Source organism: Ruegeria sp. AI2, from assembly GCF_056541275.1.
In genome coordinates, this window is sequence record NZ_JBQFYB010000015.1 from 1 (window position 1) to 57,671 (window position 57,671).

Genomic DNA, 57,671 nt, shown 5'->3' on the forward strand with positions numbered 1-57,671 from the left:
GCCCTATGAATACGTCTGCAAGATCTGGACTTTAGAGCCAGATCGATTCATCCTAAATCCGATCCACCAAATGCCGGGACTGAACACCTAGTAGACCTTCGCTTAACGCTACCGTTTTCGTCGGTCCATACGATTTCCCAGATTTCGTTTTCGGGCCGCTTGCGCAGCCGGAAATCAGGCTGATGAGTGGATGAAGAAACGTAGTTTGTAAGCCGCAAATGTTCCATGTTCTCTGAACTCTGTTGATTTTTCATGCCATTTTGGCACGAAGAGCTTCATTCAAGGAGGTTGTGAAAAAGCGACAAGGCTATGATCTTTAATGCTTTTATTGGTCGGAGTGAGAGGATTCGAACCTCCGGCCCCTGCCTCCCGAAGACAGTGCTCTACCAGGCTGAGCTACACTCCGACCGTGGCGGGTGATCTATACGCGGCTTTGCCGATGCGCAAGAGGATTTTGAGAAGCGATCATCCTAATCTTCCGTCTTTGGATCGGTAACGGACGGGCTAAACAGGTCACGCGACTCTCATGGCAGCGGATCCGTTTTGTACAGACGGATCTTGGTGCCTCCGTGGTCCACGACCGGACCGGGCGCCAGCAAAGGCAGGCGGGTCGCCCGAGCCAAAGCCGGAGCGCTGGTCACAATCCCAACACGCCATCCTCGAAACCGGCTCATCAAAGATTTACCCAAGGCTCCGTAGACAGAGCGCAGACGCTTTTCATCTCCAATTCGCGCCCCGTAGGGAGGGTTCACAATGACCAGCCCGGCGGGTCCCGCAGGGGGTTTGATGTCACTGACGGAAAGCTGTTGAAAACGCGTGTTGGCGTTAACCCGCGCTCTATGGGCGTTGGCTGTTGCGGCTTCGATAGCTCCGGCGTTGCGGTCAGAGCCACAGAAGGTGAGAAAACACTCAGCGACCTCTGACTCGCTGCGCATGTCTTGCCAGCGGTCAGGGTCGAAGCCCGCAAGGTTTTCAAACGCAAAACTGCGGGACCGACCAGGGCGCAGCCCCAGGGCAATCTCGGCGGCTTCGATCACGAAAGTACCCGAACCGCACATCGGGTCCAACACCGGTTCATTGCCGCTAAATCCGCAGCCACGCAGAAACATGGCTGCCATCGTTTCGCGCATTGGCGCTTTGGCAATTGCTTCTTTATGACCACGCTTGTGCAAAAGCTCTCCAGAACTGTCGACGGAAAATGTACAGATGTCCTTTTCGATTCTCAGCAAGATCCTGACATCGGCGTCGGAAGATATCGGAGCGCCCAGAGTTTCGGATATCGCTTGTTCAACTCTCTGCCGTGCGGCACCGGCATGATATATTCTGGATTTGCGGCTGGTGGCCTCGACTTTGACCGGAACATCGGAGCGCAGGAACTCGCCCCACGGGAATTTGCGCGCACGTTTGTCCAATTGGGCTAAATGCACGGCAGGAAAACTGCCCAGACGAACCAGAACCTTGTTTGCACCGCGTAAGGTCAGGTTGGCGCGCCAGACCTCGGACCACGAACCACGGCAAATGACACCCCCTGGAATCGTCTTGACCTGAGCGAACCCGTTGGACTGCGCCTCGGCACAGAGGGGGGCTTCAAGGCCCGGGGTGGCAATCAGAAAGATTTCGAAGTCTGTGTCTTTTTTCATTCCGGTTGCTTACACTGGAAGTTCAGCGGGCGCGACACGCAATTTTGACCCGTATTTTTGGCCATCTTGAGGGAAAACTCTAAGATTTTGCAGTTTGATCTTAACTTTCGGCGGTAACAGGTTTGCGTTTGCGGGCATCCGCGCGTAAAGGGTCCGTGATCAGAAATACGCCTGCGGAATTTGGACCCGTTTCGACGCTTTTGCGATGGGCACCGGAAAAAACCGCGTTATTGCATGACCCCTAAAGGGTGTCGGCAGGGCTGGCGCAGGAAAGAGGCTTGGAAGAACGTAGCGGTATGCAAACTTTCAAACTTAAAAAAGGGTTGGACCTGCCAGTGGAAGGCGCTCCCGACCAAACCATTCATCCGGGTCCGGAATACTCGACCGTTGGCGTTCTGGGTGGGGATTACATTGGCCTGAAGCCAAAGATGCTGGTGCAGGAAGGTGATAGTGTCGAGCGGGGTACGCCGCTCTTTTGTCACAAAGATGCGCCTGACGCGATGATGGTTGCACCGGTGACAGGCAAGATTGTTGCCATCAACCGGGGTGCCCGCAGGGTGTTGCAGAGCGTCGTCATCGAAGTGTCCGACGCCAATGACACGGGCTTGGATTTTTCGAGCGTGGGCGATGCGCATAGCGCCGAAGGCGTGACTGCAAAACTGTGCGCCGCTGGTCTATGGACTTCATTCCGCACGCGGCCTTATTCGAAAATGCCGGAACCCGGTGCCAAACCGAACGCGATTTTCGTGACAGCCATGGACAGTGACCCATTGGCGGCTGATGCCGCCACGATCATTGCCGAGGCACCCGAGGCCTTTGCCGCTGGGTTGGCAGCAATCAGCAAGCTGACCGAGGGCAAAACCTATCTTTGCCAGAAACAAGGCGACACGATCCCCGGCGCGGATGTTGCCGGTGTCGAGGCCGTGGCGTTTTCCGGTCCACATCCATCTGGTTTGGCCGGAACGCATATTCACTTCCTCGAACCGATTGCGGGGGAAAAGCGAGTCTGGACTATCGGTTATCAGGACACCATCGCGATTGGCCGCCTGATGCAGACCGGGCGTCTGGATCCGAGTGTTGTGATCGCCTTGACCGGGCCCGGTGCGCGTCAGCCGCGTTTGATCCGCACTGTGATGGGCGCGTCCACGGACGACTTGACACGAGGTGAAGTAAGTGTGGACGGAACGCCCCGTATTATCTCGGGTTCGATCCTGTCGGGTGAGCATGCCGACGGTCCGACCGCATATCTGGGGCGGTTTGCCCGTCAGATCTGTATCATCCGAGAGGATCACGATCAGATTCCGATGGGCTGGATCCGACCAATGCATTCCAAGTATTCCGTCCAGCCGGTATTGGGCTCGGCCTTTTCCAGGAAGCTCTATGCTTTCACGTCCAACCTGAACGGTGGCCGCCGCGCGATGGTGCCGACAGGAGTGTTCGAGGAGTTGATGCCGCAGGATTACCTGCCCACACAATTGCTTCGGGCGTTGCTGGTGATGGATACGGATACGGCTCAGGCACTGGGAGCGCTTGAGCTGGACGAAGAGGATCTGGGCCTTGTGGGCTTTGCCTGTCCGGCGAAATATGAATACGGGCTGGCTCTGCGCGACTGCCTGAAAAAGATTGAAAAGGAGGGCTGATCCGAATGGGATTGCGTAACTTCTTTGACCGGATCGAGCCGAACTTTACCAAGGGCGGCAAGTACGAGAAGCTTTTTCCGATCTACGAGATGGTGGAAAGCTTCATCTACACTCCGAAAACCGTAACCACCGTTGCTCCTCATGCGCGGTCTTACGTGGATATGAAGCGGATCATGACGTATGTCGTGATTGCTACTATTCCGTGCATCCTGTGGGGAATGTGGAACACCGGTTATCAGGCAAACTCGGCCATTGCCGCGCTTGGCCCAGAGTCTGCAACCGGCTGGCGGATTGCAGTTCTTCAGGTTCTTGGCATCTCGCTTAGTCCGGACAGCATTTTTGCCAATGTCATGCACGGGCTTATGTACTTCCTGCCGATCTATATTGTCACGTTGGTGGCAGGCGGTATTTTCGAAGTCATTTTCGCAACCGTCCGCGGGCATGAGGTGAATGAAGGCTTTCTTGTCACTTCGATGCTTTACGCCCTGATCATGCCTGCAACCACGCCTCTGTGGCAGGTTGCTCTGGGAATTATCTTTGGTGTTGTCATCGGCAAAGAGGTATTCGGCGGCACTGGTAAGAACTTCCTCAACCCTGCCTTGGTGGGGCGGGCGTTTTTGTATTTCGCCTATCCCGCGCAGATGTCGGGCGATGCAGTCTGGACCCCGGTTGACGGGTTTTCCGGGGCGACGGCTCTGGCTGTGTCGGCTGCCGAAGGCTACCAGGCACTGGCCGCCGACGGTATCACCTGGTGGAGCGCGTTTTACGGCACCATTCAGGGCAGTATCGGGGAAACCTCGACTCTGGCCTGCCTGATCGGTCTGGCCTTCCTGCTGATCACCAAGATTGCCAACTATCGGCTGATTTTGGGATGTCTGGCGGGCACAATTGCGTTCACCTGGCTGTTGAACCTGATCGGGTCCGAGACGAACCCGATGTTCGCAATGCCATGGTACTGGCATGTCGTGTTGGGCGGTTACGCCTTTGGTCTGGCTTTCATGGTGACCGAGCCGGTCTCGGCAAGCCACACCAATGTCGGGCGCTATATCTATGGTGCACTGATTGGTGTCATGGTTGTGTTAATTCGTGTGATCAACCCAGCCTTCCCCGAAGGTATGATGCTGGCCATTCTGTTCGGCAACGTCTTTGCACCGCTGATCGACTATTTTGTCGTTCAGGCCAACATCAAACGGAGGGCGCGTCGCCATGTCTGATACGCAATCCCCTGAACGCAAGGGCGCGATTGCCCGGTTTCTGGCGGCCTCACCGGATTCGGTTGGCAAAACGATCTTCATCGCTGTTGCGGTTTGTCTCGTTGCCTCGATGATCGTGTCGGCCGCGGCAGTCAGTCTGCGCCCGGTGCAGGAGGCCAACAAGCTGAAGGACAAGCAGGTCAACATTCTTCAGGTGGCGGGGGTGTATGAACCCGGCATTGATGTCAGCCAGGCCTTTGCCGCGTTCGAGCCGCATGTTCTGGATCTGGCGACGGGCGAATTTGCGGACGATCAGTTCGACCCAGCCACCTTTGACGATCTGGCCGCCGCCGGTGATCCGGAATTAAGTGTTGCCCTTGACGATGACCCCGCAGGCATTGGTCGCAAGGCAAAGTATCGGGTCATCTATCTGCTGCGCGACGACAGCGGAGCGTTGGACAAGGTGATCCTGCCGCTGCATGGCTATGGGTTGTGGTCCACGCTTTATGGCTTCATCGCGCTGGAAAAGAACGGCAACGACATTTTCGGCCTGCAATTCTATCAGCATGGTGAAACGCCTGGTCTGGGTGCCGAGGTGGACAACCCGCGTTGGAAGGCGTTGTGGAACGGCAAGAAACTGCATGATGACGCGGGCGCCTTGCAGATCACCGTCGCCAAGTCACAACCAGCGGCCGGGCCTGAGTTTTTCGTAGATGCGCTGGCGGGCGCGACCCTGACATCGCGCGGGGTCGACAACCTTGTGAAATTCTGGATGGGCGATGCGGGTTACGCGCCGTTCCTGGCCAAGTTGCAAGCAGGAGAGATCTGATGTCGCAGACCAAGAAAGAGCTGCTGGTCGACCCCCTTGTCGACAACAACCCGATCACCTTGCAGGTGCTGGGTATCTGTTCGGCACTGGCTGTAACGTCATCACTGCAAGTGGCCTTTGTCATGGCCATAGCGGTGACGTCGGTCACGGCGTTTTCGTCGATGTTCATCTCGATGCTGCGCAACCAGATCCCGGGCTCGATCCGGATCATCGTGCAGATGGTGATTATCGCCTCGCTCGTGATTCTGGTGGATCAGATACTCAAGGCTTATGCCTTTCAGATTTCCAAGACGCTGTCGGTGTTTGTCGGCCTGATCATCACCAACTGCATCGTAATGGGCCGTGCCGAAGCATTCGCCATGAAGAACCCGCCGGTGGCCTCGTTCATCGACGGTTTGGGCAACGGCATGGGCTATGGCCTGATCCTGATGCTGGTGGGCATCATCCGGGAGTTGTTTGGATCGGGCAGCCTGTTCGGCGTGACAATCCTGCAAACGGTCAACAATGGCGGTTGGTACGTGCCCAACGGCCTGTTGCTGCTGCCACCTTCGGCGTTCTTCGTGATCGGCCTGCTGATCTGGGCTTTCCGCACGTGGAAGCCGAACCAGGTTGAAGAACGTGAATACAAAATCCAGCAGGTAGAGGCGCACTGATGGAAGGGCTTATCTCTCTGGCCGTGAAGGCCGTCTTTATCGAAAACCTTGCGCTCAGCTTTTTCCTTGGCATGTGTACCTTCATCGCCGTGTCGAAAAAGATTTCGACTGCCATCGGGCTGGGAATATCAGTCATGGTGGTGCAGGCGATCACCGTGCCCGCCAACAACCTGTTGCTGTCCTTCCTGCTGAAACCGGGCGCATTGGCATGGGCCGGGTTCCCGGATGTGGATCTGACCTTTCTCGGGCTGATTTCCTATATCGGCGTGATCGCAGCGATGGTTCAGATCCTCGAAATGATCCTCGATAAGTATTTCCCGCCGCTCTACAACGCACTGGGGATCTTCCTGCCTTTGATCACTGTGAACTGTGCCATTCTAGGTGGTTCGCTGTTCATGGTCGAACGCGACTATAATTTTGCCGAGGCGACCACCTATGGCATCTCATCCGGTTTCGGCTGGGCGCTGGCAATCACTGCGATGGCAGGCGTGCGCGAAAAGCTGAAATACTCGGATGTGCCGGACGGGCTTCAGGGGCTGGGCATCACCTTTATCACCGCCGGACTGATGGCGATGGCCTTTATGTCCTTCTCGGGCGTGAAACTGTAAGGGGGGCGTGAGAATGGAAACCTTTTCGCTCGGCGTTGTCCTGTTCACCCTGATCGTTCTGGCGCTGGTGGCCATCATTATGGCTGCACGTTCCAAGCTGGTGTCGACCGGCAACGTCAACATCACCATCAACGGTGAAAAGACTATCTCGGTTCCGGCGGGTGGCAAACTGCTGCAAACATTGGCGGCCGAAAAACTGTTTGTTCCGTCAGCCTGCGGTGGTGGTGGTACCTGTGCCCAGTGTCGCGTGAAAGTGCATTCGGGTGGTGGTTCGATCCTGCCGACCGAAGAAAGCCATATAACAAAGCGCGAAGCCTCCTGTGGCGACCGTCTGTCCTGTCAGGTGGCGGTCAAGCAGGACATGGAAATCGAAGTTCCAGAAGAGGTCTTCGGCGTCAAGAAATGGGAATGCACCGTTCGCTCGAACGACAATGTAGCGACCTTTATCAAGGCCCTTACCCTAGACCTGCCCGAAGGCGAGGACGTGAATTTCCGTGCCGGGGGCTACATCCAGATCGAAGCACCTGCTCATCAGTTGAAATACACTGATTTCGAAGTGCAGGAAGAATATCGCGAGGATTGGGATCGCTTCAATCTATGGCAATACGAGTCGGTTGTGAACGAACCTATCGAGCGCGCCTATTCGATGGCCAACTATCCGGATGAAAAGGGCATGATCATGCTTAATGTTCGGGTAGCTTCACCGCCTCCGGGCTCAGAAGGAATTCCTCCGGGTCAGATGTCATCCTACATCTTCAACCTGAAGCCAGGCGACAAAGTCACAATCTCGGGTCCATTTGGCGAGTTTTTCGCACGTGAAACCAAGAAGGAAATGGTCTTCATCGGTGGTGGCGCCGGTATGGCACCGATGCGCAGCCACATCTTTGACCAGCTCAAACGCCTTGAGAACCGCGACCGCAAGATCAGTTTCTGGTACGGTGCGCGGTCCAAGAAAGAGATGTTCTTTGTCGAGGATTTCGACCAACTGGCGGAAGAGTTCGACAATTTTGAATGGCATGTCGCTCTGTCGGATGCCCAGCCCGAGGATGAGTGGAAAGGCTATACAGGCTTCATCCACAACGTTCTGTTCGACGAATACCTCAAGAACCACCCGGCACCCGAGGATTGTGAATACTACATGTGTGGGCCGCCAATCATGAACCAGTCGGTTATCAACATGCTGCTGGATCTGGGCGTGGATCGCGAAGACATCATGCTCGACGATTTTGGCGGGTAACTAAAGTAACCGGCGCTGAGTGCGCCGGTTTTTTCATTCCGGCGCCAGATCGACCTATTTTCCGTAATAGTCCCGATACCAGGCGACGAACTGTGCGATACCGTCCTTCAGGTCGGTCTGCGGGCGATAATTCGTCAGCCGCTGCAACAGCTGATTGTCAGCCCAGGTGGCATGAACATCGCCCATCTGCATTGGCATGAAGTTTTTGACCGCTTTCTGGCCAACAGCCTCTTCTATGGCTTCTATGAAATCCATCAGACGCACCTTGTCTCCGTTGCCAATGTTGACGATGCGGTACGGTGCAACGGGCGACAAGCTGTCACCATCTTCGATATCCGCGCGGCTGGTCGGGCGGACCGGCGGAACATCGATCAGCAACCTGATCCCACGCACAAGGTCTTCTACATGCGTGAAGTCGCGATACATGTCGCCATGATTGTAGATGTCGATTGGTCTGCCATCCAGTATCGCAGCGACGAATTTGAAATAGGCCAGATCGGGGCGCCCCCAAGTGCCGTAAACGGTAAAAAATCGAAACATGGTGGTCGGCAAATCCCACAGATGGGCATAGGAATGCCCCATCGCCTCATTTGCCTTTTTGGTGGCGGAGTAGATCGTCAGTTGGGTGTCGGCTTTTTCTGTTTCGATGAACGGCATGTCCTCGTTTGCACCGTAGATTGATGAGGTCGACGCCATCAAAAGATGTTCCACTTTGTGCTGACGCGCGATTTCCATCACATTGAACGTGCCCACAACGTTCGACTCGATATAGCTGCGAGGATATTCAAGGCTGTGCCGCACGCCTGCCTGCGCGGCCAGATGGACGATGACATCGGGCTGAAACTCCTCAGCGACCTGCACAAGACGGTCAAAGTTTTCCAAACGGTCTTCAGTTGCCGTAAATCCCGGGGTTTGAAGCAGTATCTGATGTCGACGCTGTTTCAGGGTCACATCATAATAGTCGGTAATCCCGTCATAGCCATGTACCTGAAACCCTTCTGCCAGAAGCAATTTGGCCAGATGGAATCCGATGAACCCGGCAGAACCTGTAATCAAAACTCGTTTCATAAAACCCTCAGAACTCACTGCAAATTCATCGCTGATCGAAAGGCGTTGATCCTATCATCAGATCAACTGCTTGCGAACATCCTGCGGGCCATATCGGACAATCTAAGGCTCGTGGTCAACACTTTGCCTACTCAAACAGTTGTTGATTGCGACCACTACGCAGGGCGGGTAGGGATCAAATGCCATGATGAAAGACTGGATCAGACGGCGGTTCCAATCCGCGGCGAAGGAAAGCACCAATGCGATGCCATGCGACGTGGCACCCGCGGAAAAGGTGACAGCTGTCGGTGATATTCACGGCCGTCTTGATTTGCTTCAGGCAGTTTTGCCACGACTCGACGATCAAAGCCCACTGGTCTTTCTGGGCGATTACATCGATCGGGGGGCATACAGCGCGCAGGTACTGCGGCATTTGCATCACCTGAGTGAGGCGTTAGACGGGCGGGTTCAATGCCTGCTTGGCAATCACGAAGAGATGCTGCTGCAATTTGTACACGACCCGGAACGATACGCCAGGCTTTGGTTTCATAACGGCGGAGCGGAAACTTTGGCATCTTTCGGTCTCGAATGTCCCGATGAGTTGGACAGTGGCAAGCATCTGCCTGAACTGGCAGAGCGTCTGCGGCACAAGATGGGCGACAGCTTGCTGGACTGGCTTGCAAATCTGCCGCTGACCTGGACCAGCGGCAACGTCACCTTTGTCCACGCGGCACTTGATCCGCGGCAATCCATTCAATCCCAGGATCGCCAGATCTGTCTTTGGGGTCATCCGATGTTTCCACGGCTTGCACGCAGCGACGCGCAATGGGTTGTTCACGGTCATACTATTGTAAGCCACCCCCGGGTAAAAAACCGGGTTGTGTCGATCGATACAGGTGCCTTTGCCACAGGCAGATTAACTGCCGTTGAAATAGACAGCGGCAGCGTCAGGTTTTTTTCAACCAGTTGAAACTATCCTACGATCATCTGCTTCATGCGAAGCGCTTCATACTCCAATTCCCTCAGACGGAAATGCACCACATCACCGATAGTGATGACACCGCACAAATTGCCATCACGCAGAACCGGCATATGGCGGAAACGCCCTTCGGTCATGGTTTTCAGCACGTCGTTCAGCGTATCCTCGGGCGTACAGGCCTTTACATCCCTGGTCATCAGGTCTTCGACCGACTGTGGCAGGGTCTGTCCGGGCGTATCGGCCATGCGACGCACGATGTCGCGTTCCGACAAGATCCCTTGCAATGCCCCGTTCTGATCTGTCACCAGAACAGCGCCAATCCGCTTTTCCTTGAGCGTGTTCACCACCGAATGGATGGTATCATTAGGCCGCACCGAAAACACCGCATCCCCTTTACCCTCAAGCAACTTGGCCACGGTCGTCTGCGAATGCGACAGGTTTGATTCCGCTGATTGGCTGTAGGTTGTCTTGTCAGCCTTGTCACCGCGCGACGGCGACTGGTAAGAGGTTGGAGCCATGGGCAATCTCCTTTTGGTTCTTGCAAAGTCTTTCCCTTTCACCTTAGCGCAGCTAAACGACCTGTATAGGGTACAATTGCACGAGTTGGCCAAACGCAGGTCAGCAAAGGGAGCTTAAGCCTTTGAATGAACTCTATCTTACGCCCCCCGTTGCCGCGCTGATCTTCTTTGCGGCTGTCGTGTGCGGTCACAACTTTCGCATGGCGTGGAAGCAACAGCAGCCCGGGTGGCGCAAACGCGCGTGGTTGTTTGGTATTCCGGCCGGAACTGGTCTTTTGCTGTTGGGTTTCCTTCCGCTGAAACTGTAATGCCAATTTGACTCTGGCGGGGACCGCTGTCATATGCCGGGCACAGAATGTCCCGGAGAACGCCCAATGCGTCTTTTGCCCATACTGGCCTTTTTCACCCTTCTTTCAGGCTGTCTTTTTGACAAGGAACCCGAAGTGGTCCGTCTGTCCGGTGAGACAATGGGCACGACCTACAATATCACCGCAATTGGCGAAGACCTTGACGAAGACGCACTGGCTGCGGCCGTCAGTGATAAGTTGGCAGCTGTGAATGCCAAGATGTCCAATTGGGATCCGAACTCCGAGGTTTCCGTTTTTTCCGCGTCGTCCAGCACAGATCCAATGCCTGTTTCCGACGAATTTGCGCTGGTTCTTTCGGCGGCGAACGAAGTGCACGCGAAATCCGGTGGCATTTTCGACGTAACCCTCGGCCCTTTGATCGAACTTTGGGGTTTTGGCCCACGCAAACCCGAGGACCCGGTGCCATCTGATGCCGATATCAACGCAGCGCTGAACGGTGTAGGTCAGGGCCGCTTGCTGAAGCTCGATACACATGCTGGTACGCTTGCCAAGTCAAACGCCAGTGTGGGCATTAACCTGTCCGCGATTGCAAAAGGCTATGGAATTGACGCTGTTGCGGAAACCTTGCAGGCCGCTGGCATCGAAAACTATCTGGTCGAAATTGGCGGCGATCTTGTGGCCAAAGGTAAGAATGACGAGGGCGAAGCGTGGCTCATTGGTATCGAGAAACCTGAATCGGGTTCGCAAACCATCCAACTGGTTGTTTCACTGGATGATAGGGGCATGGCCAGCTCGGGCGATTACAGGAATTTCTTTGAACAGGATGGTGTGCGCTATTCGCATATCATCGATCCGACAACAGGCCACCCGATCACGCATCGCACCACCTCGGTTACCGTGCTGGCCGAAAACGCGATGATGGCCGATGCCTGGGCAACAGCCATGCTGGCTTTGGGTCAGGATAAGGGTCTTGCTTTGGCGGAGGAGCATAAACTTGCCGTGTATTTCATCTCGCGGGATGTGACAGGCGGTGAAGATGCCTATATCACTGCCCATAGTGCGGCGTTCAAAGACGCGCTGGGATCGAACTGACTGTTGGAGCTGAGATGAGTACCTTTATTCTGGCCTTCATTCTTCTCGCTCTCGTCATGGTGGGCATGTCATTGGGTGTCATGCTGATGGGAAAGACCATCAAAGGCAGCTGCGGTGGTCTAAACGCGATCTCGGGCGCTGACAAATGCGTTGTCTGCCAAAAAGACATCGACCCCGACAGCCCACTGCGCGACAAGCTGCAATGTAAACGCGCCAAGAAGATGCTGGAACAAATGGACCGTCAGGCCTGACGCAGGTTTTGCTTCGTTCTGCGGATAGAAGGGGCTAACTAGGCCCTCGTGACTTTTGGGGAAGGGCGTCAACTTGGCCAAGGCAAAAAACATCCTGTTCATCATGTTCGACCAGCTGCGATGGGATTATCTGAGCTGTTACGGCCATCCACATCTGCATACTCCAAATATCGATCGTCTGGCTGCCAAAGGCGTGCGCTTCAACCGCGCCTATATCCAATCACCGATCTGCGGCAGCTCTCGCATGTCCACCTATACAGGGCGCTATGTGCATTCTCACGGCGCGTCGTGGAACGGAATTCCGTTGAAAGTCGGCGAGATAACGATGGGTGATCACCTGCGGAAGGCGGGGATGGATTGCTGGCTGGTCGGCAAAACCCATATGCGTGCAGACGCCGAAGGGATGGCGCGGCTTGGTCTGGAACCTGACAGCTTGATAGGTGCGCGCGTCGCCGAATGTGGGTTTGACGTATATGAAAGGGATGACGGTATGCTGCCCGAAGGTCCGGATGGGTATTATGACCCGGACGGGGCAAAGGAATACAACAAGTTCCTGAAAGCAAAGGGGTATGAGAGTGACAATCCCTGGCATGACTTTGCCAATTCCGGACTGGATGCGGATGGCAACGTTCTGTCTGGCTGGTTTCTGAAGAATTCACCCGAAGCCGCGAATATTGCCGAGGAAGACAGCGAAACGCCCTATCTGACCGGTCGCGGGATCGAGTTCATGGAAACGCATGATGGCCCATGGTGCTGCCATCTGAGTTTTATCAAGCCGCATTGGCCGTACATCGTACCGGACCCATACGCCTCGATGTATGGGCCGGAACATGTATTGCCTGTGGTGCGGTCCGAGGCGGAACGTCAGAATGCGCATCCCGTGCTCAAAGCCTTCATGGACACAAAGATCGGCCAGACCTTCTCGCGGCAGGATGTGCGTGAGGCGGTTATCCCAGCCTATATGGGGCTGATCAAGCAAGCCGATGACCAGATGGGCCGCCTGTTGGATTGGTTGGAGAGAGCCGGGCGGATGGAAAACACGATGATCGTGTTGACATCAGACCACGGTGATTTTCTGGGCGATCACTGGATGGGGGAAAAGACCTTTTTCCACGACGCCTCAACCAGAGTGCCGTTGATCATTTATGACCCGTCGCCCGAGGCGGACGCGACACGTGGCACAGTCAGCGATGCGCTTGTAGAATCCATCGACCTTGCACCGACCTTTGTCGATGCGGCTGGTGGGGAAGTGGCGACGCATATTCTGGAAGGTCACTCCCTGCTGCCCATCCTTTTTGGGGAGGTGGACACGTTGCAACGCGATGTGGTGATCTGCGAATATGACTACTCGGCTTCGCCAATCGCAAATGTTTTGGACATGTCGGTCCGCGATGCGGTGATGTTCATGGTCGCAAGCAAGAAATGGAAACTGATCCATTGTGAAGGTGGGTACCGGCCAATCCTGTTCGATTTGGAGAATGACCCTGATGAGTTGAACGATCTGGGTGACAGCGCCGAACATGCCGGTGTAATCGCCGAAATGTACGAGCACCTGTTCGCCTGGACGCGGCGGGCGTCACAGCGCACGACCCGGTCCGAGCAGCAATTGATTGAAATGCGCACCAAAAGCCGGGGCAGGGGTGTTGTTCTGGGCGTTTATGATGAAAACGATGCACCACTGGATCTGACAGTCAAATACCGCAATCGCAAGGTGCGCCCTTTCCAAAGCTATCTGAAGGACTAACACCTCTGTGTTGGTTATAATTGTACATCATTGCAAAAGGCGGTTCACCCGTCGAAGTCCAAAGGATAGAAGGTGACCCAAGAGCAGCAAATGGAGTACATCAATGGCCACCCCCAAACCTGTAGTCCTGTGCATTCTTGATGGTTGGGGCCTGTCCGAGGACACAAAAGCCAACGCACCCTATCTGGCAAACACGCCGACGTTTGACGCGATCATGTCTGAGTGCCCGCATTCAACCCTGATCACCCACGGCCCCGATGTGGGTCTGCCTAGCGGGCAGATGGGCAACTCAGAGGTCGGGCACACCAATATCGGTGCAGGGCGTGTGGTCGCCATGGATCTGGGCCAGATCGATCTTTCCATTGAAGACGGGACTTTCTTTGAAAACGAAGCTCTGCAAGCTTTCATCGCCAGTGTTAAGTCCGTTGGCGGAACTGCACATCTGATGGGGTTGATCTCGGATGGAGGCGTGCATGGTCATCTGAACCATATCCTTGCCGCAGCCACTGCCATAACGGATGCCGGTGTCCCGGTTGCACTGCACGCAGTGACGGACGGGCGTGATGTCGCGCCAAGGTCAGCTCTGACTTATATCGCTGAGCTGGAAGAACGCCTGCCCGAAAACGTACGCATCGTCACCGTGAGCGGGCGGTACTTTGCCATGGATCGCGACAATCGCTGGGAGCGTGTCAGTGAAGCATATGGTGCAATGGTCAACGGGCAGGGCCGAACAGCCAGCAGCGCCCATGGCGCGGTTGATCACGCCTATAACCAGTCCGAATCTGACGAGTTTGTCACCCCAACCGTATTGACAGGATATGACGGTATTCACGATGGCGACGGTTTCTTTTGCCTGAACTTCCGCGCTGACCGTGCACGTGAAATCCTGCGCGCCATCGGAGAGCCCGGATTTTCCGAGTTCGCGACAGGACCGCGCCCGAAGCTTTCAGCACTGCTGGGCATGGTCGAGTACTCTGACGGGCATAATGCTTACATGACCACGGTTTTTCCAAAGCGCGCGATTGTAAATGCGTTGGGCGAGTGGGTCGCCAAGCAAGGGCTCCGTCAGTTTCGACTGGCGGAAACCGAGAAGTACCCGCATGTTACGTTCTTTCTGAATGGCGGTAAGGAGACGCCCGAACTAGGTGAGGACCGCTTTATGCCGAGCTCGCCGAAAGTGGCGACCTACGATCTACAGCCCGAAATGTCGGCCGCAGAGGTTACGGCGAAGTTTATCGAAGCCATCGAAGGCGGGTATGACCTGATTGTTACAAATTATGCCAATCCCGATATGGTTGGTCATACAGGTGATCTGAATGCCGCAATCAAAGCATGTGAAGCCGTCGATCAGGGGTTGGCGCAAGTCATTGCGGCTCTTGAAAAGGTCAAGGGGGCGATGATTATCACGGCCGATCATGGTAATTGCGAAGTCATGGTTGATCCTGTGACCGGCGGCCCGCATACGGCCCATACGCTCAATCCTGTTCCGGTAGCGCTGGTTGGCGGGCCAGAAGGTTCTATATTGCGCCAAGGACGTTTGTCCGATCTCGCCCCGACCCTGCTTGAACTGATGGGTTTGCCTAAACCCCCGGAAATGACCGGGGAAAGCCTGCTGTCATGAAACCGGCTGCTCTGGCAGTGTGTCTGTTTTTGGCCTTGCCGGCGCTGGCCCAGCCAGACGCTTCCAAGGCTGCTTTGGATGCAGCGCAGATGCTCGAACAGGCGTCCATCGCGTTATCCGAAGCCGAAAGTGCCCGGGACCGGGTCAATGCTCTTACGGAGACGATCCATGCCTATGAGGCCGGGCTGGGTGCGATGCGGGTGGGATTGCGCCAAGCGGCTACCCGCGAGGCGCAACTGAGTGCCGAGTTGCGGACGCGCGAAAAGGAAATCCGGCGATTGCTCGGTGTTCTGCAAACCATTGAAACGACCGAACCACCCGTTTTGATGTTACATCCCGCCGGCCCGTTGGGGGCTGCCCGCGCCGGTATTATGCTGTCCGAGGTCACCCCCGGCCTGAACGCCAGCGCGCAGGAACTGGCGCAGGACCTAAATGAAGTGCAGACATTGCGTGTCTTGCAGCAAAAGGCCTCGGAAACTTTGACAGAGGGTCTGATGGGTGTTCAGGAAGCCCGTACCCGTCTGAGCGAGGCAATCGCCGACCGCACGGATTTGCCCCGCCGTTTCGTGGAAGACCCGGTACGTACGGCCATTCTGATCTCGTCGACCGAAACACTGGATGGTTTTGCAAGTGGTCTGTCCGAGATCTCGGAAGGAGAGATCCTCGACAGCAATGCCAGCGTCTTGGACAGGAAAGGCCGGATATCAATGCCGGTACAGGGCATCTTGCTGCACAAGGCCGGTGAAACGGACGCCGCTGGTGTCACGCGCCCCGGCCTGATTTTAGGTACACGCCCGCGCGCCTTGGTCACATCGCCAACCGCTGCGACAATTCGCTATCGCGGGCCGCTGCTGGACCTGGGGAACCTGATAATACTTGAACCTCAATCGGGTCTTTTGTTCGTATTTTCCGGTTTGCAGGAGGTCTTTGGCCAGACCGGTCAGGTGATCCCAGAGGGCACACCAGTTGGTCTGATGCCCGGTGAAATGCCGGAAATCGGCGCAATTTTGTCAACAAGCAGTGATGGCACTGGAACTGACCGCTCAGAAACGCTCTATATAGAGGTAAGAGAAGACAATCGCCCCGTGGACCCGGAATCGTGGTTTCGGACCGACAAGGATGGATAAACGCGTATGAAGAAATTTGTGGTGGCCGGTCTGGCTGGAACTGTGGCAGGTATTCTTGCAACAACTCAGATCGCAGGACCCCTGCTGGCGCAGGAGGCCGAGAACAAGGCAAGCGTCTATGAACAGCTGGATTTGTTCGGCGACATTTTCGAACGTATCCGCGCCCAGTATGTCGAAGAGGTTGAGCCCGAAGAACTGATCGAGGCGGCCATTGACGGCATGTTGACATCGCTTGATCCGCATTCGAGTTATCTTTCTCCTGACGACGCCGAACAGATGCGCGTGCAGACCCGGGGTGAGTTTGGTGGATTGGGTATCGAAGTCACGCAGGAAGAAGGCTTTGTCAAAGTCGTCTCACCTATTGACGATACCCCCGCCGACGCAGCCGGAATCGAAGCCGGGGATTTCATTACCCATGTGGACGGCGAAAGTATTCTGGGCCTGACGCTGGACAAAGCGGTTGACCTGATGCGCGGCCCGGTCGGATCCGAAATTATCATCACCGTCGTACGCGAGGGTGAGCCTGATCCCTTCGATGTCACTATTATCCGTGATACAATCAAGTTGACCGCTGTGCGCGCACGGACCGAAGGCACCAGTGTCGTGCTGCGTGTAACCACGTTCAACGACCAGACCTTCCCGAACCTGCAGGAAGGATTGCAGGAACAGATTGCCGAAGCGGGTGGCATCGACAAGGTGAACGGTTTTGTTCTGGACCTGCGCAACAACCCAGGCGGCCTGTTGACTCAGGCGATCAAAGTCTCGGATGCGTTCCTGAACGAAGGCGAAATTGTTTCCACGCGCGGCCGCGACCCGAATGAGGGTGAGCGGTTCAATGCCACCCCCGGGGATCTGGCTGAAGGCAAGCCAATTGTGGTGCTGATCAATGGCGGCTCGGCCTCGGCATCCGAGATTGTGGCCGGTGCATTGCAGGATCATCGCCGCGCTATCGTTGTGGGCACCAAGAGCTTTGGCAAAGGATCCGTGCAGACGGTCATGCCGCTGCGCGGCGACGGCGCTATGCGCCTGACCACATCGCGCTATTACACGCCATCAGGACGATCAATTCAGGCCCTTGGCGTCAGCCCGGACATCATTGTTGAACAGCCTCGCCCTGCACCTGCAGAAGAAGAGGAAGAGAGCAACGGGCGTACCCGGTCCGAAGCTGACTTGCGCGGCAGTCTGAACAATGACAGCCTGAGCGAGGATGAAATCCGCCAGATCGAGGAAGATCGTGCAAGGGCCGAAGCAACCGCTGAGCTGAGGAAAGAGGATTATCAACTGGCATATGCCATAGACATCCTCAAAGGCTTGTCAGCGTTCACCCCGCACGGGCCATCCCAATAACCAAACCAATGGGTCGCGTACAACGCGGCCCTTTTCTTTCTGTCTCGCGAGATTTCATTTCATCATCCAGCAGCGCAATCCGAAGGCGCCGCGCAGAGCGCGCATAACCGAATGGGTGATCCGATTTCGCAAGCGTTTCAGCCGTCTCCGCGGCTTACCCGTCGGAAAGCGCGTTTCAGCATATCCAGCTCCGCGCGCAAAAGATCCACTTCAGCCCTGAGATCATCGGCGGCGGGCTCTCCTGCTATTATGGAGAAACTCCCAAGTTTATCGACACTGCCTGCGTCGACTATTACGAAGCTGTGCACGCCTTCGGACAGGGCTGTGACGGGTACCTGAACATACAGGTTCCATCCGTTGTCTGTAGGCGAAAGCTCAACACCCTCCAGAGCTTTGCCCAGATATCGAACCTCCAAATCCGGTTGCCGTTCGGCCTCAACATGGCCGTGCCAAATACCGTTTTCGAACCGAATGAAAGTCAGGGATGGTTGTGTCATCTTTTATCGTCTCACAAGTCCGCGCGATGGAAGCGGCAAAAAGTAAGGTCTCGCACACTTATACGGTTCATCTGCGGTTTCTCAAAAATAAGATCCAGCCAGATCTTTTCGATCCGACGTTCATTCAGAGGCAGGTGAGCCAGGTCGAAATCAACTGCGTTTACGGTTTCAGAAGGGTCTAGCTGCCGCAAAACCTGCTCCATGTTGGGCCCGTGCTGAACATTGAGACGCGCAAACACGCCAGACGGTTTCTCGCAGTCAATCAGGGTTTCCAACCGGATCAGATGCTCGCGTGTCAAGTCGCGGGCGACCTCACGCGGCAAATCGATTGATACCGACAGGAACGACCCCTCGAAGCCAAAGACCTCGACCTCCAGACTGAACGGGGCCAGATCACTTGCCCCCCGGTTGCGGATTTGCCGCACAGCGATTTCGGTCAACGGGCAGTCGTGAAATAAGCTGACCTGATCGTCCATTACCGTTTTACGGGGAACAGAGGCCATGCCGGATTGCAACAACGGCGCGCGCCACAGGTCGGGTCGCCAGCTCCAGTCGGTGCCGACAGGCCGGTGAAACTGAGTTGATCCCATTTTCGGGCGGAGCAAGCGCGCATCCGCCAGTTGGATAAGGCGATCCAGTTGCCCACGCAGGCTGCGCGCCTGATCGCGTTTCACCCGCAACTCGGCCTGCGCCGAATCTGGCGCCTGCTGTACGGCCCGGCGCCAGCGGCCGAGCGTCCGGCGATGAATATAGCGATCCAGAATCCTGCGCATGGTCTCTTCGTCCGATAATGTCCTTCTTTAGTCAAAGAAATGAGTAGGAATAAACCCGCAATCACAAAAACACTACTTAAGCGCTACGTTTTCTGGTTGGTGGCTAAGCGTAAAAAAGATAGGTGCCGGATTAGGAGTCTGACCCCGTCAATTCTTGCAATACGTCGGGTCAATGCTTACCGTCTGTTTCCTAAAAATGGGTTACCCCTGAACAGCCAAACATCAGTTCAGCTATCGATAAGGCCAGGCTATGGAGCCCACATTATTTTCCTTTATTTGGAAGCATTCAAAAAAACAGCAACTTGTCCTGCTGCTGTTAACGGTCCTGTCTTTCCCGTTTCTCTATGCGTCGCTGGAGCTGCCTAAGCAAATCATCAACGATGCCATCGGTGCGCCAGGCGATACGGTGACAATCTGGGGCATCACAGTGTCTCAGGTTCAGTACCTGATGATATTATGCTTTGCATTTCTGGCTACTGTGATTGCCAGCGGGTTGATGAAGATGCGCATCAATACGATGAAAGGCATCTTGTCCGAACGCATGCTGCGCCGTCTGCGCTATACCCTGATTCAACGCACAATGCGGTTCCCAAAGTCCTATTTCGCGACCACCAGCCAAGGAGAGCTGGTCTCGATGATCACATCCGAGGCCGAGCCGATGGGCGGCCTGATGGGGGATGCGATTGCGCAACCGGTGTTTCAGTTTGGTCAGATGATGACAATCGTCACCTTTCTGTTCATGCAAAGCCTCTGGTTCGGTCTGGCAAGCATCGCGCTGATCCCGCTTCAGGCCTGGTTGATCCCAAAGTTGCAGCGCCAGATCAACTTGCTGAACAAGGATCGTATTCAGGAGGTTCGGCGTCTGAGCTCGGAAATCGGGGAAAGCGCGGCGGGCATCAGTGACCTGCGCACGAATGGCGGCTGGCGCTATCGTCTGGCCCAGTTCAGTCACAGGCTGGGGACCTTGTTCGAGATCCGGTTCAAGATCTACAACAAGAAATTCTTTATGAAGTTCCTGAACAATTTGATCACTCAGATGACGCCATTCCTGTTTTATTCGGTGGGCGGATACCTGGCGATCACGGGCGAGGTGACAGTAGGTGCACTGGTTGCCGCGTTGGGCGCGTACAAAGACCTAAGCGGCCCCTGGAAAGACCTTCTGACCTACTACAACCAGGTACAGGACATGTCCCTGCGGTGGGAGGTGGTCACCGAAAGATTTGCCCCGGACAACATGATCCCCGAAGAGCTGTTCATAGGCGAGCCGGAAACCATCCCACATCTGACCGGTGATATCGAATTGCGCAATGTGACCGTTCGCGATGGCGATGGCAAAACCATTTTGGAAGACATTGATCTGACCATCCCGCGGGGCGCGCGTGTGGCAATTCAATCCACCCATGCGTCGGAACGTAGTGCGTTGGGCCAGTTGCTGACCCGAGAGGTTCTGCCTGTTCAGGGGGATGTGGTCATAGCTGGCCACAAGCTGGACGAATTGCACCAATCAGTTATCGCGGCCCGGATCGGGTATGCCTATTCACGCCCCTATCTGTTTGATGGGACTTTGGGCGATAACCTCATGATGCCGTTGCGCACCCATCCGCAGCACGAGGCAGATGCCATAAGAACCCCGTCCCGTCGTCAGATCGAGTCTGTTCGGGCGGGTAACCCACCGGATTCGCTGGAAGATGAGTGGATCGATCCGGGGCTTGCCGGTCTGGACGATATTGATGGAATACGTGACTGGTGGTTCCAGCTGGTGGAAGCCATGGGGATTGACGAGTTCATGTTCCGGCGCACTCTGCGCTCCCAGTTTGATCCAGAAATACACCCTGTACTGGCACAGGAAATAGTCAGGCTGAGAGAAACCATCGCAGAACGGCTGAAAGAAAAAGGATTGGATCGTTATGTCTATAGGTTCGATCCAAACCAGTTTAACCCGGCCGTCCCGCTTGGGGGCAACCTGTTGTTCGCGGCACCGTCGCGAGACATATCTCCAGACATTCTGGCCGGAGACGCGCGGTTCGTGCAATTGCTCAGCACCCATGATCTGGCAGATGACGCGATCAGCATATCGAATGCTGTCATGGATACTCTTGGCAAGACATTTGGGCGGGACGGGGCTGACCATCCTCTGTTTCTGCGGCTTGGCATGTCAAAGGACATGTATCATCGGCTGCTCGACATCCAGGACCGGCGCAAAGCCAAAGGGAATGCCGCGCTGAGCGATCAGGAGCGCGCCTTGCTATTGACAGTGCCTTTCCTTCTGACCGCGGAACAGATCGGCCCGGATTTCCCAGAGGAATACAAGGAAAAAATTCTTGCTATCCGCAAGACCCAGGCTGAACGGTTGCGTGGTGCAATGGACGGTTTGTTCATGTCTGTGGCGCCTGACATCTATGTGCCGCGCTTGACCGTGATGGAGAACGCGATCTATGGCCGGATATCGTTGATGGCGGGTGCCCATGCCGAAGATATCGAAGACATCGTTGCAGAGGCCATGAACGAAGCCGGTCTGCGCCGTCGGGCAGCGGCCATTATTTATGACCTTCCGTCCGGGCTGGGCGGCAACAACCTTCCAACCGTGTTTCAGGAGCGTGCCGCTTTTTCGCGCGCAGGCATCAAACGCCCCGACATCCTGATCCTGGACAAAGCACTAGCCAGCCACGACTCGGAAAGCCGGTTGCGCACGCGCCTGAAACTACGGGAACTGCTGCCCGATTCCATCATGATATTCATGGAGGATCATTTTGCACATCCCGAAGCCTATGACTTGTTTGTGGAAATCAAGGATGGACGGATCGACGGCGTCTCGCGAAGCAGACCAGCGCATGAGGACAGCACGTCGGACGATCTGAGCCGGAAACTCGAGATCCTGTCAGCAACGCAGTTGTTTTCCGGCCTGGATGGCAGAAACCAGCGGCTGCTGGCGTTTTCGGCGCAATGGTACGAGGCCAGCGCCGGGCAAGTCATCTTTTCCCGCGGTCAGGCGCCGGATGCGGCCTATTTGTGCATTTCAGGACAGGCCAAACTGGATTGGTCCAACGAGGATGGAACGAAACGTACAATCTCGATCATAGAACCCGGTCGGCTTATCGGAGACCTGTCCATCATTACAGGGGAACCAAGGCAGCTGGATCTGGTCGCGACGGAAGATAGCAGCTTCTTGCGTATCGGCGCGGAAGAGCTGCGTGCCGTTGTTGAAAGCGATGCTTCGGTCGCTATGCAGTTGCTACAGACGGTTGCAGGGTATCTGACCACCCTTTCGAACAGAATCAGCGTGGCCCAGAACGCCGAAGACATGTTTCCACCCGTGACGGATGAAACGGCACAGGAAGGTATTGGTAAGAATGCCTAGCGCGTATTCGGCTCATGCGCGCCTGGTCGAAACAGCCCGCGCCAAACCCGAACTCTGGCGTCTATTGCTGGGGCTGGCATTGATCGCCGTTTTGGTCAGCGTTTTGAACCTGGTGTTTTTCACCGTGGTCGCGGGGTTGGGCTCAGCGAAGTGGGCTCAGGAACTTTTGCAAGGCAGCACACCTTTGGCGCTGCTTTTGTTGCTGGCCAGTTTTGGGTTCATCATTCTTGGCGTGGCAGTGGCCGCGCGTCAGCTGCAGCACCGATCCTTGGGATCAATTTTCGGCCAGCGGGGTCTGGTTGCGGCCCAATTTCTGAAAGTGCTGAAAGCACTGCTTATCTTGGGCGCTGTCGGTGTCTTGCTACCGCCCTACGGTTTGGGGGGATCTCTGTCAAAGAATCTGCCATTTTCAACATGGCTCTTGTTGCTTCCGGTTTCGGTATTGGTTGTCCTGATTCAGACCAGCGCCGAAGAAGTTCTGTTTCGAGGGTACATTCAGCAAGCCCTTGCCGCCAGGTTTCAATCGCCCGTCATTTGGATGGGGATACCGTCTGTTGTGTTTGCCGCTGGCCATTACACGCCAGAACTGGCAGGAGAAAATGCAATTCTGTTTGTGCTGTGGGCATTAATATTTGGGATACTTGCATCCGATCTCACAGCGCGATCAGGTACATTGGGGCCAGCTATCGCCTTGCATTTCTTCAATAACATCATCGCACTATTGTTCGTTTCCTTGCCGGACAACCTGAGCGGGCTGGCGCTTTTCTCGCTTCCGTTCGATGCATCTGACGCCGAACAGCTTCGTCCTTGGCTGGTGGTGGATTTGGCTGTGATGTTCGTATGCTGGCTGGCGGCGCGGCTTGCGATCAGGCGTTGATTGCATTTCTTCCCGTGGCGTCTTATTTGACGTCAACACCGCACAAGCCAAGGTTCCGACATGAACTGGATCACAAATTACGTCCGCCCCCGGATCAACTCGATCTTCTCTCGCCGCGAAGTGCCCGAAAACCTCTGGCAGAAATGTGACGAGTGCGGAACGATGCTTTTTCATCGTGAACTAGCGGAAAATCAGAACGTCTGTACCCAATGTGACCATCACATGGCGATTACCCCACGCGAGCGGTTTAATCACCTGTTCGACGGCGGTATTTTCACCGAGGTTGCAGTGCCAGCGCCAAAAGAAGATCCCTTGCATTTCCGCGACCAGAAGAAGTACCCCGAGCGTATGCGAGCGGCGCAGAAAAAGACCGGCGAAAAAGAGGCGATGCTGGTTGCCAAAGGCGAAATCGGGCGCACGCCTATCGTTGCGGCAGCGCAGGATTTCTCCTTCATGGGCGGATCAATGGGCATGTATGTGGGCAACGCGATCATCGCGGCCGCTCAAGAAGCGGTTAAGCTAAAGCGCCCACTGATCCTGTTCTCGGCAGCGGGTGGAGCACGGATGCAGGAAGGCATTCTAAGCCTGATGCAAATGCCGCGCACAACCGTGGCCGTCGAGATGCTGAAAGAAGCAAATCTGCCCTATATCGTTGTGCTGACCCATCCCACCACCGGTGGTGTGACGGCGTCATATGCGATGTTGGGCGATGTCCACATCTCGGAACCGAACGCGCTGATCTGCTTTGCCGGTCCCCGAGTTATCGAGCAGACGATTCGCGAAAAGCTGCCCGACGGCTTCCAGCGGGCCGAGTACCTGCTGGATCACGGGATGCTGGACCGTGTCACCAAACGTACCGAGATGCGTGACGAACTGATCACCATCACCCGGATGCTGATGAACCAACCGCCGGCGATCAAAGGTGACCTGCCAGCACCGACACCGGATGAAACGGCCAAGGTCGCGCAGGCCGAAGAGACCGGGAAAAAATGAACACCAAGACATCTGACGCCATCCTCGACCGGATGATGGCGCTACACCCCAAGATCATTGATTTGACCTTGGATCGCGTCTGGCGATTGCTGGCCGCCTTGGACAATCCGCAGCTCAAGCTGCCACCGATTATCCATATTGCCGGGACCAATGGCAAAGGCTCGACCCAGGCCATGATCCGGGCGGGCTTGGAAGGGGCAGGGCGTTCCGTTCATGCCTACACCTCGCCCCATCTGGCGCGATTTCACGAACGTATCCGGTTGGCGGGCGAACTGATTTCAGAACCCGACCTGACTGCGGTTCTGGATGAGTGTTACGCGGCAAATGGCGGCGAAAACATCACGTATTTCGAGATCACAACCTGTGCTGCCTTGCTGGCCTTCTCTCGCTGCAAAGCGGATTACACTCTGCTCGAGGTCGGTTTGGGCGGACGGCTGGACGCAACAAATGTGATTGATGAACCGGCGGTGACAGTCATTACGCCTGTTTCAATCGATCATGAACAGTATCTGGGCGACACTTTGGGAAAGATTGCCGCCGAAAAGGCGGGAATTATCAAACCCGGTGTGCCATGCATCGTCGGCCCGCAGGAAGACGAGGCACTGGAGGTGATCGAGTACACAGCCGCCCGGTTGGGCGCACCGCTGCTTATACATGGCCAGCATTGGCACGCTCATGAAGAAAACGGGCGCTTGATCTATCAGGACGAAACCGGGTTGCGTGATCTGCCGCTCCCCAACCTGCTGGGTGCACATCAGTTCCAGAATGCCGGTGCCGCCTTGGCGGTTCTGCGTCATCTTTCAATGGGTGACACTGCCTACGAGGCTGCCGTGTCCAATGCCGATTGGCCCGCGCGTATGCAACGTCTCAAAACCGGTCCGCTGAGCGAGCAAGCCCCCCAGGTCGAACTGTGGCTGGATGGAGGGCATAACGCGGCCGCAGGTATCGCGCTGGCCGATGTGCTGGCAAAGATGCCGCAACGCCCCACGCATTTAATCTGCGGTATGCTCAACACGAAAGACGTGACTGGGTATCTCGCGCCACTGTCCAGACAGGTTGCAAGCCTGACCGCCATCTCCATACCAGGCGAGGCGGCCACGCTCGGCGCCGATGAAACCGCCGCCGCTGCCACCAAAGTTGGCCTGCCTTCTTCAGTCGCTGCAAGTGTTTCGGAAGCGTTGAAGACAATCACGGACAAAGACCCACAGGCGCGTGTCCTGATCTGCGGCTCCCTTTATCTTGCCGGAAACATCCTGCGTGAAAACGGTTAAGCTTCATCTTTTCGCAAATACTCCGGGGGAGGCGCGCGCAGCGCGACGGGGGCAGAGCCCCTACTTCCCCCAGTTCTGGTCCTGCATTTCCCGCAGGCGCGACGCAGTACGCTCAAACTCAAAGGTGCCTTCTCCTTCGACATACAACATCTCGGGTTCCGCCGCAGCCGAGCAGATCAACCGAACTTTTGCCTCATAGAGCGCATCTATCAGGATGACAAAGCGCTTGGCTTCATTGAAGTTATTTCTCGACAAACGGGGGATATCTTCAAGCACCAACACTTTAATTGCTTCTGCGATAGCCAGATAGTCCGCCGGTCCCAGCATCCGGCCGCACAGGTCATAAAACGAAGCCCGTGCAACCCCGTTGCGAAATGCGGGCAGTTCGACAGCGCGGCCTTTGACCTGCAATATCAACGGATCGGCAGGTCCGCCTGCAAGATCTTTCCAGACATCCCGTAATTTCTGCCGCGCTTCTGGTCCGATGGGTGTAAAATAGACCGGAGCCCCCTCTAATCTGTTCTGACGGTAATCCGTGGGCGATACCAGTTCCCATACCTGCAACTGGTCTTTGATATGGGCAATAAAAGGCAGGAACAATTGCCGGTTCAACCCATCCTTATACAGCGCGTCCGGATGCCTGTTCGACGTGGTCACGACAACAACGCCGCCTTCGTGCAGCAGGTCAAACAAACGGCCGACGATCATCGCATCCGTAATGTCAGTGATCTGCATCTCGTCGAAGGCCAGCAGGCGGACGGATTTCACCACCTCCTTTGCCACGGGTGCCAGAGCATCTTCGACGTTCTCTTTCCGGGCCTTGTGCATTCCGGCATGGATTTCCTGCATGAAGGCATGAAAGTGAACGCGCCGTGCGGGGACTTCACCCAGTGTGTCGACGAACATGTCCATCAGCATCGATTTACCACGTCCGACGCCACCCCACAGGTACAGGCCTTTAGGCGGAGGCGGAGCCTTGCGGAAAAACCCTCGTTTAACCGGCTCGGCCAGTGCCGCACGGATGCGCTCAAACTGGGGTAACACGGCTTCTTGAGCGTCGTCACGCGTCAGAGTTCCATCCTCGACGCGGGCTTCGTAGTGCGAAATCAGATCCGTCATGACCCAGAGCCTTACCCATGACCCAGCCCGTTGAAAAGAAGCCTTTTCCCTGACGTATCAAATTTGCTTATCCGTGACCGCAAATCTGTTGAATTGACGCAACCCGTAAATCCAGTACGGTCCGTCGGACCAAGCTACCCGAGGTCTCTATGCCGCAATCCACCCGCATGTTGAACCCGATCCTGATCGTTGGATGCATCATCATCACGGTCAGCTTTGCCGTGCGCGCGTCTTTCGGCGTGTTTCAGATACCGATCGCCAGTGAATTTGGCTGGCTGCGCACGGATTTCTCATTGGCGATTGCAATCCAGAATCTGGCTTGGGGCATCGGTCAACCGATCTTTGCAGCTATCGCTGAGAAAGTAGGAGACCGAAAGGCCATTATCCTCGGCGCCTTGACCTATGCTGCTGGTCTGGTTCTGTCGGCTTGGTCCGTCACACCGCTCGAGCATCAGGTTTATGCGTGGCTGGTTGGGTTTGGCATTGCTGGCACCGGGTTCGGTGTGGTTTTGGCTGTGGTCGGTCGCGCGTCCTCTGATGAAAACCGGTCCATGTCGCTGGCCATCGTTACTGCTGCGGGCAGTTTCGGGCAGGTTCTGGGCGCGCCGACGGCTGAGTGGTTGCTGTCATTCTTGCCCTGGCAACAAGTCTTCGTCGTGTTTGCCGCTGCGATTCTTGCGCTTGTACTGACCTTGCCTTTCATGCGGGCGCCTCAACCAGCTTCAAAGGCAGAGTTGCAAGAAAGCATGGGAGAAATTCTGGGGAAGGCGTTCCGAGATCCTTCTTACACTTTGATATTTATTGGGTTTTTTAGCTGCGGTTACCAACTTGGATTTATCACGGCCCACTTCCCCGCATTCGTGACCGAGATGTGCGGACCGATCCAAGCCGGCAGCGTGCTGCATTCCATCGGCATCACATCCACGTCCGCACTTGGCGCGGTATCGATTTCACTGATTGGTTTGGCCAATATCGCCGGGACCCTTTTGGCGGGTTGGGCAGGTAATCATTTCCCTAAGAAATACCTGCTGGCCTCGGTCTATGCCGGTCGGACACTTGCTGCGGCATTGTTCATCGTTTTCCCGATAACGCCGCTGTCCGTCATTACATTCTCGCTGGTGATGGGATCGCTTTGGTTGGCCACCGTTCCGCTCACGTCGGGTCTTGTCGCGCACCTCTATGGTTTGCGTTACATGGGAACACTCTATGGCATAATCTTCTTCAGCCATCAGGTTGGCAGCTTCCTGGGCGTCTGGCTGGGGGGGCGTATGTATGACCAGTATGGTGACTATGCCCTGGTCTGGTGGATCGGTGTGGCAATAGGGGCTTTCAGCGCCATCGTTCATCTACCGATCCGAGAGAACCGTCTGGCAGTCCCCGCCTGAAGTAACGTTTCGCGCTCGACCTACGTGCGCGTGCCAGCGGTAATGCCGTGTGGGGTGTTAATCTAGCCGACTCGGTCCGGAAACAATCCGGCAAGGCCTTCGGCCGAGGCGGCACAGACGCCACGCTCGGTGATAAGCCCGGTCACCAGCCGGTTGGGTGTGACATCAAAGGCAGGATTGCCACCCTCTGTACCGTTCGGGGTGACGCGAACATCGGCAATATCCCCTTGGCCGTCCACGCCCATGACATAGGTCACTTCTTTTGTATCACGTTCCTCGATCGGTATTTCCGTCACTCCATCCCGAACCGTCCAGTCGATCGTAGGCGAGGGTAGGGCAACATAAAACGGAACCCCGTTGTCCCGCGCCGCCAAGGCCTTCAGGTAGGTGCCGATTTTATTGCAGACGTCGCCTTGTGCCGTGGTCCGGTCTGTACCGGTGATGACGGCGTCAACCAAACCATGTTGCATCAGGTGACCGCCTGCATTGTCCACGATGTAACGATGGGGAATGCCGTGTTCGCCAAGTTCCCAGGATGTCAGCGCCCCCTGATTTCGTGGCCGGGTCTCATCCACCCAGACATGAAGCGGAATGCCCGCGTCATGCGCGTGATACATCGGGCTTGTCGCCGTTCCCCAATCCACCGTTGCCAGCCAACCGGCATTGCAATGCGTCAATAGCCGCACCGGTTCACCTGCGGGCTTTCGGGCTGCAATTTCTTTGATCAGTTGCAGCCCATGGCGACCTATCGAGGCATTGATCTCAACATCTTCGTCAGCAACCTCCTGTGCCATTGCCCAGGCCCGTTCGGCACGGTCACTTGGGGCAAGTGGCATCAGCGCGTCGCGGCATCTGTCCAATGCCCATCGCAGGTTGATTGCCGTTGGCCGGGTCGCGTGCAATACGTCATATGCGGCATCGAACGAAGCGTCAGAGCTGTCACGGGACATCTGTTCGGCAATTCCAAACGCGGCTGTTGCACCGATCAGTGGCGCACCCCTAACCCACATGTCGCGGATCGCTGTCGCAAATTCATCCAGCGTTTTCAGGGTAACCACCCGAAAGTCATGGGGCAGCCAACGCTGGTCGATAATCCGAACCTCACCTGCCGATTTGTCCCACCAAATCGACCGGTAATGAGCACCCTGTACTTTCATAATTCGGTCTCCGTTTGCGAATAGCCTGATCAGAAGTCTTTCGCAGCCTGCTTTCTTTCGGCGGGCTTGTAAACGGGCGTTTCTGGATGCCGGCTGGCGTTTTAGCTTGCCGATGATTGCACTTATCCTCGGGTCGCTGCGCGAAGTTCCCGCTCTAACGCATCCAGAAACCTTAAACGATCTGCTTTGCTGAACGGTCGGCCGCCGCCTCCGGCCCCCAGCGGATTGGCGGCCCGCAGGTCAGCCATCAAATCACGCATTGCCAATTGCTGGCCAATGTTGGCTGCCGTAAAGGCCTCGCCGTTGGGGCGCAAAACTCGGGCACCTGTTTCGACGCATTTCGCGGCCAGAGGGATATCAGAGGTCACAACTACATCCCCAGCGCCACAGCGTTCTGCAATCCATTTGTCCGCTTCATCAGCACCTTCCGAAACCACGATGACCTGTACAAGCGGGTTTGCTGACGGTCGAAGACCGCCATTCGACACCAGTGCCATAGGCACCTTGTGTCGTGTTGCAACCCGTTCGGCCTCGGCCTTTACAGGGCAGGCATCGCCATCGACATACAGCGTTGTCACGCCTTTTTGGCCTCTTTTTCCTCTGGTTGAGCAGGTTTCTTCCGCACCTTGAATTCGTCCGGGATCGGCATCCGGTTGAAAGCATCCAACCCGGCGATCTTGTAAGCCTCGGCCAGAGTTGGATAGTTGAACGTGTTCTGAACGAAGTAATCGACAGTGCCCTTCAGGTTCAGCACCGCCTGAGCGATGTGGATCAGTTCGGTCGCACCTTCGCCCACAATCTGCACGCCCAAGACACGGCGGGTTTTAAGCGAAAACAGCATCTTCAGCATGCCGTGTTCCAGACCCATGATATGCCCGCGCGAGGTTTCGCGGAATCGGGCCACGCCGACCTCATACGGAATGCCACGTTCCTGAAGTTCTTCCTCGGACATGCCGCAGGTGGAAATTTCGGGAACAGAGTAGATGCCATAGGGGTACCATGGGCTTTCTGGCAGTGTAGGTGTCTCGAGCGCATGGCAGGCAGCCACACGCCCTTGCTGCAATGAAGTCGAGGCCAGCGAAGGGTGACCGATCACATCCCCGGTCGCGTAGATATGCGGAACCGCGGTCTGATATGTCTTGCGGTCTACCTTGATCCGGTTACGGTGATCGGTTTCCAGTCCGACTGAGTCCAGATTGAGTTTCGATGTTGCGCCCATGCGCCCGGCTGCAAACAGCAGCATTTCGGCCCGCACGTGACGCCCGTTTTCAAGGGTCACTTCCACATGCTCGCCCGCATCTTCAATCTTTTCGACAGCTGACCCTAAACGCAGATCAACACCGTTTTCGCGGATCTGATGGGTGAAATCATGAATCAATCGGCTATCGATGAAGTCCAGAAACGTATCCCGCGGCTCGATCAGCGTCACCCGAACGTCCAGTGCGGAGAACATCGTGGCGTATTCGACCCCAATGACCCCGGCACCGATAACAACCAGTGAACGCGGGATTTCTGCCATTTCCAGAAACTCGTCGCCATCGACCACGGTCTTGCCGTTGAATGGAACATAGTCGGGGCGATAGGTCTTGGTCCCCGTTGCAATCAGAAACTTGGCGGCCGTTACACGCGTGGTCTCTCCGGCATCAGTGGCGACTTCCACTTCATGTGGTCCGACAAACTTGGCTAAACCGTCCAGAGTATCGACGTGGTTCCGGTTGAACTGATGTTCCAGCACGTCGACTTCGTGATCGAGCGTCATATGCAGGCGCGCTTTCAGATCATCGGCGCGGATCTGGTCCTTGACCCGATAGGAACGGCCATAAAAGCTGCGCTCGCGCCAGCCCGACAGGTTCAGAACCGTTTCGCGCAATGTCTTGGATGGGATAGTTCCGGTGTGAACGGACACCCCACCAAAACGGTCTTTTCGGTCAATCACCAGAACCCGTCGCTTGAGCTTGCCAGCCTGAATGGCCGCAGAACGCCCCGAAGGCCCGGACCCGATGATGACCAGATCATAGTCGTATTTGCTCATATCTCAGTCTCCGTACAGCGCTTCGGCGTGGAAAACGATGTGATCTTCCATGAAGGTAGATACGAAGAAATACGAATGGTCATACCCCGGCTGGAGGCGGAAGGTTGCTTGCTGGCGACGCTCAGCGATGGCTTGGGCAAGCGCTTCTGGGCGCAGCAGGTCCATGAACTGATCATTGGTGCCCGTATCGATCAGGATGGGGCCGTCGAAACCGGTTTCTTTCATCAACAGGGAAGCGTCGTGTTTGGCCCAAAGGGATTCATCGTCCCCCAGATACGCGCCCAGCTGTTTGCGCCCCCAGTCAGCGCCCGTCGGGTTCGCGATGGGTGCGAAGGCCGAAACCGAGCGGTACCGTCCTGGAAGGTTCATGGCCAACGTCAATGCACCATGCCCGCCCATGGAATGACCCGTAATGGCCTGACGTTCGCTATCGATGGCAAAGCTTTCGAACAGCAGGGTAGGCAATTCGTCGGCAATGTAGTCCCACATCCGGAAATGCGGTGCCCAGGGCTCCTGCGTGGCGTTCACGTAGAACCCAGCGCCCTGACCCAAATCGTAGTCGTCATGATCCGCAACACTTTCACCGCGTGGCGAAGTGTCGGGAAATACCACTGCAATGCCTTGTTCCGCAGCCCAAGCTTGTGCGCCGGCTTTTGTCATCGCGTTTTCATGGGTGCAGGTCAGACCAGACAGATACCACAAGATCGGAACCGGGCCATCTTTCGCCTCGGCCGGAAGAAAAAGGCCAAACGTCATGTCGCATTGGCATGCCGACGAAGCATGGCGATACACGCCTTGCACTCCGCCGAAACAGGCATTTTCCGAAAGGGTTTCCATTAGGCATCGTCCTTATTCTAGAGTCGCAACATGGCTAACGATCCACGGACCCGGCGTAAAGTCCGAGTGCCTTTGGAGTGAGTATTTTTAAAGTGAAGGTCAGAGAGTTCCTAGAGCCGCAATTACAAGCGGTATGGTTACAATGCTGACGAGCGTCGACAGTAAAATAGCAGCCGAGGCGCGCTGTGGGGCAATGCCGTAATGCGCGGCCAGCATATATACATTTCCTGCCACGGGCAGAGCTGCTGCTGCAATTGCAACGCTTGCCGGGAATGTTCCAACCGGGATCAGCCAGATCAGGGCGATTGCCACGAAAAGCGGGTGGAGCACCAGCTTGCAGAAACTCAACCAGGCTGCGATCTGAATTCTTTCTGCGGATTTGCCAGCAAGGGACGCACCGATTGCAAAAAGCGCTCCGGGGGTTGCGGCACCACCGAGGATGGTCAGAAAGTTGTTCAGCGGATCGGGAACCGGGATTTGCAGGGATGACCAGACGAGCCCGGCAGAGATCGAGACAATCATCGGGTTCTTGAGCAGACCCATTCCAATCAGTTTGAATGTGGCTGGGGTCAGCCTTCCGTCGCGACCGCCGTTGATCAGGATCACGATCAGAGACGAGAATACCACCAGATCTACGGTCAGGACCAGCATGACCGGACCAATAGCGGCTTCGGTGAACAGCAGCGCGAGCATCGGCAGGCCAAGAAAGCCAACGTTCCCAATAGCAGCGCATTGTGCCTCAACCGCCGAAGTAGGCACGTTAAGGCCGCGTATCCACGCTATGCAAGTTGCTATGCCATAAACAGCAGCGGTTCCTATGAGATAACCGAAGATCAGTCTTGCGTTGAAAATCTCTGCAAAGGGCAGGGTCGCGGCAAATCGAAACAACATTGCCGACAGCGCGAAGAAGAAGACGAACTTGGTCAGATATGCGGTTGCTTCGGCCGTAAAGAATCGTGTGCGCCCAGCCCAAAAGCCAAGGCCGATGATTGCAAAAAAGGGAAGTGTACGCAAAAAGATATCGGCCATGGGCCAAGTCCTAGCACGGTTTAGAACCGTCGCAAGAGCTCAACTCCCCAAATTGGGCGAGGTCAGCGTTAAAGGGAATACGAGAATCCTTGTACCTGAACCGAACGGTTTATAAACTGTGACAGGTATTGATTGAGGAGATGACATGACCCAGACCGCCACCATCCTGCGCACAGGCCGAAAGTTTGATCAGGTTTTGCGCGGGGCCCGAGAGGTTTTCATGGCGGACGGATTCGAGGGCGCAAGCGTGGATGACATTGCCCGCGCGGCTGGAGTGTCAAAAGCAACCTTGTACAGCTATTTTCCGGACAAGCGCCTTTTGTTCATGGAAGTTGCACAAACGGAATGCTGTCTTATGGCCGAACGGGTCGTCGCGATGATCGACGAGACCAAACCCGCACGAGAAGTTTTGATGATCGCGGCCACACAGTTGACGGCGTTTCTAGTTTCAGATTTCGCGCAGCAGGTTTTCCGCATTTGTGTTGCCGAACGAGATCGGTTTCCGGAACTTGGTCGTGCATTTTACGAAGCGGGGCCGCAAAACGGCCAGCGTCAAATGGCAGAATACCTTGAAAAAGCCGTGGCTAAAGGTGAGTTAGCAGTTGAAAATGTCCAAATAGCGGCTGAGCAGTTTTCCGAGCTTTGCAAAGTACGGATCTGGACCCGGGCTGCATTTGGAATTCAGAATTCATTCAGCAAAGAAGAAATCGCTGAAGTAGCGACGCAAGCCGTGGACATGTTTCTTGCCCGGTATGGGGTCTGATCCAAGAAAGAAATGGCCCATATCCGGATCAGGGACACAGGCCATTGCTCACACACCAGAACACTCGATGCAGTTCAGCTTACTGCGATAAGTCTTTTCAAACTCTTTATTTGTCGAACTATTGGCGTGGCTTGGGACCCAACATTGGCCGGAAAGAAAAGCAGGTCAGCGTTCAAACTTGTTGCCCAGCTTTATACGCTTCAACGCGTTAGCAACAGGCCAAGCCAGAAAGAAAACCAGCACAGAGCAAGGCTGATCAGAATATTGCCTGCTGCCAAAAGCAATGTGCGCTCGCGGTGAAGTTCGAGCGATTGGTAGGCAAAGCTGGAGAAGGTTGTAAAACCACCGCAAAACCCGAAAACAAGGCGTTTTTGGTCCTCGGGAATGTCTACTGGACCTCCCAAATACCCAACCCAGATCCCCAGCAGCAAGCTACCCAACACATTTACGAGCAAGGTTGCTAGTGGCAAGTCGTGCCGAATCCTCAGCGCCAGCCAATGGCGCATCACGGCCCCCAGACCTCCGCCCAACGCGAACATGGAATGAAGGTACACTTCGCTCATGACGGCGTCTTTTCGGAATGAAAATGCCGTCCAAGTCTTTCACCAAACAGCGCGGCAGCAAGGCCAAATGAAACTTCCAGCCCGATTGCCAGGGACGTTACCCATAGGCCGCCGTCGGCTATTCGTTCAAGATCTGCAACAAAAGACGAAAAGGTCGACAATCCACCGCAAAACCCAACGGCGCCAAGATGCAGAACATGCGCGTGCACCTTATGGCGCACGGAATATAGCCAGCCCAGAACAAAACAGGCGACTACGTTGATGCCAAAAGTCGAGGTGAGAAAGCTTAGGCCTGGGATCTCTAGTGCAAACGCCTCACGCAACAACGACCCAAGCGCACCGCCTGCGAAGACGGACAGAAACATCACGCTTTTTCGGTCACGCCAGAGGTGGGATTGTGTGTTTGCCAAGGATCGGCCCTTTGTCGTCCGTTAAGCGTGATTTATCCGCCGGTTGCACCGGGTTCAACAGTTGGGAGGTTCGTAACATGATTTCACGTTTGCGTCCCTCAGCAGACATTTTTCCGCGGGCACTTGAAATAAAATTTCAATCTGTTTCACGTTGAGTTCTGACAGCATGGCTCATCAGCCCGATAATAACACAAGGAGTATGGAACATGATTGTACGCAGAATTTTCTTTTTTCTGAGCTGTGTCTGTCTGCCGTTAGTTCTGATCCTTGGGTTCTTCTGGTCTCATGCGCTTTGGCTTCTGATCATTTTGGTGCCGTACGCGATCATCGGTCTTTATGATGTTCTGACGACCAAGCATAACGTCCTGAACAATTACCCGGTTCTTGGGCATTTCCGGTACATGCTGGAATTTGTAAGCCCGGAAATTCGCCAATATTTTGTGGAAACCAACGAAAGCGGACGGCCTTTCAACAGGATTGTCCGAGGGCTGGTTTATTCTCGGGCCAAGGGGCAGGTGGACACACAGGCGTTCGGCACGCAATACGACATTACCGAAGCCGGGTATCATCGCGCCAACCACTCACTAGCCCCCAAACATGTAGACAAAAGTGAAGAACGCATAGTGCTGGGGGGTCCGCAATGTACGCAACCCTACAGCGCCTCACGCCTTAATGTGTCTGCCATGAGCTTTGGCGCGCTCAGCGCCAATGCCATCCGCGCGCTGAACGGAGGAGCCAAGGATGGGGGGTTCGCGCATAACACCGGAGAGGGTGGGCTGTCACCGCATCATCTGGCCGAAGGCGGGGACATCATCTGGCAGATCGGGACGGGTTACTTCGGGTGCCGGACCCCTGCTGGTGGATTTGACAAGGACAAGTTTGCCGAAAAGGCAGGAAGGGACGTGGTCAAGGCTATTGAGATCAAGCTGTCACAAGGTGCAAAGCCCGCCCATGGCGGTGTTCTACCTGCTGCCAAAGTCGATGCCGAGATTGCCGAGATACGGGGAGTGCCCGAACATCAGGATGTGATTTCACCGCCCACCCATAGTGCCTTCGATGGGCCCACAGGTTTGATGCATTTTGTCCAGCACCTGCGAGAAATGTCCGGCGGCAAACCTGTCGGGTTCAAGCTGTGCATCGGCAGGCCGTCCGAATTCATGGCGATCTGTAAAGCAATGCTTGAAACGGGTATCTTGCCGGATTTCATCACAATTGACGGGGCAGAAGGGGGCACGGGCGCAGCCCCGGTGGAATTCACCAACCGGTTGGGTATGCCCCTGAACGAAGCCTTGATCTTTGTCAGCAACTGTTTGCGCGGTGTCGGAGTGCGTGACAAGATTCGGATCATCTGTTCCGGAAAAGTGGCGACCGGTTATGACATGGTCGAGAAGTTGGCGCTTGGTGCCGACATGTGCAACTCGGCGCGCGCGATGATGTTTGCGGTGGGTTGCATCCAGGCATTGCATTGCAACACAAACCGTTGTCCGTCAGGGGTGGCTACACAAGATCCCATCCGCGGGCGCGCCGTGAATGTGCCGCAGAAACGCCGGCGTGTTAATCGCTATCACGATGCCACACTGGAAAGTTTCCGCGAGCTTTTGGGCGCGATGGGCAAGGAAAAAGCGTCCGAGTTACATCCCCGTGATATCCTGCGCCGAACTGCGGACGAGCATGAGCGTACCTATGCCGAGCTTTATATTTATCTGGAGGACGGTGCCTTGTTAAAGGACGACATTCCCGAAGAATTTGCAGATGATTGGAACCGAGCTTCGGCCGCACAATTCTGAAAACCACATTAGGTAGCGCGATGATTGGTCATGTGAAAGCGCAGCCGTAATTGCCCGCTTTTTCCGCCGTCTTATGCAACTTTCGTTATCTGGGAATGGATCGCGGGTTGTTTGCCACGTGGGTATTGATCTTGCGAATGCTCCATTCAACAGAATCTCTCATCGCGCGCCCCAACGCCAGGTCAAACGCGTTGATCAGATCCGGCGTCTGATCGCTTGCCGCCACGACGTTTTCCTGGAACGAGCTGGATGCAACGATTTTATCTTCGTATTCGTCGATCACCTTAATGTTAATACGAACTTCGACGCGAATTTTGGTTCCGTTCGCGGTGTCTTCGATCACAACCCCCTGAAATTCTCTAAGGTCCGGGGCTATTACATAATCGGCTCGCAGGCCAACGGTTGAGCGTCCAACAGCTGCGACTTTGCCCGAGTTCTCAAAGCTTTCAACCAACAAGGTTTGAACGATCAAGGGCGCGCGATCCACCCAGCGGGCGCGGGGCAAATATTGAACCTGCAACGAGGTAGGCTGAATGGCTATCTGGTCCGTGTTCACTGCGGCAGTTGCCGTGGGTTCCTGAACGACGATCTGCTTTTCAATCCTGGGCAGCGCCGAGGAAAACGTGCTTTTTGGGGTCAGCAGATACAAATCATTCGGTTTCGCCGCTTGTTGCAACGTGCCCAGACCAGCGCAGCCGCCAAACAACGCGACCATCAACATTGCAAGTGCAGGCTTGATCATTGACGGAACTCCGATGCTTGGGTGCCCAGAAGGAAACGTGCCGGATCGCGTTCAACTTTGTCTACGAGGCGGTCCAGACTGATAACAAGACGCTGGGATTCTTCGATGAAACGAACAAACTGAGGCAACCCGACCCGCAGGAAGTCTGACACTTGTCGGCGGTTGCTCTGAACAATGCCGTCGATGGTTCCCAGCAATTCGGACGCGGAATTTGACGCGCTCAGGACGTCGTCCGAGATCTGGTCGATCTTTTTCGTTATGCCTGCGACGGTTTCGGTCACCTGATTGGCCGCCTTCCGGACATCTTCCGCAACAGGTGCCACGTCTTCCTCCATGACGCGATTTGCAGAGTCAAAAGCGGATTCTGCCGAAGCCAGCGCCCCCTTGGCGGACTCCATGGCCGTAGTAATCGAGCCAAGCGTCGTGTTGGCGTTCATCACGGTTTCGTTCACAATTCCTAAGGTGATGCTGCCTTCATCAGACAAAACGGTCAATCGTTCAGCCAGTTGCGAACCTCGCTCGATGAAAGGCTTCACTTCCTGCTGCAAGATGCGGTCCGCCGTCTGAAGGGTTGTTTTTGCTTCGTCCAGCGCCGTCTTGGCAGACCCGGATGCCGTTTTGACGGCTTCCAATGTTTCCGTGCCGGTCTTGAGCGTTGTTTGCGCAGTTTCGATCAGCGGGTCCAGCCGCTTTGAAAACGCGCCAATATCCTGCGCAGCGCTGCCGATGTCACTTGCGACGGATTCAAAACTTGTCAGTGTCTTGTCCAGTTTACCTGTGGCCGAAGCAAGATTGTCCAGAATACCGCTCACAGCTTCCCGGTTTTTATCATCGACGACTTTGTTCAGGTTCTCCAAAAGTGTCACGGCTTCATCCAGAACTTTTGGCGCGCCTTCGAACAGGGATTGAATTGCGCTGCGTTTGCTCTTGATAACACTCTTTTGTGGCAATCGTTCAGCGTTAGCCGATCCGCCGGTCAGTTCAACATAGCCAACACCGGTCACGCCAAGGGACTGAAGCTGCGCGATTGTCTCATTGGTTATCGGAATGTCTGCGTCCACTTCGATCCGCACCCGAACCTTTGACGGATCATTTTCATCCAGTTGCAAGGAAACGACTTGCCCGACCGGCAGGCCGTTGAAGTTCACGCCGCCGGCTGCCGACAGACCTGCGACATTGTCAAATAGTACATCGTAATAAGCGTATTGGCGCGTGATCTCAAATTTGGCGAGCCACAGGAAAAAGCCGAATGCGCCCAGCAACCCCGCAAGGGTAAACGCGCCGATCAGAATATAGTTCGCCCGGGTTTCCATTGCTTTTACCTGTTTTGCCCCTTCTGCTGCGCCGCGCGGGCGCGGGGGCCTGTGAAGTATTCCTGTACCCAAGGATGATCGACCTTGGTCATGTCCTCAATCGGACCTTCAACCAACACGCGCTTTTCTGCAAGCACCGCGACGCGGTCGCAGATCGCGTAAAGACTGTCCAGATCATGGGTGACCATGAAAACAGTCAACCCAAGCGCCTGCTGTAACTCGCCGATCAGTTCATCATACGCGGCTGCGCCAATCGGGTCCAATCCTGCGGTCGGTTCGTCCAGAAAAACGATCTCGGGGTCAAGGGCAAGCGCTCGTGCTAGCGCGGCGCGTTTGCGCATGCCACCCGACAGTTCTGACGGAAACTTGCCGCAACTCAGCTGCGGCAGACCCACGAGGCTGATCTTCAATGCACCCAGAGACTCCATCAGCTTCTCGCTGAGACCTGTATGTTCCCGCAACGGTGCCATAACGTTTTGCAGCACGGTCAGCGACGAAAACAGTGCCCCGTCCTGAAAGGCAACGCCCCAGTGGCGTTCGATTCTGCGGCGATCATCCTCTGGGCCATTCAGAACATCGACGCCCAGAACTTCGATTTCTCCGGCTGCGGGTTTGTTCAGCCCTACGATAGTTCTGAGCAATACGGATTTACCGGTGCCTGACCCGCCGACGATTCCCAAAACTTCGCCTCGCCAGACATCAAGATTCAGGTCTTCATGTACCACCTGCGTACCGAACTGAGTTCGCAGCCCGCGTACACGAATGACAGCCTCACGACCTTTAGTCGCGGCAGCTAATGGCTGTGGTGTATCCCCGGTCATGTCATATCCCGATCTCTGAGAAGAAGATCGAAAACAAAGCGTCGATTGCGATCACCATGAAAATAGATTGAACAACTGATGCTGTCGTACGTTGACCGACACTTTGGGCGGACCCTTTGACCTGCATTGCCTGCCAGCAGGCGATAACGCCGATGACGAGCGCAAAGAACGGAGCTTTGATAAGACCGACTGCCAATTGCCAGACGTCGGTGTTTTCCTTCAAACGGGTAAGAAACATTCCGGGGCTTACACCCAGGTCGATCCAGCTCATCAAGGCGCCGCCAAACAGGCCTGCCATATCGGCGACAAAACCCAATATGGGTAGCATGATCAACAACGCCAAAACGCGCGGAATGACCAGAACTTCGATCGGGTCCAGACCCAGCGTTCGCATTGCGTCGATTTCTTCCTGCACTTTCATCGAGCCGATTGACGCAGTAAATGCTGAACCCGAGCGCCCGGCAACGATTATAGCCGTCAGCAATATGCCTAATTCACGCAGAACCGAGATCGAGATCAGCTCGACCACGAATATCTCAGCTCCAAATTGCTTCAGTTGGGTCGCCCCCTGAAATGCTAGTACGACACCGATCAGAAACCCCATAAGGGCCACGATTGGCAGTGCCTTGAACCCGGTCTCTTCCATGTGTGTGACCAGCGCTGCCTTGCGAAGCCGCCATGGCATGACAATGGTACGAAACAGCCGATGCAGTGTCAGACCCAGAAATTCGAGGATGGAAAGCGTATCCCGCCAGGCACCTACAGTGATGTGACCCATTTGTGCGATCAAATCTAACAGACTTCGCGGTTTATCAAGCTCACCGGGTTCGTCGGGTATGCTACGGGTTACAGTATCTATCAGAGTGGCATGTGCCGGTTTCACCCCTTGAAATTCAAGTGTTGCACCTTGCGACGTAAAGCGTTTGCCAAGGTCCGCGATCAGCCAGGCACCGCCTGTATCCAAGGCTTCGACCTCGGACAAATCCAGAACGACCCTTTCTCCGGTTGGGCGGACAGAGGCAAAACTCTGTTCAACGGTTTGCAGCGATTGCGTGAGCAGCTCTCCGGATATGCGTACACGAGTACCGCTGGAATCGTGTTCTGAGATTATCGAAGGTTGCGTCATGAGGTCATGTGAATTGAAACATTCAATGACCGCAATGGCTTTGTGCCATTGGACTTCTTTTTGCCGCGCTGGATGGCCTTGACGTCACGCCGACCGTCGCATTGGAGCTATGCTGAACAGGTGCATGCCAGAGGTTGTCGCACAACAACTTTGTCGGGATAACACGCCTCTGCCTGACCGACAAATTGGTTGCGCTGTGGCGGGAAGCAATACACATTCCGCGTTGGTTATTACGGCGCGGAATCGGAGAAGTCGGTATGCATCAGACCAAGAACGTCTTGTTTGTCATCATCGACCAACTCAGAGCGGATTGCCTGTCCGGGGCCTTGGCAGACCATGTGAACCTTCCGAATTTGCGGGCTTTTATGGATGAGGCCGTGACCTTTACCCGCCATTTTTCGGTCACCAATCCCTGTGGTCCCTCGCGCGCATCGATTCTGACCGGTCAATATGCGATGAATCATCGGTCGGTAAGAAACGGAACGCCGCTACGGCACGATACCCCAAACATTGCTACGGAAATGCGCAAAGCTGGTTACTTGCCAATGTTGTTTGGTTACACAGATACCTCCGCCGACCCGCGCGTCCATGATCCCAATGACCCTGACCTCAAGTCTTACGAACAGTCGATGACCGGGTTTGTTGAAGTTGTCGAAATGCGTCTTGAAGAATCATATCCTTGGCAAGCGCATCTGATGAAAAAGGGGTACCAGTTCGAAAAGTACTGGGATGTCTACAAGCCCGTTTCGCCCGACGGTGGACACTTGCGGCTGAATGATCCCGCGCTGTATCGGGCGGAAGACAGCGATACAGCTTTTCTGACAGATACCTTTCTTGATGGGATCGCGCCGCATCGTGGAAAGGGTTGGTTCGCCCATTTGACCTATATCCGCCCGCATCCGCCCTTGGTCGCACCGGCCCCTTACAATGACATGTATGACCCGGCGGATATCCCTCTGCCGCACTGCTTGCCGAGCGCAGCAGCAGAAAAAGCAGTGCACCCGTTCTTTGGACCAAAGCTGGATACCTTTAGCGCGAAAAAATTCGTTCACGGTTTCGATGACGTTGAACCTACAGACGAAAACATTCGCACCTTGCGTGCTATATATCTGGGCCTGGCGACCGAGGTTGATCACCACATCGGTCGTGTTGTCCAGTACCTGAAGGACAGCGGGCAATACGACGATACATTGCTGGTTATCACCGCCGATCATGGTGAAATGCTGGGGGATCGACACAGCTGGGGCAAAATGACGGTCTATGATGCGGCGTATCACACACCGCTGATGATCCGTTTGCCCGGGAACGAAGCTGTAGCTGGAAGCAAGATCACCGTTCCAACCGAGTCCGTGGATGTCACTCCGACCATACTGGACTGGATTGGACAGGCTGCTCCGAACGCTATGGATGGTCGGTCCTTGCTGCCATTGTTGCGCGGTAATATTCCAGACGATTGGCGCGACTATTCTTTCAGTGAACTTGATTTTTCAGAACCTGAAAACCCGACGCTGTGGCAGCAAGACTTGGGGACTGGTAACAGCGACTCGTGTTTGGGAATATTGCGGGATGAACGGTTCACACTGGTCGAGTTCGCTGCCGACCTGCCCCCGATCCTGTTCGACCACCAAGGTAAGGGCGAATTCGAGAACGTCGCGGAGAATCCAGATTTTGCAACGGATCTCGCACGGTTAAGCCGACAGATGTTGCGCCACCGGATGAAAAATATGGACCACACATTGTCCTTGCATTCGATCACATCTGAGGGTGCAAAATCCCGCCCCAGATACACATCTTAGAACGCGATTTTTTGTCAACGTTCATCTATTCTAACTATACCGGGCACTCGGTCACGGGCAGGTGTGTCGACGTATTTCTCTTTGCGCATTCGCGGATTGGCAAAAGCACTTGAACGAAGGCAGAGTCCGAAACGCCTCCCCTCAATTCCACTACCCGTGCATGATTTCTGATGCTAGGCATGAGCCGTGGAGAAAACGAAGTTGGACATAACGGAAAAGCGTATCAAGGCGATGACGACCGCGGGGCTAAACCTGATCGGTCAGGCGCTTTCCATTTATGACAACAAGTTGCAACTGGTGCTCAGCAATCGCCGCTTCCAGGAAATGTTCGGTTTGCCGGATGAGCTGGTTCAAAGGGGCGCTCTGTTTAGCGACACGATCCACTTTCTTGCCAGCCGCGGTGAGTATGGCGACGATGAAAGTGTCGAGGAAATGGTCAATCTGCGTGTCCAGCAAGCCTTGGCGTTTGAGCCCCACTACATGGAGCGCGTGCGCCCCAATGGGCAGGTTGTTTCAATTGAAGGCGCGCCGCTGCCCCAAGGTGGGTGGGTCGCGGTCTACACGGATATTACCGGCACGCGGCGGGCGGAAAACCTGTTGCGGGCGCGGTCAGAGGAACTGTCGGAACAGTTGCTGAGCCACGCGGAAGAACTGTCCGCAACCAACCGCAAACTTGCGGCCACGATCGCGGCGCTTGAAGAGGCCAAGCGGGAACTGACCGAAATCGAAGCGCGTACTCGTATGGTGACCGAGATGATGCCGGCTCATATCGCGCATTTGGACAGCGACGGCCGTTACGATTACTCGAATCGCCGCCTGAGCGCCGTCATGCCCGGGCGTCCGTCCGATATTCTGGGGCTTCACATTTCTGAAGCGCTGGGTGCGGCCGCCTTTGAACGGGTTCAGGCCCATTTGCTTAAGGCCTATAGCGGAGAGCCATCGGTTTTCGAGTTCACTGAAGATCAGGATTCCCGCCGTATTCGGGTTTCGTTTACGCCGGATGGGGCAGGGGGTGTGTACGTAATGTCGGTGGACATCACCGAAGAGACACAGGCACGCGTAGCACTACAGCAAACCCGCCGCCGGGCGATGGCGGCCCAGATGACCAGCGGGCTTGCCCATGACTTCTCCAATCTGCTCACTATCATCCTTGGGATGCAGTCCCGCCTCGACAAGATGGATTTGCCGGATGGCGCGCGGGAACTTGTGGCGGCAACTCAACAAACCGCGCGCCGGGGCGGGCAACTGCTGAACCGGATCGCCGACATGACTGGGAACCGAACGCCGCAACCGCAGGCCACTGACATCGGGGGATTGTTGGAAGACCTGAGGATTCTGGCGACGCCTTCACTGCCTCGCGGTGTGGGCCTGTCCGTCGTAAACACCTTGCCAAAACAGACATTGATGCTTGATCCGGGTATGGTTCAGGATGCGCTTTTGAATTTGGTTCTGAATGCCAGGGATGCCTGCGGGAGCACGGGCCAGATCACAATCAGTGCACATGCCATTGGTGAGATCTGGATCGAAGTCACGGTTTCCGACACTGGGCCGGGGTTTTCACCCGAGGCGCTTGAAAAGGCGCTGAACCCGTTTTTCACAACAAAAGGGAGCGACGGTTCGGGTCTGGGGCTGCCGATGGTTTATGATACGGTCAAGCTTGCTGGTGGCGATCTGAATCTAAGAAATACGCCATCTGGGGCCTCGGTTGTCATGCGTTTGCCTTTTCGGCCCGCTCCTCCGGCGCAGGACGGATTGGTACTGTTGGTTGAAGACAGCGAAGACCTGCGCGGGCAGTTTCGGGACATGCTGGTGGATTTGGGCTTTACTGTCATTGAAGCAAATTCAGTTGATGAAGCACTGGCCTTGATATCAAGTGTGAAGGACATTTCGCTGGTCTTGTCCGATATCCGTTTGGAAGGACACGGTACTGGCTTGGATATCCTTGAACAGTTGAAACCGGGGTTGCCGCTTATCCTTATGACATCTCTGCCAAATTCAGATCCGCTGCATCAACGGGCCCTTGCTTTGGCACCTGTTTTGCGTAAACCGTTCTCACAGGCCCAATTGTCCGCTCTCATCCAAGCCGAGGCCGCCTGATGTCGCAACCAATGGTGACCATTCTCGACGACGAACCCGAAATTCGGCGCATTCTGACGGATGCGCTGGAGGATGCCGGTTTCAGAACGCAGAGTTTTTCGCGTGCCAGAGAGTTTGAAGCATCCCTTAATCGAGTAACCCCTGATGTCTGCCTTGTGGACCTGTCCTTACCAGATACCGACGGGCTGGCGCTTGTTCATCGCTTGGCGCTGGAACAGGGTGCAGCAGTGATCATTATTTCCGGCCGGGCGCAGGTTCAGGACCGTGTGACAGGGCTGGAGCTTGGCGCAGATGACTATATTACCAAGCCGTTTGACCCCACCGAGGTCGTAGCCCGGGTACGGGCTAGGTTGCGCGCGCCGCGCGGTCGGACATCACAATCGGACAGGGCGGAATTCAACGGCTGGATTGCGCATTTTGATCGGTATGTTCTGGAAGACGGGTCAGGGGCTGAAACACCTTTCAGCCATGCAGAAGGCGAGGTTTTGCGTCTGTTTCTGGAAAGCCCCAAGCGGCTGATCAGCAGGGGGCAGATGCAGGAATCCTTGGGCGGTGCAGCGGGCGACAGCTTTGATCGTGCTATGGATGTCAGAATCTCCAGGTTGCGTACGAAACTTGGTGAAGACCCAAAGAATCCGCGCCTGATCAAAACGATTTACGGTGCTGGGTATATTTTTTTAGGGGATGTCGACTGGAAATAGCGACGCTCTGTTGGCCAGAGTGTGAACCTGAATTTCTTTCGATCCCCTCTGCGTCCGGCAGTGTAGATAGAAAACACAGTAAGCGTCGCAAGAACGAATATTTTGGTCTTTGCGCTCACTCACGCAAAGCTTGATCTTTTATCTTCACGACAGGTTCCAGCAGATACTCCAGTACGGATTTTCGACCTGACAAAATGTCAACCTCTGCGATCATGCCGGGTATGATTTCCACTGCGACACCATTTCCATCGAGCATGGTGTTGCTCGTGCGGATTTCCACAACGAACACCTCTTCGTCGTTCCGCTCTGATCGTGTGACGGTATCGGCGCCAATCCGTACGATTTCACCATCCAGCGCCCCGTATCGCGCAAAATCATAAGCCGTGATCTTTACCTTTACGGGCTGTCCAGCACGCAAGAATGCAATATCTTCGGGCTTTACGTAAGCTTCGACCAATAGTGTGTCGTCCAGGGGAACAATCTCGACAAGATCTTCGCCACTCCGCGCCAAACCCCCAATGGTGGTTCGGTGGATGCGGTTGACGATACCGCGAACCGGAGAGCGAACCTGCGCTCGTGCAGCGCGGTCGCGTAGAGCAGGCAAGGCGGGTTGCAAGGTCGCAAGTTCCGCAGTTGCAATGGCCAATTCAGTAAGCGCCGCACTTCGAAATCGGCTGTGAGCAGCTTGAATCCGATCATCTATTTCATCCAAACCGGTTTGCAACCTGCTGGTCACGGCTTCGGCACGGACTTTGCGGCCGCGCCACTCGGCTTCGCTGCGCCGTAACGCCAGCAATGTCGTTGCCGGTTCCATTTGCCGCTCAACAAGCGGAGCTATGATTGCACGCTCCTCACCGAGCACCTTTAGGGTTTCTTCTGCTGTTACCTGATCCACGAGACCTTCTTCGTGTTCTCGCTGCTTTTGCTCACGTTGTCGTTCTAAGATGGCGATTTCTGCCGCCAGCTCTGCTTGCCGACCCTGATACAATGCAGTTTCCGAGCGCACGACACTGGGTGCACCTTCGATCAACTGCACATCGAAATTCAATTGCGTACCATCTATTTCTGCCTGCAGACGTTGTGCACGGGCTTGCAGCCCGAAAGCGCGCTGTTGTTCCTGGCTAAGTTGGCTGTCGATTTGTGTGGCGTCCAATTCCATCAACAATGCCCCTTTGTCGACCAACTGGCCTTCGCGCACATGAAGCGACCGCAGCACGCCAGGCTCGGCGGCGTCGATCACCTGTATGTCTCCCGAAGGCACGATCCGCCCATCGACCCGCGTTACGTCATCCAATTCGGTCAAATGCGCCCACAACCCGGCCGAGACAATACACGACAGGATCAACAGCAAGAGCAATGAACCACGAACGGGGGACCGCCCCTGCATTTCGCGCGCCAGTTTCGCCAGATCAGGATGCTGCGACATTCAGGTGCCTCCCTTTCTGACGCATGTGCTGCGTCAGCAGGCTTTTGGGTCCATCAGCTGCGATTTTTCCGTTTTCCAGAACGATAACCCTGTCCACAAGCTCCAGCAGACTGGTTCTGTGCGTTACAATGACCAGGGTTGACCCGGAGGTTGACGCACTCAGGCGTTGAACAAGTTGGGCTTCGGTTTTGACGTCCATCGCACTGGTTGGCTCATCAAAAAGCAAAACCGGAGGTCGCCCGACAAGTGCCCGTGCCAGGGCGATTGCCTGCCGTTGCCCACCGGAAAGCCCCTCACCGCGTTCAGCGAGTTGAAGGTCATAGCCCGAAGGATGGCTGTTCACGAATTCTTCGACACCGGCAATACGGCCGGCTTCGACAATGTCGCAATCTCTGGGCCGGACTGCGCCACTTGCGATATTGTCCCTGACAGACCCCGAAAAAAGCCAGACATCCTGCAGAACGGATCCGATATTGCGTCGCAAGTCACCCGGGTCGATCTGACGTATGTCTAATCCATCAATCATGACCGAGCCCACTCGCGGCGTGTAAAGCCCCAATAGCAGGCGCGCAATCGTGCTTTTCCCGCACCCGATTTGACCGAGAATTGCGACTTTCTCGCCAGGCTTGATTGTGAATGAGACACCATGCAGGGTATCTTCGCTTTGGTCAGAATACGAGAAATGCACGTTATTGAAGGCAATTGCCCCTTTGAAATCAGATCGGGTCAGCCATGTGCGCCCCTCCGGGCGTTCGCTTTCTGCATGCATTAGCGCATTGAGGTTGCGATAGGCGCACCTGGCCTGATTTATGCGGGTCAAAGTCTGCGCCAGTTGACCCAGAGGGGCCAGCGCCCGACCGGTCAACATTACCGAAGCCACCAGCGCACCCATGCTGGCTTGCCCGTTTGTGATCAGAAAAACACCAAGAAATACGACAAGCACTTGTGCGGCCTGTTGGGTGAATCCGGTCAGGTTCAGGGCAAATTGCGTGACGGTTCGGCTTCGTGCACCATGCGCTGACTGCTGTTCGATGGCCTGTTCCCATCGTGCGCGCATTTTTCTGCCTGCTGCCGTTGTTTTAATGGTTTCAAGTCCCGAGACAGCCTCAACCAGAACTGATTGCTTGGACTGTCCATCGGACAAGCTTCGTTCCGCCATCCTTGATAAAACTGGCTGCACCGCCAAACCTGTCAGGAGCACCACCGGTACGGCCAGTGCAGGGATCAAAGCCAGTTGTCCCCCAACCAGATAGATCACCAGGATGAACAACCCGATGAAAGGCAGGTCAACAACGGCCACCAGCGTCGCGGATGTAAAGAATTCTCGCAGAGTTTCAAACTCGCGAATGGTGCTGGTCATGGCACCGGTAGACCCAGTGCGCGATTTCATCTGGATGTTCAGCAACTGGTCGAAAATGCGCCGGCCCATCAACAAGTCGGCTTTCTGCCCAGCCTTGTCGATAAATCCCGCCCGCAGCAACTTGAGGGCAAAGTCAAAACACAGTGCCAACGCCACACCCAGGGTCAAAGCGATCAGAGACTCTGTTGCTTCGTTGGGCAATACCCGGTCATAGACCACCATGATGAAAACGGACGTAGACAAACCAAGGAGGTTTGCCAGCGCCGCAGCGAGTGCGACTTGAACGTATGACCACCGGCTGGCGGACAGGGCGTTCCAGAACCAGTGACCGCCATGTGAACCGGGCCCGTCCAATGTTTCGCCGTCGTGATGGCGACGGAACAGGATTGCGTAACCGGTGTGACAGGCTGCCAGCATGTCTTCGGAAACTTCACCGATACCTTCGCCAAGCTCTGGGTCGAAGACCAAAAAGGCGCCAGCTTGCGTTCGTCCGTGAAAGACAACGGCTTTACCCTCTGCCAACAGCAACAGGGTGGGTGTCAGATTGTCATCCAAGTCGGAAAGGCGCATTGCCCCATATCCCGCCTGCATGCCCGCCTTTGGCGCGAGGGCGAGAATGTCCCGTACTGTCAAATCCCCATCTGCGCCAGTTTGCGCCGCGTGCAGCGCCGCGAGACTCAATGGCCGTTCAAGTGCCGACGAGATATTCAACAGACAGGCTTCAAACGGTGTAAGTAACGAGGCATCGGTGGCAGGGTGGGATGCGTTCATTGTGTAGTGCCCCAGTCGCCCAATGAAACCCCAAGCAGGTCGAGTATGTCTCCGGTCAAGCTTAGGGCTGCATAATTGGTTAGAAAGTAGCTCTGTTCCGCAAGGATCAAACGTTCCTGAGCATTTACGTAGTCGCGCTGAGCATCCAGAATTTCAATGAGGCTACGGCGGCCGATTGAAAATTGTTCACGGGATGCAGCGACACTTTCCGCGTTAGCCTCTACGGCAATCCGGGCTTCGCGTAACCGATCGGCACCCGCTTTTTGATCCGAACGGATAAAAGCCAATTCTCGCGTAATTTCTCGGATAAGCTGCTCGCGCGCAAACTCTGTCTCTTTGACCAACGATTCCGCCGCTGCTATTGCGGCGCGGCGTTGGCCGGTGCTGTCCAGCTCGTAATTGAAAGAAAGATCTACTCCAAAATTCGCGTCACGATTGTTATCCTGGTTTGCGAATGCGGCGACCCTGACATCAGGGCTGCGGCGCGCTTGCGCTGCGGACCATTCCGCCTTGGCGGCCAGAAGGCTTGCATCGGACCGCCGAACCTGAGGACTGTTCATTATGATCTGCATGTCACTTCTTTCCAGCCCAGGTGCCGGAACTGGTGCAGAAAGAGTGCCAGGTTCATCCCCAAATACTTCGCGGAATCGCGCTTCGGCGCGGTCTGTGCGCGCATACGCATCAGCCAGCTTTGTGCGCGCATCGGACATGCGTGACCGGGCTGCCAGGACGTCGGCACTTGAACCGACGCCGTTTTCTGTTCGGTCGGTTATCTGGCGAACAAGCTCTTCATGGGTCAAAACATTCTTTGCTGCGATGCTTTGAATCTTTCGTTGATCGAGGACAAGTACATAGGTCTCGATTGCTGCGAGAGCAGTGGATGAGGCCGTTTGAATCTGATCGCCTCTGCTTTCCAAGACACGTGCCCGCGCAGCGGTCAGATCCCCTGAAGCCGCCCCGCCGTCATAGACCAACTGTGAGACCCTCAGATACGGCGATACATCCGCAATATCTGATGCAATCCTTTCAGATCGCGCGTTTAGCCCCAGCGAAATCTCCGGAAGAAAAGCGCCTTCAGCCGCGTCTTGTTTGGCTTTCGCGATTCCCATTCTGGATTTGACTTGCGCCAGATTTGGGTTGTTCTCAACCGCCTTTTTTACCCGTTGCCCGAAGGTGCTGTGACTAAGTGTTTTTGATGGTTTAGTTGCCCCAGCACCGGCTGTTTGGGCTGCGAAGGACATCGTCACAGGCGTCAAATCGGGTGGACTTGTGCAGGCGGAAACCGAAACCAGAAGCAGACTGAGCGCGACAAAATACTGCGAATACTTACTAAATGGCATACTGACCCTCCTGCCACCGATGGTCAAGCAAGCTTTCCTTTCGTTGGGCGGCTGCCAGCGCCTCCATAAATTCTGAAGCATCCGAGCTAACGCCGGTCGACGACTTTTTCTCCAATTGCTCGACGCGCTTTTGAGCCGGCAAAAGCCACGCGCAATGGGTCAAGGAAACTTGGTGGGCATGTATGAGGCGCAGGCCTCCGTTCATGGCGAGCAATGACAGATGCGCTGAAGGAACTTGCCGCAAGGCAACCAGCTTGACATCAAAGTAACCGTCGAGGCATTCGTCCATTTGTGCGCAGGCGAGTGGAGAAAAAAGCCCCATGCCGCCTATCGTACGGCACAACTGATATGTGTTCTCCAGTGATGCTGTAAGAGTGCGAAAGAACGCCTGGACATTTCGCAGTTCAGCCCCCAGCGCTCCGGTTCGGTCAAAGAATGGCTCATCGTCGGGGTTGTCGGTAACCAGGTCCAGACTTTCGTTGACAAGCAAGTCAAACTCCCCCTCTCCGGTTTTGTCCTGAAGCTCAGGTGGTCGGGATTGAAATGGCACACACCGTAGTGCCGAGGGAACATAGCTTGCGCGCCATTCCCCTTTTGCTGACACGTATGGCGTCGGTTTGTCTGGTGTCATCGATAAGATTGCCACGGGGTAAAATCCCCGTTCGAATTTCCGGAACGCGATCGGAAAATTGGCTGCTGCCTGTAGGATCTCTGCCTCAGCCACCGGGCAGTCGACCATATCGCGCGCGAATTCGAACGACGTGTAACGTTTCCAGAACCGATGACCATGTTGTGATCGTGTGACCGGGGTTAAGCCATTCTGTGCCATAACTGCCTCGTGTTTCTGATGAACGCCAATTTGTTCCTGAGCTGGGTCAGGCCGTCGCACCGGTTGGGTCGGTGTGTATGATGTTGTCGGCAGTCAAACTGCTGAGATCGGCTAGGCTATGGAAAGTTGCGAGGGTTTCGACGTTGGCATCGCCAGGTGTCACGAAATCAGCTTTGATCAGGACACTGTCCGTTCCGTCCGTTGCCATCACATAGAGCGCGTCACCTGCAATTGCTCCGGCAAGGCTCTCTATAGCCGTTTCGAGTGTAACGGCATTGAGGTCTGCAAGAACGGTATCGAGGCCTACAAATCCAGTGTCTGTGCCCAATGTGTCACCGACAGTAAGAAGCTCAAAACTCGTGCCATCACCTCGGAGCGTAGCGATATTCAGTCCGCTGAACATCAGAGCGTCGGTTACATCTGCTGCGGGCCCAATTGTGAAACCGGTTATGCTGTCTACGCCATTGTTGTTCGGGTCGGCTTCAAAGACAACGACGTCCCGCCCGGCTTCGATGACGTCAATGCTGTCATCTCCGCCACCGCCACGAATGATTGTGTCCGTGTTTGCTGCGGTGAGGATGTCATTGCCATTGGTGCCAAACTGAACTGCAACAGGGCCACCTTCAGGTGTTTTGATCGTTAACTCAATGGGTTGAGCAGCATCCTGTACTGTCATCGTGAAGGTGACAATAGGTTGAGACAAATCGGAAAAAACAGTCGCCGCCCCAGCGAAGTTGATGATGTCACCTGTGCCTGGGTTTGCCAGAAACAAATCGAACGCGCTGTTTTCCGAGTCAGACCCGATGTCGAAAGTGGCGACAGATGAGTCAAACTCAAGCTCCGCTGTAAAAGCCAGGCCACCAGAGATGTCACGATTTGCATCGGCATAAATGGCAAACGTTACGGTTGACCCACTGCGCCCGACTTCAGAGATCACGTAGGCAGCTGGTTCATGAGCAACCACCTGATCCGATACAGGTAAGGGATCTGGTCCCCCTGCAACGGTTGCCTGGGCTGATATAGTCAGGGCATCCCCAGCTTCTATGGCGGCGAAATCTGACGACGCAACAGCCAGTGTCCAGGATCCGTCCGCGGTTACCGTCGCGCTACCGACGGAACTACCGTTCAGCAAGACATCCACAGTCTGGCCGTTTGAAAGCCCGGCAGAGGAACCGCTGACAGTAGTGCCTGACGCCTTGGCATCAGCAAGGGCCACTGCGTTGTTCACGCCGACATCGTCCAGCATCAGAACTGGCCGAAAGTCCGTTGTTACCGAACTGCTTGCCGCTACTGCGCTGTTGCCAGCGACATCGTCAACTGTTGCGGTGATGGTGTAGTTTGTTCCATCGGAAAGCGCACCCAGGTCGCTGGCTGGCACAGTTATCGCCCAGGTTCCACCCGATGCAACACCTGTATAGGTTTGCCCGCCAAACGTGACAGAGACTATTTGGCCATCTTCCGAGGTCGTCGTGCCTGAAATTGTCAGGTCTGTAGCTTGTTCCATTACATCCAATACGGAGCCAACCGGCAAACTGTCGATCGTGATTGCTGGCGCTGTAAAATCGGTTGTGAAACTCGTCGAGATTTGGTTGCCATTCCCTGCAGTGTCTGAAACAGAAGCCGTGACATTATAGGTACTTGCGTCCTGGAGGCCTGAAAGTTCGGCAACTGTTGCGGTATAGGTCCAGATACCACCGGTTACCGTTGCTGTACCGCTTACATCTACAGTTCCGTCTGCGCGCGCGATCTCCACAGTAATGACCGTTCCATCCTGAGCGTCAGAGGTTCCCGAGACAATCAGGTCGGTGCCTTGTTCAGCAGCGTTCATGACAGTGCCGGCAGAAATACTGGTTATTCCCAGGGTAGGGGGTGTGAAATCGGTCGTGAAACTGTTGCTGGCCTGTGACGCCGGATTTCCTGCGGCGTCGGAGACATCCGCCGTTACCGCCACGGTGGCAGCATCAGAGAGGGCCGCAAGGTCGGCAGCGGGGACAACCGTGCTCCAAGACCCTCCGGTGGCTGTAGCAGTGTAAAATTGACCGTTCAAAGTGACGGTCACGACTTGGCCATCTTCGGCCGACGTTGCGCCCGATATTGTCAGGCCCACCGCTTGTTCGGCAGCATTCATGAATGCGCCGGTCGAGATCGTGTCGATGCTGAGGGTCGGTCCTGTGACGTCTTTCGAAAGTGTCACATCAGCCTGAGGGGCTGTCAGCCCGTTTGCGTCGCTGACATCTGCAGTGATCTGAAAGCTGCCTCCGTCGGCCAAAGATGCGAGATCACCGGCTGGGACAGTTACAGTCCATGTTCCGCCCGTCACTGTCGAGGTATATGTTTGACCATCCAGTGTGACGGTGACTTGCTGGCCATCTTCGACATTGGCGGTTGTCCCGCTTATAGCCAAGCTTGCCGCGGCTTCAGCGGCGTTGAGAACTGCGCCGACGGAAAGCGGAGATATCGAAATTGAGGGGCCGGTCAGGTCCACTGGTACAGTAAAAAGAATCGGCACGGCCGGGTTGCCTGCGATATCCTCGACCGCCACAACAATTGCAGCAGGTGTTCCGGTGGACAGACCGCTGAGGTCAGAATTGGGGATCGTGACAGTCCAGTTTCCGCCTGTCGCAGTGCCGGTGTACACCTGCCCGTCGAACGTGACGATGATGGTTTGCCCGTCCTCGGCCGTGGTGGAACCCGTTAAGGTTAAGTCACCAGCCACATCAATCAGGTCAATTGATCCACCCGCAACAGGATCCAGAGAGACACTTGGCGCGGTGAAATCCGTATCAAAGCTTCCGCTGGCCTGTGCGGCCGGGTTTCCAGCCGCGTCAGTCACGTCTGCCGTTACATTTACGATTGCGCCGTCAGGCAAGGCGCTAAGGTCAGCCGCCGGGACGGTTACGCTCCACTGTCCTCCGGAAACCGTACCGGAATAGCTTTGCCCGTTCAGTGAAACCGTTACGATTTGCCCGTCTTCAGCATCAGTTACACCGGTGACCGTCAGATCGGTGGCCTGCTCTGCCAGGTTGAGTACCGGCCCGTCAGAAAACCCGGTGATCGACAGGCTTGGCGGGACAGTATCGATGTCAAACTGAACGGATTGTGTCGACAGCTCGGCCCCCGACCCATCCAGGTTCCTGATGGTCACCGTCGACACACCCTGTGGAAGCGCGCTGGCTTCGGCTGCTGTCAGAGAGATGCTCCAGCTGCCATCGGGGTTGGGTGTCACGGTTTTCACCAGTGACCCTATTGTGACTTCGATGGTCGCAGTCCCTTCGGGAGCGATGGCGTTGGTGCTAACGTTGTTCAGCGCAGTGGATTGCAGCTCGGCGAGGTTGAGGCTTGTGTAAGTCGGGGTGGGTTCGGATACGACGGGGCTGTCTTCACCGCCACCGCCGCCACCTCCTGCGGCCGCAGCCGCCCCCGCCAGGCCCAATCCGCCCAACGCCGCGCCGGCACCACTGATGCCGCCTGCGGACGCACCCGCGGAAACACCTGCTTCCACAGCGCTGAACTGGGCAATCTCCTGAACCGCGTTCTCAGCGATCATGATGGCACCGCTGTCCAGGATCTGGACGTTTTCAGCTGCCACGATCATTGTCCGGCCATCGACCATTTCTAGAAGAACATCGCCATTCTTCATCAACTTGACCGAGCGAACGCCTGGAATGGTTTCCGCGAACTGAAAAGCATACAGTTCTTCGATTGTGGCTTGTGATAACGCGGGCAAGGCCATCAAAGTTGAAATCAACCCGCCGGCCGCGCCGCGCCCTGCCCAGCGGCCAAGTTTTCCATCGATCCACTGGCGAATGTGTTGCTTGCGGTCCGTTTCCGAAGGTTCAGCCGCCGGACGCTTGTTGAACTCTGGTGCTTTGGTCATCTTACCCTCACATGTGGTTTCCGCGATCACCGAAATGGATGACAGGTCGCGCTGATAACGGCTGGCTCATCTGTCTTTCCCACTGGTTACTGTTGCGATCGAAAGTGAAAAATTGAGTTAATCTGAAACCGAACTTCTCGTTTTCACCACAATTCCGCTTTTGTTTCGGTCCGTGCATCAGGTCATCTTTTGGTCAAGGCCAGGGGTGGCGATGGAGGTGTAGCTGTGATGCTTCAATTCGAAGGTGTGGTGGCAACGGGGAGCGCGGCGCTCGATTCAGGTATCGGCGATACGGCTTTAAAAACGTTTAACGGAACCACCTATCTTTATACCGTCACCGGACCGGGCGGCGGCGTCGCGGTCTGGAGGCTGGTTGAGGGCGCGTTGCCTCAATTGGTCGACACGGAATATTACAGCGGCACAATCACGTTTCACGTTGGTTGCAGTGGCACACCGATAACGCTGGCGGGATCCGAACAACTGGTACTGGATGTAAATATGGCGGTCGGGTTGGTCGGATATGACCTGAACGTGGATGGCACCCTGGACAGCCTTTCGGAAACCGGATCTCTGGCAGGAGGAGGAGATATCTCGGCGATTGTTCAAGTGTCGATCGGACCCATGGATGTTCTAGCAATGGCTCATGAAGAAACGGGTCAAATCGGGACATATCTTGTTAATCCAGATGGAACGCTGAGCCTTGCTGGTCTTGTTGCTGGCTCTGGAGACGCGATACAGACGCTGCGCGCAGGAACAGACCATTTCCTGATCTCAAGTGATGCGGCCAGCAATACAGTCTCAACTTATCGGATCGACAGCCTTTCCGGTCAGTTGACCGAGATTGACAACAGTTCGGCTATGGGAACCCTTGGAATCTCGACTCCGACAGCCGTCGCAACGATTGATGCCTACGGCAAGCCCTGGGTGATCGTGGCGGGCGCAGGCAGCGACTCGCTCAGTGTGCTTCAATTGAAAGCTGACGGCAGCCTGAGCGCCACAGACCATATTCTGGATTCGCACACGACCCGCTTTGAATCCGTGCAGGACCTTGAAGTCGTGGACATCAACGGGCGCGTATTCGTCGTGGCGGGTGGCGGCGACGATGGGCTTACATTGTTCACGCTGACACCGGAAGGCCAGTTGGTCTATCTGGACAGTTTCGCCGACACTTTGAGTAGTGGATTGCAGAATGTCGAATCGCTGAGCCTTGCTCACGTCGGCAATGAGTTGCAGATTCTGGTTACGTCGCAACAAGACGCTGGAGTCACTGTCATTTCGGTTCCTGTCGATGATCTTGGGGTCGTGAACAAAGGGTTTGGAACAGTATCGGGGACGGCCTCAGACGACATGCTGAGCGGCAGTATTCTGGATACCACCCTGATGGGTGGCGATGGCGACGACATACTGATAGCCGGAACAGGTGCTATGACCATGTCAGGTGGGGCAGGGGCCGACATTTTCGTGATGCAGTCAGGCAGCGGTCTGACCACGATCACGGATTTTCAGCCGGGTGTGGACCGTCTGGACATGTTCGACTACCTGCTGTTGCGGTCCCCTCAGCAGTTGACATTCACCAGCACCACTCAAGGGGCGCGGATAGAGTATCGGGGCGAGGTGGTGCAGGTTCAGTCCGCTTCGGGCGGAACGCTGACCAGTACCGATATTTTCGGGGCCGGGTTTGAAGGCCCCGATCACATTCCGGTTGAATTCGGTGATTTCGGCGGTTTGACGCCGGACAGTTCGGATGGTGTGCTTGGGCCAATCACAGTGGACAGCCGATCTGTAAATCCCGGATTGTCGGATGCGGAGATTAGATTCACTCCGATCGGCGGTGGTACGGTATCTGTCACGGCTGACGATCAGGGGCAATTTGACTTAGACCTTCCGGATGGCACGTTCCCCGGAAGACTGGACATCGTCAAACATTATTCAACGGCGAGCAAAGAGATCGACGCGATGGATGCTTTGCAAGTGTTACGCATTTCGGTTGGCCTCGATCCGACATGGGGGCCTGCCGATGCGGAAAACCTGATCGCGGCGGATATCAATCAAGATGGAACCATCAATGCCGTGGATGCACTGGCGATTTTGCAGGTGGCTGTTGGGCAAACCACTGCGCATGAACCTCAATGGGTCTTCTTGGATTCAGATGCGGACTTGTCGGGAGTTACAAAAAGCAACGTTGATTATCAGACTGGAATGGATGTTGTAGCCATAGACGGTGTGATAACCGTCGATATGACGTCCATTTTGCTCGGCAACCTCGAGGCGGCATGAATTGAAATGAACGGTGCTGCAATTCAGTCATTGCAAGGCTTCCGCTTGGACCGCAATGTTGGCCTTAGATACACAAACACAAAAGGACAGGCCATGAATCGTCTTTCGGAACGCAGAGATTTTGCCATCGCGGTCTGTGAAGAAGCTGGGGTGATAGCCGAGAAATACTTCTTGGACAGGAGTAATCTGGTCATCGATCAAAAAGGTGCTCAGGACTGGGTGAGCGAGGCGGACAAAAACGTCGAAGCCTTCATTCGCCAAAAGATCATGGATGCTTGGCCGCAGGATGGGATATTTGGCGAAGAACACGGCGCTGCCACAGGCAAGAGCGGTTTTGACTGGGTGATTGATCCAATTGATGGAACTACGAATTTCGTCAATGGCTTACCTGTATGGACGATTGTTCTGGCCGGTGTCACCGAAGGGCGCACTGCGGTGGGTGTGATCCGGGATCCTAATATGGATGAAACCTTTGTGGCAACACGCGGAGAGGGCGCGACACTGAACGGT

48 protein-coding genes and 1 tRNA gene (1 of these 49 running past the window's edge) are annotated in these 57,671 nt (G+C 55.4%); 26 read left to right on the forward strand and 23 right to left on the reverse strand.

The genetic code is table 11. The features are described 5' to 3' along the window. Positions 1 to 329: 329 nt before the first annotated feature. Positions 330 to 406 (reverse strand) — tRNA-Pro (locus ACR0LL_RS18335). 118 nt (positions 407 to 524) lie between these two features. After that, positions 525 to 1,640, reverse strand: a complete 1,116-nt coding sequence (locus tag ACR0LL_RS18340; protein WP_480588647.1) for a THUMP domain-containing class I SAM-dependent RNA methyltransferase — start codon at positions 1,638 to 1,640, stop codon at positions 525 to 527. A gap of 296 nt (positions 1,641 to 1,936) precedes the next feature. On the opposite strand from ACR0LL_RS18340, the gene ACR0LL_RS18345 reads away from it, so the two are divergent. Genes ACR0LL_RS18345 through nqrF form a run of 6 tightly spaced genes read left to right on the forward strand, consistent with a single transcriptional unit; the run spans position 1,937 to position 7,800 of the window. Further along, positions 1,937 to 3,280 carry a Na(+)-translocating NADH-quinone reductase subunit A gene (locus ACR0LL_RS18345; protein ID WP_480588648.1) on the forward strand — a complete coding sequence of 448 codons (1,344 nt, stop codon included), beginning with the start codon at positions 1,937 to 1,939 and terminating at the stop codon, positions 3,278 to 3,280. Positions 3,281 to 3,285: 5 nt separating this feature from the next. Then, the gene (locus tag ACR0LL_RS18350) at positions 3,286 to 4,494 is read left to right on the forward strand and encodes an NADH:ubiquinone reductase (Na(+)-transporting) subunit B (RefSeq protein ID WP_480588649.1); all 1,209 of its coding nucleotides are present in this window, start codon (positions 3,286 to 3,288) and stop codon (positions 4,492 to 4,494) included. Next, positions 4,487 to 5,302 carry a Na(+)-translocating NADH-quinone reductase subunit C gene (locus tag ACR0LL_RS18355; RefSeq protein ID WP_267365756.1) on the forward strand — a complete coding sequence of 272 codons (816 nt, stop codon included), beginning with the start codon at positions 4,487 to 4,489 and terminating at the stop codon, positions 5,300 to 5,302. Before ACR0LL_RS18350 ends, ACR0LL_RS18355 begins: the two co-directional genes overlap by 8 nt. Continuing rightward, positions 5,302 to 5,955, forward strand: coding sequence for an NADH:ubiquinone reductase (Na(+)-transporting) subunit D (locus ACR0LL_RS18360; protein WP_267365754.1), 654 nt, complete (start codon positions 5,302 to 5,304; stop codon positions 5,953 to 5,955). Before ACR0LL_RS18355 ends, ACR0LL_RS18360 begins: the two co-directional genes overlap by 1 nt. Continuing rightward, entirely contained in the window at positions 5,955 to 6,563 is a 609-nt protein-coding gene (gene nqrE, locus ACR0LL_RS18365; RefSeq protein ID WP_209507136.1) for an NADH:ubiquinone reductase (Na(+)-transporting) subunit E, read from the forward strand. Before ACR0LL_RS18360 ends, nqrE begins: the two co-directional genes overlap by 1 nt. 13 nt (positions 6,564 to 6,576) lie before the next feature. Further along, positions 6,577 to 7,800, forward strand: coding sequence for an NADH:ubiquinone reductase (Na(+)-transporting) subunit F (gene nqrF / locus ACR0LL_RS18370; protein WP_480588650.1), 1,224 nt, complete (start codon positions 6,577 to 6,579; stop codon positions 7,798 to 7,800). A 54-nt stretch (positions 7,801 to 7,854) separates the two neighbouring features. On the opposite strand, the gene ACR0LL_RS18375 is transcribed toward nqrF, so the two are convergent. Next, positions 7,855 to 8,868, reverse strand: coding sequence for an NAD-dependent epimerase/dehydratase family protein (locus tag ACR0LL_RS18375; RefSeq protein ID WP_480487453.1), 1,014 nt, complete (start codon positions 8,866 to 8,868; stop codon positions 7,855 to 7,857). 184 nt (positions 8,869 to 9,052) lie between these two features. Here ACR0LL_RS18375 and ACR0LL_RS18380 point away from each other — a divergent pair, with 184 nt between their 5' ends. Further along, positions 9,053 to 9,817, forward strand: a complete 765-nt coding sequence (locus ACR0LL_RS18380; protein ID WP_480588651.1) for a metallophosphoesterase family protein — start codon at positions 9,053 to 9,055, stop codon at positions 9,815 to 9,817. A 2-nt stretch (positions 9,818 to 9,819) separates the two neighbouring features. Here ACR0LL_RS18380 and ACR0LL_RS18385 read toward each other — a convergent pair whose 3' ends face one another. After that, positions 9,820 to 10,344, reverse strand: a complete 525-nt coding sequence (locus ACR0LL_RS18385) for a CBS domain-containing protein (protein WP_480483689.1) — start codon at positions 10,342 to 10,344, stop codon at positions 9,820 to 9,822. Positions 10,345 to 10,466: 122 nt separating this feature from the next. Between ACR0LL_RS18385 and ACR0LL_RS18390 the strand changes: the two genes are divergently transcribed. The 7 genes from ACR0LL_RS18390 (at position 10,467) to ACR0LL_RS18420 (ending at position 17,834) form a co-directional block, all read left to right on the forward strand. After that, a complete protein-coding gene (locus ACR0LL_RS18390) occupies positions 10,467 to 10,652 on the forward strand; it encodes a hypothetical protein (protein WP_480483690.1) in 186 nt (61 codons plus the stop codon). A gap of 66 nt (positions 10,653 to 10,718) precedes the next feature. Next, positions 10,719 to 11,744, forward strand: a complete 1,026-nt coding sequence (locus ACR0LL_RS18395; protein ID WP_480588652.1) for an FAD:protein FMN transferase — start codon at positions 10,719 to 10,721, stop codon at positions 11,742 to 11,744. A 14-nt stretch (positions 11,745 to 11,758) separates the two neighbouring features. Further along, a complete protein-coding gene (gene nqrM / locus ACR0LL_RS18400) occupies positions 11,759 to 11,995 on the forward strand; it encodes a (Na+)-NQR maturation NqrM (RefSeq protein WP_267366293.1) in 237 nt (78 codons plus the stop codon). Between the two features lie 73 nt (positions 11,996 to 12,068). Beyond that, a complete protein-coding gene (locus ACR0LL_RS18405; protein WP_480588653.1) occupies positions 12,069 to 13,739 on the forward strand; it encodes a sulfatase-like hydrolase/transferase in 1,671 nt (556 codons plus the stop codon). 103 nt (positions 13,740 to 13,842) lie between these two features. Continuing rightward, positions 13,843 to 15,360 (forward strand): 2,3-bisphosphoglycerate-independent phosphoglycerate mutase, encoded by a 1,518-nt coding sequence (gene gpmI / locus ACR0LL_RS18410; protein WP_480588654.1) that lies wholly within the window; start codon positions 13,843 to 13,845, stop codon positions 15,358 to 15,360. Further along, positions 15,357 to 16,487 (forward strand): murein hydrolase activator EnvC family protein, encoded by a 1,131-nt coding sequence (locus tag ACR0LL_RS18415; RefSeq protein WP_480588655.1) that lies wholly within the window; start codon positions 15,357 to 15,359, stop codon positions 16,485 to 16,487. The genes gpmI and ACR0LL_RS18415 overlap by 4 nt, the downstream gene beginning before the upstream one ends. 6 nt (positions 16,488 to 16,493) lie before the next feature. Next, positions 16,494 to 17,834 carry a S41 family peptidase gene (locus tag ACR0LL_RS18420; protein ID WP_209507125.1) on the forward strand — a complete coding sequence of 447 codons (1,341 nt, stop codon included), beginning with the start codon at positions 16,494 to 16,496 and terminating at the stop codon, positions 17,832 to 17,834. A gap of 137 nt (positions 17,835 to 17,971) precedes the next feature. Here ACR0LL_RS18420 and ACR0LL_RS18425 read toward each other — a convergent pair whose 3' ends face one another. Beyond that, complete coding sequence (locus ACR0LL_RS18425) at positions 17,972 to 18,331, reverse strand: hypothetical protein (protein WP_480588656.1); 360 nt, start codon at positions 18,329 to 18,331, stop codon at positions 17,972 to 17,974. An 11-nt stretch (positions 18,332 to 18,342) separates the two neighbouring features. Next, complete coding sequence (locus ACR0LL_RS18430; RefSeq protein ID WP_480588657.1) at positions 18,343 to 19,104, reverse strand: DUF6478 family protein; 762 nt, start codon at positions 19,102 to 19,104, stop codon at positions 18,343 to 18,345. Positions 19,105 to 19,354: 250 nt separating this feature from the next. Between ACR0LL_RS18430 and ACR0LL_RS18435 the strand changes: the two genes are divergently transcribed. Genes ACR0LL_RS18435 through ACR0LL_RS18450 form a run of 4 tightly spaced genes read left to right on the forward strand, consistent with a single transcriptional unit; the run spans position 19,355 to position 25,603 of the window. Then, positions 19,355 to 22,462 (forward strand): ABC transporter transmembrane domain-containing protein, encoded by a 3,108-nt coding sequence (locus tag ACR0LL_RS18435; protein WP_480588658.1) that lies wholly within the window; start codon positions 19,355 to 19,357, stop codon positions 22,460 to 22,462. Next, on the forward strand, positions 22,455 to 23,339 hold the full coding sequence (locus tag ACR0LL_RS18440; protein WP_480588659.1) for a CPBP family intramembrane glutamic endopeptidase: 885 nt from the start codon (positions 22,455 to 22,457) through the stop codon (positions 23,337 to 23,339). Before ACR0LL_RS18435 ends, ACR0LL_RS18440 begins: the two co-directional genes overlap by 8 nt. A gap of 60 nt (positions 23,340 to 23,399) precedes the next feature. Continuing rightward, on the forward strand, positions 23,400 to 24,332 hold the full coding sequence (accD, locus tag ACR0LL_RS18445; protein WP_209597255.1) for an acetyl-CoA carboxylase, carboxyltransferase subunit beta: 933 nt from the start codon (positions 23,400 to 23,402) through the stop codon (positions 24,330 to 24,332). Beyond that, on the forward strand, positions 24,329 to 25,603 hold the full coding sequence (locus tag ACR0LL_RS18450; RefSeq protein ID WP_480588660.1) for a bifunctional folylpolyglutamate synthase/dihydrofolate synthase: 1,275 nt from the start codon (positions 24,329 to 24,331) through the stop codon (positions 25,601 to 25,603). The genes accD and ACR0LL_RS18450 overlap by 4 nt, the downstream gene beginning before the upstream one ends. A gap of 60 nt (positions 25,604 to 25,663) precedes the next feature. Here the strand turns inward: ACR0LL_RS18450 and zapE are convergent, their stop codons facing one another. Beyond that, positions 25,664 to 26,722 carry a cell division protein ZapE gene (gene zapE / locus ACR0LL_RS18455; RefSeq protein WP_480588661.1) on the reverse strand — a complete coding sequence of 353 codons (1,059 nt, stop codon included), beginning with the start codon at positions 26,720 to 26,722 and terminating at the stop codon, positions 25,664 to 25,666. 149 nt (positions 26,723 to 26,871) lie between these two features. On the opposite strand from zapE, the gene ACR0LL_RS18460 reads away from it, so the two are divergent. Then, positions 26,872 to 28,107 (forward strand): MFS transporter, encoded by a 1,236-nt coding sequence (locus ACR0LL_RS18460; RefSeq protein WP_480588662.1) that lies wholly within the window; start codon positions 26,872 to 26,874, stop codon positions 28,105 to 28,107. A 62-nt stretch (positions 28,108 to 28,169) separates the two neighbouring features. Here ACR0LL_RS18460 and mtnA read toward each other — a convergent pair whose 3' ends face one another. From mtnA to ACR0LL_RS18485, 5 genes are all read right to left on the reverse strand, one after another. Further along, on the reverse strand, positions 28,170 to 29,264 hold the full coding sequence (gene mtnA, locus ACR0LL_RS18465) for an S-methyl-5-thioribose-1-phosphate isomerase (RefSeq protein WP_480588663.1): 1,095 nt from the start codon (positions 29,262 to 29,264) through the stop codon (positions 28,170 to 28,172). A 122-nt stretch (positions 29,265 to 29,386) separates the two neighbouring features. Beyond that, a complete protein-coding gene (locus ACR0LL_RS18470) occupies positions 29,387 to 29,842 on the reverse strand; it encodes a YaiI/YqxD family protein (RefSeq protein ID WP_480588664.1) in 456 nt (151 codons plus the stop codon). After that, on the reverse strand, positions 29,839 to 31,296 hold the full coding sequence (gene sthA / locus ACR0LL_RS18475; protein ID WP_480588665.1) for a Si-specific NAD(P)(+) transhydrogenase: 1,458 nt from the start codon (positions 31,294 to 31,296) through the stop codon (positions 29,839 to 29,841). The genes ACR0LL_RS18470 and sthA overlap by 4 nt, the downstream gene beginning before the upstream one ends. A gap of 3 nt (positions 31,297 to 31,299) precedes the next feature. Continuing rightward, positions 31,300 to 32,133: an S-formylglutathione hydrolase gene (gene fghA / locus ACR0LL_RS18480; RefSeq protein WP_480588666.1), complete on the reverse strand. Its 834-nt coding sequence runs from the start codon at positions 32,131 to 32,133 to the stop codon at positions 31,300 to 31,302. 99 nt (positions 32,134 to 32,232) lie between these two features. After that, positions 32,233 to 33,162, reverse strand: a complete 930-nt coding sequence (locus ACR0LL_RS18485) for an AEC family transporter (RefSeq protein WP_480588667.1) — start codon at positions 33,160 to 33,162, stop codon at positions 32,233 to 32,235. A gap of 145 nt (positions 33,163 to 33,307) precedes the next feature. On the opposite strand from ACR0LL_RS18485, the gene ACR0LL_RS18490 reads away from it, so the two are divergent. Further along, positions 33,308 to 33,925 carry a TetR/AcrR family transcriptional regulator gene (locus ACR0LL_RS18490; RefSeq protein WP_480483707.1) on the forward strand — a complete coding sequence of 206 codons (618 nt, stop codon included), beginning with the start codon at positions 33,308 to 33,310 and terminating at the stop codon, positions 33,923 to 33,925. Positions 33,926 to 34,125: 200 nt separating this feature from the next. Here ACR0LL_RS18490 and crcB read toward each other — a convergent pair whose 3' ends face one another. Both crcB and ACR0LL_RS18500 read right to left on the reverse strand, forming a co-directional pair. Beyond that, entirely contained in the window at positions 34,126 to 34,488 is a 363-nt protein-coding gene (gene crcB / locus ACR0LL_RS18495) for a fluoride efflux transporter CrcB (protein ID WP_480588668.1), read from the reverse strand. Then, positions 34,485 to 34,853 carry a fluoride efflux transporter FluC gene (locus ACR0LL_RS18500; RefSeq protein ID WP_480588669.1) on the reverse strand — a complete coding sequence of 123 codons (369 nt, stop codon included), beginning with the start codon at positions 34,851 to 34,853 and terminating at the stop codon, positions 34,485 to 34,487. Before ACR0LL_RS18500 ends, crcB begins: the two co-directional genes overlap by 4 nt. Positions 34,854 to 35,104: 251 nt before the next feature. Here ACR0LL_RS18500 and ACR0LL_RS18505 point away from each other — a divergent pair, with 251 nt between their 5' ends. Beyond that, the gene (locus tag ACR0LL_RS18505) at positions 35,105 to 36,685 is read left to right on the forward strand and encodes an FMN-binding glutamate synthase family protein (RefSeq protein ID WP_480588670.1); all 1,581 of its coding nucleotides are present in this window, start codon (positions 35,105 to 35,107) and stop codon (positions 36,683 to 36,685) included. Between the two features lie 85 nt (positions 36,686 to 36,770). On the opposite strand, the gene ACR0LL_RS18510 is transcribed toward ACR0LL_RS18505, so the two are convergent. The 4 genes from ACR0LL_RS18510 to ACR0LL_RS18525 are packed head-to-tail and all read right to left on the reverse strand — an operon-like array spanning position 36,771 to position 40,687. Beyond that, positions 36,771 to 37,427 (reverse strand): ABC-type transport auxiliary lipoprotein family protein, encoded by a 657-nt coding sequence (locus ACR0LL_RS18510; RefSeq protein WP_480588671.1) that lies wholly within the window; start codon positions 37,425 to 37,427, stop codon positions 36,771 to 36,773. Beyond that, positions 37,424 to 38,740, reverse strand: a complete 1,317-nt coding sequence (locus ACR0LL_RS18515) for an MlaD family protein (protein ID WP_480588672.1) — start codon at positions 38,738 to 38,740, stop codon at positions 37,424 to 37,426. The genes ACR0LL_RS18510 and ACR0LL_RS18515 overlap by 4 nt, the downstream gene beginning before the upstream one ends. Positions 38,741 to 38,745: 5 nt before the next feature. Continuing rightward, positions 38,746 to 39,561, reverse strand: coding sequence for an ABC transporter ATP-binding protein (locus ACR0LL_RS18520; protein ID WP_480588673.1), 816 nt, complete (start codon positions 39,559 to 39,561; stop codon positions 38,746 to 38,748). 1 nt (position 39,562) lies between these two features. Further along, the gene (locus ACR0LL_RS18525) at positions 39,563 to 40,687 is read right to left on the reverse strand and encodes an ABC transporter permease (protein WP_480588674.1); all 1,125 of its coding nucleotides are present in this window, start codon (positions 40,685 to 40,687) and stop codon (positions 39,563 to 39,565) included. A gap of 257 nt (positions 40,688 to 40,944) precedes the next feature. Here ACR0LL_RS18525 and ACR0LL_RS18530 point away from each other — a divergent pair, with 257 nt between their 5' ends. From ACR0LL_RS18530 to ACR0LL_RS18540, 3 genes are all read left to right on the forward strand, one after another. Further along, the gene (locus ACR0LL_RS18530; protein ID WP_480588675.1) at positions 40,945 to 42,483 is read left to right on the forward strand and encodes an alkaline phosphatase family protein; all 1,539 of its coding nucleotides are present in this window, start codon (positions 40,945 to 40,947) and stop codon (positions 42,481 to 42,483) included. A gap of 201 nt (positions 42,484 to 42,684) precedes the next feature. After that, a complete protein-coding gene (locus ACR0LL_RS18535; RefSeq protein WP_480588676.1) occupies positions 42,685 to 44,580 on the forward strand; it encodes a PAS-domain containing protein in 1,896 nt (631 codons plus the stop codon). Continuing rightward, positions 44,580 to 45,281, forward strand: coding sequence for a response regulator transcription factor (locus ACR0LL_RS18540; protein WP_480483716.1), 702 nt, complete (start codon positions 44,580 to 44,582; stop codon positions 45,279 to 45,281). Before ACR0LL_RS18535 ends, ACR0LL_RS18540 begins: the two co-directional genes overlap by 1 nt. Before the next feature lie 115 nt (positions 45,282 to 45,396). Here ACR0LL_RS18540 and ACR0LL_RS18545 read toward each other — a convergent pair whose 3' ends face one another. The 5 genes from ACR0LL_RS18545 to ACR0LL_RS18565 are packed head-to-tail and all read right to left on the reverse strand — an operon-like array spanning position 45,397 to position 54,884. Then, positions 45,397 to 46,707: an HlyD family type I secretion periplasmic adaptor subunit gene (locus ACR0LL_RS18545; protein ID WP_480588677.1), complete on the reverse strand. Its 1,311-nt coding sequence runs from the start codon at positions 46,705 to 46,707 to the stop codon at positions 45,397 to 45,399. Then, positions 46,691 to 48,838, reverse strand: coding sequence for a type I secretion system permease/ATPase (locus ACR0LL_RS18550; protein WP_480588678.1), 2,148 nt, complete (start codon positions 48,836 to 48,838; stop codon positions 46,691 to 46,693). The genes ACR0LL_RS18545 and ACR0LL_RS18550 overlap by 17 nt, the downstream gene beginning before the upstream one ends. Then, positions 48,835 to 50,205: a TolC family protein gene (locus ACR0LL_RS18555; RefSeq protein WP_480588679.1), complete on the reverse strand. Its 1,371-nt coding sequence runs from the start codon at positions 50,203 to 50,205 to the stop codon at positions 48,835 to 48,837. Before ACR0LL_RS18555 ends, ACR0LL_RS18550 begins: the two co-directional genes overlap by 4 nt. Further along, entirely contained in the window at positions 50,168 to 51,007 is an 840-nt protein-coding gene (locus ACR0LL_RS18560) for a SapC family protein (protein ID WP_480588680.1), read from the reverse strand. Before ACR0LL_RS18560 ends, ACR0LL_RS18555 begins: the two co-directional genes overlap by 38 nt. 46 nt (positions 51,008 to 51,053) lie before the next feature. After that, positions 51,054 to 54,884: a beta strand repeat-containing protein gene (locus tag ACR0LL_RS18565; protein ID WP_480588681.1), complete on the reverse strand. Its 3,831-nt coding sequence runs from the start codon at positions 54,882 to 54,884 to the stop codon at positions 51,054 to 51,056. 228 nt (positions 54,885 to 55,112) lie between these two features. Between ACR0LL_RS18565 and ACR0LL_RS18570 the strand changes: the two genes are divergently transcribed. Next, on the forward strand, positions 55,113 to 57,161 hold the full coding sequence (locus ACR0LL_RS18570; RefSeq protein WP_480588682.1) for a dockerin type I domain-containing protein: 2,049 nt from the start codon (positions 55,113 to 55,115) through the stop codon (positions 57,159 to 57,161). Positions 57,162 to 57,254: 93 nt separating this feature from the next. Continuing rightward, positions 57,255 to 57,671: the 5' portion of an inositol monophosphatase family protein gene (locus ACR0LL_RS18575; protein ID WP_480588683.1), read on the forward strand. 375 nt of this gene lie beyond the right edge of the window; the window shows 417 of its 792 coding nt (coding positions 1-417); it begins with the start codon at positions 57,255 to 57,257; the stop codon falls past the right edge of the window.

Coding starts and splice junctions, on each gene's coding strand:
- ACR0LL_RS18435 (WP_480588658.1), top strand. CDS start 19,355: ATGGAGCCCACATTATTTTCCTTTATTTGGAAGCATTCAAAAAAACAG.
- ACR0LL_RS18345 (WP_480588648.1), top strand. CDS start 1,937: ATGCAAACTTTCAAACTTAAAAAAGGGTTGGACCTGCCAGTGGAAGGC.
- ACR0LL_RS18430 (WP_480588657.1), bottom strand. CDS start 19,104: ATGCGCAGGATTCTGGATCGCTATATTCATCGCCGGACGCTCGGCCGC.
- ACR0LL_RS18525 (WP_480588674.1), bottom strand. CDS start 40,687: ATGACGCAACCTTCGATAATCTCAGAACACGATTCCAGCGGTACTCGT.
- nqrE (WP_209507136.1), top strand. CDS start 5,955: ATGGAAGGGCTTATCTCTCTGGCCGTGAAGGCCGTCTTTATCGAAAAC.
- ACR0LL_RS18565 (WP_480588681.1), bottom strand. CDS start 54,884: ATGACCAAAGCACCAGAGTTCAACAAGCGTCCGGCGGCTGAACCTTCG.
- ACR0LL_RS18440 (WP_480588659.1), top strand. CDS start 22,455: ATGCCTAGCGCGTATTCGGCTCATGCGCGCCTGGTCGAAACAGCCCGC.
- ACR0LL_RS18460 (WP_480588662.1), top strand. CDS start 26,872: ATGCCGCAATCCACCCGCATGTTGAACCCGATCCTGATCGTTGGATGC.
- ACR0LL_RS18375 (WP_480487453.1), bottom strand. CDS start 8,868: ATGAAACGAGTTTTGATTACAGGTTCTGCCGGGTTCATCGGATTCCAT.
- ACR0LL_RS18490 (WP_480483707.1), top strand. CDS start 33,308: ATGACCCAGACCGCCACCATCCTGCGCACAGGCCGAAAGTTTGATCAG.
- ACR0LL_RS18415 (WP_480588655.1), top strand. CDS start 15,357: ATGAAACCGGCTGCTCTGGCAGTGTGTCTGTTTTTGGCCTTGCCGGCG.
- mtnA (WP_480588663.1), bottom strand. CDS start 29,264: ATGAAAGTACAGGGTGCTCATTACCGGTCGATTTGGTGGGACAAATCG.
- gpmI (WP_480588654.1), top strand. CDS start 13,843: ATGGCCACCCCCAAACCTGTAGTCCTGTGCATTCTTGATGGTTGGGGC.
- ACR0LL_RS18545 (WP_480588677.1), bottom strand. CDS start 46,707: ATGTCGCAGCATCCTGATCTGGCGAAACTGGCGCGCGAAATGCAGGGG.
- ACR0LL_RS18510 (WP_480588671.1), bottom strand. CDS start 37,427: ATGATCAAGCCTGCACTTGCAATGTTGATGGTCGCGTTGTTTGGCGGC.
- ACR0LL_RS18380 (WP_480588651.1), top strand. CDS start 9,053: ATGATGAAAGACTGGATCAGACGGCGGTTCCAATCCGCGGCGAAGGAA.
- ACR0LL_RS18425 (WP_480588656.1), bottom strand. CDS start 18,331: ATGACACAACCATCCCTGACTTTCATTCGGTTCGAAAACGGTATTTGG.
- ACR0LL_RS18505 (WP_480588670.1), top strand. CDS start 35,105: ATGATTGTACGCAGAATTTTCTTTTTTCTGAGCTGTGTCTGTCTGCCG.
- sthA (WP_480588665.1), bottom strand. CDS start 31,296: ATGAGCAAATACGACTATGATCTGGTCATCATCGGGTCCGGGCCTTCG.
- ACR0LL_RS18530 (WP_480588675.1), top strand. CDS start 40,945: ATGCATCAGACCAAGAACGTCTTGTTTGTCATCATCGACCAACTCAGA.
- ACR0LL_RS18450 (WP_480588660.1), top strand. CDS start 24,329: ATGAACACCAAGACATCTGACGCCATCCTCGACCGGATGATGGCGCTA.
- ACR0LL_RS18385 (WP_480483689.1), bottom strand. CDS start 10,344: ATGGCTCCAACCTCTTACCAGTCGCCGTCGCGCGGTGACAAGGCTGAC.
- ACR0LL_RS18560 (WP_480588680.1), bottom strand. CDS start 51,007: ATGGCACAGAATGGCTTAACCCCGGTCACACGATCACAACATGGTCAT.
- crcB (WP_480588668.1), bottom strand. CDS start 34,488: ATGAGCGAAGTGTACCTTCATTCCATGTTCGCGTTGGGCGGAGGTCTG.
- ACR0LL_RS18550 (WP_480588678.1), bottom strand. CDS start 48,838: ATGAACGCATCCCACCCTGCCACCGATGCCTCGTTACTTACACCGTTT.
- accD (WP_209597255.1), top strand. CDS start 23,400: ATGAACTGGATCACAAATTACGTCCGCCCCCGGATCAACTCGATCTTC.
- ACR0LL_RS18570 (WP_480588682.1), top strand. CDS start 55,113: ATGCTTCAATTCGAAGGTGTGGTGGCAACGGGGAGCGCGGCGCTCGAT.
- ACR0LL_RS18355 (WP_267365756.1), top strand. CDS start 4,487: ATGTCTGATACGCAATCCCCTGAACGCAAGGGCGCGATTGCCCGGTTT.
- ACR0LL_RS18360 (WP_267365754.1), top strand. CDS start 5,302: ATGTCGCAGACCAAGAAAGAGCTGCTGGTCGACCCCCTTGTCGACAAC.
- ACR0LL_RS18340 (WP_480588647.1), bottom strand. CDS start 1,640: ATGAAAAAAGACACAGACTTCGAAATCTTTCTGATTGCCACCCCGGGC.
- ACR0LL_RS18395 (WP_480588652.1), top strand. CDS start 10,719: ATGCGTCTTTTGCCCATACTGGCCTTTTTCACCCTTCTTTCAGGCTGT.
- fghA (WP_480588666.1), bottom strand. CDS start 32,133: ATGGAAACCCTTTCGGAAAATGCCTGTTTCGGCGGAGTGCAAGGCGTG.
- ACR0LL_RS18420 (WP_209507125.1), top strand. CDS start 16,494: ATGAAGAAATTTGTGGTGGCCGGTCTGGCTGGAACTGTGGCAGGTATT.
- zapE (WP_480588661.1), bottom strand. CDS start 26,722: ATGACGGATCTGATTTCGCACTACGAAGCCCGCGTCGAGGATGGAACT.
- nqrF (WP_480588650.1), top strand. CDS start 6,577: ATGGAAACCTTTTCGCTCGGCGTTGTCCTGTTCACCCTGATCGTTCTG.
- ACR0LL_RS18520 (WP_480588673.1), bottom strand. CDS start 39,561: ATGACCGGGGATACACCACAGCCATTAGCTGCCGCGACTAAAGGTCGT.
- ACR0LL_RS18350 (WP_480588649.1), top strand. CDS start 3,286: ATGGGATTGCGTAACTTCTTTGACCGGATCGAGCCGAACTTTACCAAG.
- nqrM (WP_267366293.1), top strand. CDS start 11,759: ATGAGTACCTTTATTCTGGCCTTCATTCTTCTCGCTCTCGTCATGGTG.
- ACR0LL_RS18540 (WP_480483716.1), top strand. CDS start 44,580: ATGTCGCAACCAATGGTGACCATTCTCGACGACGAACCCGAAATTCGG.
- ACR0LL_RS18485 (WP_480588667.1), bottom strand. CDS start 33,162: ATGGCCGATATCTTTTTGCGTACACTTCCCTTTTTTGCAATCATCGGC.
- ACR0LL_RS18500 (WP_480588669.1), bottom strand. CDS start 34,853: ATGTTTCTGTCCGTCTTCGCAGGCGGTGCGCTTGGGTCGTTGTTGCGT.
- ACR0LL_RS18515 (WP_480588672.1), bottom strand. CDS start 38,740: ATGGAAACCCGGGCGAACTATATTCTGATCGGCGCGTTTACCCTTGCG.